Origin of the sequence: Frankia sp. AgB1.9 (assembly GCF_016786355.1) — a bacterium.
In the GTDB taxonomy this organism is placed as follows: domain Bacteria; phylum Actinomycetota; class Actinomycetes; order Frankiales; family Frankiaceae; genus Pseudofrankia.
Map to the genome: position 1 here is coordinate 68,798 of NZ_JADWYX010000007.1, position 57,671 is coordinate 126,468.

The window sequence follows — 57,671 nt, forward strand, 5'->3', positions numbered from 1 at the left end:
CAAGCACGGTGGCGCGGTGCCGACGCCGTGGGCGGTCGTCAAGGACTTCTGGACCGACCGGCACCTGTGGTGGACCCCGGTCTCCACGACCGTGTGGATCGCCTTCCAGGGCTACCTGATCGGGAACGGCCTGGCCATCGGCCTGTCGATCCTCTGCTTCGGCATCCCGGTGGTCGACCGCATCCTGCTACAGATCGGCGTGGCCTCCTACTGCCTGCCGATCATCGCGATCGGCCCAATCCTGACCACGGTCTTCAGCGGCACCGCGCCGGAGATGGCGCTCGCCGGGATCTCCGTCTTCTTCACGACCCTGGTCGGCACGCTCACCGGCCTGAGCGCGGCCGACCAGACGACGCTCGACGCCATCCGCGCGTTCGGCGGCGGGAGGGTCGCCCAGCTACGGTTCGTCCGGCTCCGCGCCGCCCTGCCCAGCACGTTCGCCGGGCTGCAGATCGCGCCGCCGGCCGCGTTGCTCGGCGCGATCATCGGTGAGTACCTGGGCGCGGACAAGGGCATCGGGATCACCATGATCGCCTCGGAGACGGCGTTCGACGTCCCCCGCACCTGGGCCCTGGCGATCATCGCCTCGGCGATCGCCGCCGTCGGCTACGGCATAACCTCGCTGATCGCCCGGCTGCTCACCCCGTGGGCCCCGCGCGGTAACCCCGGAGGTGGATCGTGACCACCACGGCCGCTCCGGCGACCGAGTCCGTGCCGGCCCCGGCGGTCGCGCCGCCGGTGGTGCGACGCTCGCCGGGCTCGCTGCTGCTCGTCACCGCACTCGCCCGGCTGGGCCGCACCCTGGGCCAGGTAGTCGCCTCCGCCGTCGTGATCGTCATTCTCTGGTACGCCTTCCTGAAGGTTTTCCACCTCAATCCGCTGGTGGCAAAGGACCCGAAGGACGTCTACAACTACCTGTTCACGGTCCCCAAGGCACATGAGAACCGGCATGTGATCTTCCATGGGCTGTTGCAGACGCTCGGGGACGCGCTCTCCGGCTACATCGCCGGGACCGTCGCGGCGATCGTCGTCTCGGTTCTGTTCGTGCTGTATCGGCCGGTCGAGCAGGCATTCCTGCCCGTGGCGATGATCCTGCGCTCCGTGCCGCTGGTCGCGATGACGCCGATCATCACGCTCGTCTTCGGCCGCGCCGTGATGGGCGTCACGGTCATCGGCGGGATCGTGGTGTTCTTCCCGTCGCTGGTGAACATCGTCTTCGGCCTGCGCTCGACGCCGAAGGCGGCGGCCGACCTGGTCACCGCCTACGGCGGCAACTCGTTCACCGTGCTGCGCAAGGTGGCGATTCCGAGTGCGCTGCCGGCGCTGTTCGCCTCGGCGCGGATCGCCGTGCCGGGTGCCATCATCGGCGCGCTGCTGGCCGAGTGGCTCGCGACTGGCGAGGCGCTCGGCTACTACATGGAGCACGCTCAGCAGGTGTTCAACTACGGCGGCGTCTGGGCGTCGGTCATCGTGATCACGGCGGTCAGCGTAGTGCTCTACGGCGTCGTCGGCGTCATCGAGACGGTCGTCCTCGCCCGGTACGGCCCGGCGCCAGCCCGCGGGAAGTGACTCCCTGAGCCGCCCCGTCGTTGACCCGCGGTTTCCGACCGTGATGGTGACGCACGTTACTGGCCGGCGATGCTGACCTGGACCTCCCGCCGATTCACTCCGGATCGGCGGGAGCGCCATTTCGGCCGGTCTTCCGGCGAGACGCGCCGGGCGGGCCGAACGGCTCGCATCATTCCTGGTCAGCGGTCTTTGTGCTGGAGAGCACTCGATGCGCGGCAGCAATCGGTGACTGTCCGGTCCGTGGCTGCGACAATGACATCGGCGGCGGCCGTTCAGGGCAAGCCGGTAGGTGAAGTCGAGGCGGACAAACCCGTTCGCCATCCTTCGGGTGACTTTCCGCCGGCCCGCTACGTCACCTGGGGGTCAGACCCCCCAGACCCCCCAACCGGAGGGCCCGTGTGAGTGTGACGACGGCCGGCGTGGGGACGGCGCTGGCGGCGGGGTGGCCGGGCGCGGGGACCACGGCGCCTGGAATGAGTTCCGCGGACCTCGCGGTGGGGCCGGCGTTACTGCCCGCCATGACCGTCGGGAGCCGGGGGCCGGCGCCCGCCGGCGGGGCCGGCCGGCTTGGCCCCAGCGACGGCGAGCTCGCGCGGCTGCGGCGGGTCGCCGTCGGCGAGGAAGACGCCGACCTGCTGGTGCACAGCGGAACGGTCGTCGTCGTGCAGACCGGCGAGCTGCTGCAACGGGACGTCGCGATCGTCGGCCGGTTCATCGCCGCCGTGACGAGGCCTGGCGCGCTCGCCGGGCGCCGCTCGCTGGACGCGACCGGCCGCTACCTGCTGCCCGCCTACGTCGACGCCCACGTCCGTCCGGAACGGACCCTGCTGCTGCCCGGGGAGGCCGCCCGGCTGCTGGTGCCGCGCGGCACCGTGACCGTGCTGACCGACCCCGCCGGCCTGGTCGCCCGCTGCGGCCCTCGTGGCGCCGGGATCGCGACCACGACAGACACCCCGCTGCGGGTGCTGGCCCGGCGCCCCGGCGCGCCTGGCCCGGCGGCGGGGGATCTGCTGCCCGGCGAGCAGACCGTCGGCCACCGGACGCTCGCCGACCTGATCGGTTACGGCCAGCTCGCCTGCGCGGTGCGGTCCGGGATCACCGCCGGGCTGGCGCCCGCCGAGGCCGTCCGGCGCGCGACGCTCGTGCCCGCCCGCCGACACGGGCTCGACCAGGTCCTCGGCGCGATCCTCCCGGCCCATCTGGCCGACCTGCTGATCGTCACCGAGATCGGCGGCGTCGAACCACCCGACCTCGTCGTCGCCGGCGGGCGCATCGCCGCCGGCCAGGGCCGGCCGCTGTTCGAGAACCCCGACCGCGCCCCCCGCTGGGCCCTCGACACCGTGCGCCTGCCGGTGAACCTCCATGTCGACTCGTTCGCGCTGTCCGGCTGGCCTGGACACCCGGCGCCGCTGCCGGTGGCCGTCGAGATCGTCTCCCGGATCTCCACTCCGGTGGTGCCCTCGTCCCGGACGCCCGGCCTGGCCGGGCTGGTCCCAGGGCGCCCGGTGCTGCCCGGAGTCGGCGGCCTCGCCCCGACGGGGCCGCTCCAGCCGCCGGCGACGGCGTCGACCGGTGCCGCGGCCCCACGGCAGGTGCGGGTCGAGCCCGCGGTCCGCAACGGCCTGATCGTGGCCGACCCCGACCACGACCTGCTCAAGGTCGCCGTCGTCGACCGGTCCGGCAGCCACGAGCCGGTCCGGGTCGGGCTGCTGCGCGGGGTCGGGCTGACCAGCGGCGCCGTCGGCGTCACCACCAGCGACCCGCCCGGTGACCTGGTGCTCGTCGGCACCAACGACGCCGACATGCTCACCGCCGCCCGGGCCCTGGAGGGCATGGGCGGCGGGTACGTGGTGATCGACCGGGGCTGGGTGCAGGCCGCCTGCCCGCTGCCCGTCGCAGGCATCGTCAGCGACGCGCCGTGGGAGGCCGTCGACGGCCAGCTCGCCGCCGCCGACGCGGCCGCGGCGGCGATCGGCTGCCGGCTCGCCGGGCCGCTCCAGACCCTCGCCGACCTGGGGGCGGCCCTCTTCACCCGACCCGCTCCCTGACCCACGGGGGCGGTCCGCGACCAGCCGGCCCCCTACCGGATCCGGGCGGCGCCGAGCCGGGTCAGCCCGCTGCCTCGGCGGGCGGGGCGGCCTTGTCGGTGGGCGGCGCCTTCGTCAGGTTCGGGCCTCCGTCGGCTCCGCTCGCCGGCACCTCGGCTCCGGCGGCGACCGCCTCCCCGGTGGCGACGGCGGCGGCGGAGTCCCGCAACGCCCGCTGGGTGTAGTCGGACAACGTCCAGGAACGCCGTGGCGTGGCCGCGTTCTCGATCTCGACGAGGCCGGCGCGGACCATCCGGAACAGCGCCCGGCGGGCCTCCGTCTTCGAGACGGCCAGCATCTGCGCGGCCTCCTCGGTCCGCAGCCGCGGCTGCCGGCGCATCCGGTTGATGATCTGCAGCTCGGGCAGCGACAGCGGCCGGCCGACCAGCTCGTGCATGAGCACGAACCGGGCGAAGCCCAGGTCGGGCCGTCCGCCCGGGAGCACCACGACCACGGCGTGGTCACCGCTGCGGCCGTGGTCGGGCGGCGCGTGCCCGTGGCGCAGCTGCTCCCGCCAGATCTGGCCGATGCCCCGACCGGTGCGCGCGACCAGGCCGGCCCGGCGGAGCGCGTCGGCGAGCAGCGGGTTGCGCGGGCTCGGCGGCGCCGACAGCAGGGTGTCCACGGTGATCCCGGCCGGGAGGCCGGACGGGTTCGAGACGATGATCTGGTCCTCGGACCACTGGACGTGCACCGCACCCGGCGCGGTGTAGTCGCGGTGGATGAGGGCGTTGGCGAGGGCCTCCCGGAACGCGGCCTCCGAGTACACCGGCACCCGCATCCGGACCAGGTCGAAGCGCACCTCGCGGTTCGGGTTCAGCTCCCGGAACCGGGCCAGGAACTCCTCGACCAGCCGCAGCAGCGGCCAGCGCAGGAACACGTTGGTCCCGGTCGCCAGCCCGTCGACCCGGTCGAAGACCTGAATGGCGGCCTCGTGGGTCGGCGCGAGCCTGCGCAGCGACTCCGGCCGGCCGAACAGCAACAGCCCGGCGAGCAGGATCTCGACCCGCGCCGGGTCCGCGCCCTCGGCCGACGGACCGTTCGGCGCGGCCGGGTCGGTCCCGTCCGCGGCACCCTCCGGCGCGGCCAGGCGCACCACGCCGAGCTCGCGGGCCAGCGCCAGGTCGTCGAGAACCGCGAGCCGCTGGTCGGCCTTCTCCCGAGCGGCGCCGATGAGGCGGCGCAGCCGGTCGAACTCGACCGGATCCAGGTCCGCCCACGAAGCGCCGGGCACGACCCGACCGGTGACGTCTACCGCCCCGGTCACCGGGCAGGCGGGCGTTCCCTGGCCGGCCGGGGCGCCATCAGCGTTTCGCACAGGGTGCCACCTGAAAGAAGAGCGGCTCTTGCGAAGCCGCGTGTCCGACGCTCGTCTTGCCTCGACGTTCGTTCTGTCTCGACGTTCGTATTGCCTCGGCGCTCGCCTCGTTGTGACGCCGCCTGCGGTCGATCTTGACCGTTCGGCTGACGCTACTCCCAGTGTCGGGCGCTGACGAGGATCTGTCAGACGAATGTCAACGGCCGGCGCGGGTCGGTGGGCGCCGTGGTGCGCGGGTGAAGCGGCCGTCCGGCTCGGCCCCGGCGGCGGCCCGGCGCGGGTAGCGGGCGGCCCGGGTGAGGAAGGCGGCGAGCACCCGGCGCAGCGCCACCCCGGCGGCGTCGGCCCGGACGTGGACCTCCTCGGCCAGCTCCCCGTCCCCGCTGATCAGCGGCAACCCGTCGACGGCGAACCGGTGCTGCAGGGCCAGGTCCTCGTCGAGGATCGCCTGCTCGAACCGGGCGGCCTCGGCCAGCCGGGCCGTGTCCCCGGCCAGGTCGTTGCGCATCAGCCGGGTGTAGACGCGGCTCGCGCCGTCGTCCTGCGGCTGCAGGCAGAACAGGATGGCGTTGATGATCCCCGCGTCCGGGTACTCCATCCGCAGCCGCAGCATGAACGGCGGGCGGAACACGTAGGTCGACACCCGGCGCTGCACCAGCGGGCGCAGCCCGGCCGCGACCCCCGGGTCCTCCGGGTTGGAGACGTCCTGCTCCATGACGACGCGGAAGCCGTCCCCGTCCGCGTCCACCCGGTAGGGCGGCACCAGCATGTCCTCACCGACGCCGCCGATGGTGGCGGCGTGCACGAACGGGAAGTGCGCGGTGTCGAGGAAGTTGTCGGCGAGCAGCCCGGCGGCGGCCGTCGAGCGCGCGGGCTCCAGCCACATCGAGTCGAACCCGTCCTCACTCGCCTCGGGCAGCGCGAGGATCTCGGCGAACGGCTCGTCGGGGGCGATCCAGACCAGGCCGTGGCGCTCCGTGACACCCCAGGCGGTGGTGGCGCGGGCCCGCTTAGGGGCCGGGACACCCGGGCCGAGGGCGGGAACGAGCGTGCAGCCGCCGTCCGCGGCGTACCGCCAGCCGTGGTACGGGCAGACCAGCGTCTCGCCTTCGACCCGCCCGGCCGACAGCGGCGCGAGGCGGTGTGGGCAGCGGTCCTCGAACGCGGTGAGCACGCCGTTCAGGCGGGCGAGCACCCACGGCTCGCCGAGCAGGCGCACCCCGAGCGGCTCGTCGCCGAGCTCGGTGGACAACGCCACCGGGTGCCAGCCATGCCGCAACGCCGGATCCGTGTTCGTCAGACGGAGCGACACGTACACCACCCTTCCTCGCGGAGCGCCCAGCACATCATCCTCTGCCCACATGGCGTCGCCGTTTCCCGAGGGCCCGGTGCGAGGTAACACTCAGTGAGAGTTGGTCCTGAACACGCTCGTAACCTGCGGGTCCTATCGTCGCAGCGCGAGTCGTTCGGGCCGGTTGACGGCATTCGGGCCGGTTTAGGCCGCGCGGTGTCCGCTCCGCCGGCCGAGTTCGCCGCCTGGCAGGTCGAGCGGTGACCGGCGGGCCAGGAACGTGGGCCGGTGGTCACGATGCGCGCGGCGGCTCCGAGCTGTATTGACGGGGAGTGACAGGCGAGAGGGGAGCCAGGTGACAGGCGCCACTGCCGTGCTGCACCGGCCCGGCACGGTCGGTGAGGCGGTCCGGATGCTCGCCGAGGTCGGCGACGTGGAGCTGCTCGCCGGCGGGACCGACCTTGTGCCGGCGCTGCGCACCGGCCTGCGCCGGCCGCGGGCGCTCGTCGCGCTGCGTCGCGTCCTGGAGCTGCGGGCCCGCGGCGTCGCGCCGGACCTGCTGACGATCGGCGCCGGTGTGACCTACGCCGAGCTCGCCGACTGGGAACCGGCACCTGGCCTGGCCGCGGCGGCCCGAGCCGTCGGCTCCGCGCCGATCCGCAACACCGGCACGGTCGGCGGCGCGCTCGGCTCGGCGAACCCGCGCGGTGACCTGCTGACCTTCCTCACCGCCGCCGACGCCGAGGTACTCACCCGCTCGGTTCGCGGCGGCTCGCGCGCCGTGCCGGTGGTCGGCTTCCTGGCCACCGGGCGGCGGCGCGGCGAGCTGGTGACCGCCGTGCGCTTCCCGGTGACCCGCGGGCCCCAGGTCTTCCTGAAGGTCGGGGGCCGCCAGGCCGCCTACCCGGCTCTGGTGAACTGTGCGCTGGTCGTGGACAGGGCCGCGGGCCGGATCCGCTGCGCCGTCGGCGGCGTCACGACCGGTCGACTGCGGCCGAGCGTCGCGGAGGAGTTCGCGGCCGGCGAGATCGACTGGTCGGCGCCCCCGTCCGCCGAGGCCGGCGTCGCCCACCGGTTTGGTGAGCTGGTCGCCCGCGCGGCTCGGGACGCCCCCGAGCAGCTGCCAGCCGGTCCGCGAGACCCGGCCGACTACCGGTGGCACGCCGCCGGGGTGCTCGCGTCGCGGGCGCTGGCCCGGGCTCTGGCCGCCGCGAGCGGCGACGGCGACGGCGACGGCGACGGCGACGGCGACGGCGGTGGCGGTGGCGGTGGCGGTGGCGGGCGCGACGCGGGCACGGCTGGCGACGGCGCGCGCGGAACGGGGACGGCGTGACGGCGGGAACCGACCCCACTCCCAGACAGGACCAGGGCACCGCGGTGCCCGGCCGCCGGGTGCTGGACCGCGCGAATGCCGCGCCGGCCGGCGACGACCTGTTCGACGGGGAGGCGGACCCGCTGGCCGCCACCTATCACCTACGTGTCGACGGCACGCTGCGGACCGTCGCCGGCGCGGCCCTCGCGGACTCGTTGCTGGCCGTCCTGCGCGAGCGGCTCGGGATCACGAGCGTCAAGGACGGTTGCGAACAGGGCCGGTGCGGCTCGTGCTCGGTGCTGCTCGACGAGAAGGTGGTCACCGCCTGCACGGTCCTCGCCGCGGACGCGGTCGACGCGCGGGTGACGACCCTTGCCGGCCTGCCGGCGGACGGCCTCGGGCCCGCCGTGCAGGCCGCGTTCCTGCGGGACGGCGCGGTCCAGTGCGGCTTCTGTACGCCCGGGTTCGTCGTCGCCGTCACCGACCTGCTCGGCCGGCGGCCCGACGCGACCGAGGAGGAGATCCGCGAGGCCCTCGCCGGCAACATCTGCCGCTGCACCGGCTACGGCCGGATCCTCGCAGCGGTCCGGTCCGTCCAGGCCGAGCTGGCGGTTCGGCCGTGAGCGCGGGCGGATCGGTGAACGGTTCCGAGCCGGCCTCGCCGGCCGGCGGCGGGCCGGCGGAGCGGCGGACCGGAGAGCCGGGCTCGACCGCGCTGCCGGCGCCAGGCCGGGAGCGGATCGGCGCACCCTCGCTGCGGCCGGACGGGCCCGCCAAGGTGACCGGAGTGTTCCCCTACGCCGGCGACCTGGTCAGCCCCGGCATGCTGCACGCCCGCACCCTGCGCAGCCCGTACGCCCGGGCCAGGATCCGCGCGATCGACACCGCCGCGGCGCGCCGGATCCCCGGGGTGGCGGCGATCGTCACCGCCGCGGACGTCCCCGGCGTCGCGACCTACGGGCTGATCGGCCTCGACCAGCCGGTGTTCGCGTCGACCGAGGCCCGCTACGCCGGCGAGCCGGTCGCCGCGGTCGCCGCCGTCGACGCGGCCACCGCCCGCCGCGCGCTGGCCGCGATCCGGGTCGACTACGAGCCGCTGGCGCCGGTCGTCGACCCGGAGGCGGCGATGGCGCCCGGCGCCGAGCCGCTGCATCCGGACAGCCCCGCGTACGGGCCGGACGGCTGGGCCTACTCGGGCCACCCGAACGTCTTTCGTGCGATCGACCTGCGGCACGGCCCGGAGCCTGACCTCGTCGGGCCCGTCGCCGTCGAGGACACCTACGTCTTCGGCATGCAGGACCAGGCGTTCCTCGCGCCGGAGGCGGCGCTGGTGACGCCCGCGGCCGACGGCGGGGTCGAGCTGGCGGTGGCCACCCAGTGGCTGCATTCCGACCGTGAGCAGATCGCCGCCTGCCTCGGGCTGCCCGACGAGCGGGTCCGGCTCACGCTGGCCGGCGTCGGCGGCGCGTTCGGCGGCCGCGAGGACGTCACCCTGCAGGTCCACGGCGCGCTGCTTGCGCTGCGCACCGGAGCGCCGGTCCGGATCGCCTACGACCGGGTCGAGTCGTTCCTCGGCCACCCGCACCGGCATCCGGCGATCATGTGGTTCCGCCACTCGGCCACCCGTGACGGCCAGCTGGTCGCCGTGCAGGCCCGGGTCATCCTGGACGGGGGCGCGTACGCGTCGTCGTCGCACGCGGTGATCGCGAACGCCGTCACCCATGCCGCCGGTCCCTACCGGGTGTCGAACGCCCATCTGTACGGCGCGTCCACCCGCACGAACAACCCGCCGTGCGGGGCGATGCGCGGCTTCGGGGTCCCGCAGGTGACGTTCGGGCACGAGGCCCAGCTGGACCGGCTCGCCGCCGCCCTCGGGATGGACCGGGTCGAGCTGCGGGCCCGCAACGCGCTGGCCGCCGGCGACATCCTGCCGACGGGCCAGCCGATCCCCGGCCCGATGCCGGCCCGGGAGCTGATCGAGCTGGTCGCCGCCCGGCCGCTGCCGCCCGCCCTCGACCCGACCGGCCCGGACGTCGCCAGCGGGCTGGCGCTGCCAGGGGGCCGGCCGGCCGGGGCCGATCCGGCCCGGGTCCGCCGTGGCGTCGGCTACGCACTCGGGGTGAAGAACCTGCTGTTCTCCGAGGGCTTCGACGACTTCGCGGTCGCCAGGGCCCGGCTGGAGATCGGCCCGGACGGCCAGGCCAGGGCCTGGGTCCACACCGCGTGCGCCGAGGTCGGCCAGGGCTTCGTGACGATCGCCGGGCAGATCGCGCGCACCGAGCTCGCCGTCGAGGAGGTCGTGCTCGCCCCGGCGGACACCGCCATCGGCAGCGCCGGCTCCACCAGCGCGTCGCGGCAGACCTGGATGAGCGGCGGGGCGGTGCGCGGCGCCTGCGTCGGCGTCGCCGACCGGCTGCTGGCCCGGGTCGCCCGCTCGCTGGGCCTGCCCCCGTCGGTCGCCGAGGCGCCGCGGCGGGTGCTCAGTCTGCGGGACGGCGAGATCATCGGACCGGAGGTCGGGGTGCGCATCCCGCTCGCGGAGGCGCTGGCCGACGGGCCGGTCGAGGCCGAGTTCACCCACCGCCACCGGGAGACCGAGCCGATGGACGCCTACGGCCAGGGCAACGCGCATGTCGCCTATGCCGCGGCGGCGCACCGCGCGGTCGTCGACGTCGACCTCGACCTCGGGCTGGTACGGGTGGTGTCGATGGCGCTCGCCCAGGACTGCGGGACCGTCCTCAACCCGTTGTCCCTGCTCGGCCAGGTCGAGGGCGGCACCGCGCAGGGCCTGGGCATCGCGGTGATGGAGGAGCTGGTGACGGTCGACGGCGTGGTGGCCAACCCGACGTTCCACGACTACCTGCTGCCCACGATCGCCGACGTGCCCGACCTCGACTTCGTCGCGGTGACCTACCCGCAGCAGGACGCGCCCTACGGGGTGAAGGGCGTCGGTGAGGCGCCGACCGGAACGGCGACGCCGGCCGTCGTCGCGGCGATCCGGGACGCCGTCGGACGAGACCTGCGCCGCGTGCCGGTCCGTCCCGGCGACCTGGTGACGGAGCCGGCGACCGGCGCGGCCGCCCGCACCGAGACGACCGTCTACACGCCGATCGTGCTGGACCGGCCGCCGGTGCCGTCCGATCCACCGGTATTGCCCGCGCACCTGGAGGGTGGGTCCGATGACGGCTGACGCGACCGAGGCTGGCGGCCGGGCTGGCGGGGCTCCGGCCCCGCTCACGCTCCCCGAGCGGGTCGAGGTGCTGCGCTCGCGGCGCGTCGTCACCCCGGACGGGGTGATCGCGGCGGCCGTCCACGTCGCCGGCGGCCGCATCACCGCGGTCACCGGGCCGGACGAGGTCGCCCCCGGCGCGCACGTCACCGACCTCGGCGATCTCGCGCTGCTGCCCGGGGCCGTGGACACGCACGTGCACGTCAGCGAGCCCGGCCGCACCCACTGGGAGGGCTTCGCGACGGCGACCAGGGCGGCGGCGGCCGGTGGCGTCACGACCATCATCGACATGCCGCTCAACTCGATCCCGCCGACCACGTCGGTCGACGCGCTCGCGACGAAGCGGGCCGCGGCCAGCGGGCAGGTCTTCGTCGACGTCGGGTTCTGGGGCGGGATCATCGGCGCCGACGCGAACAACCTGCGTGACCTGGCCGAGCTGCACGACGCCGGCGTGTTCGGCTTCAAGGCGTTCCTCGCGCCCTCAGGGGTCGAGGAGTTCCCGCACGTCTCGCTGGACGCGCTGGCCGCCGCCGCCCGGCTGACCGCCCGGCTCGGCGCACTCACCGTCGTACACGCCGAGTCCCCGACGGTCCTCGACACGGCGCCGGCCGCGGCCGGCCGGTCGTTCGCCAGCTGGCTGCGCTCCCGCCCGCCGGCCGCCGAGACCGAGGCCATCGCGTCGCTGGCCGCGCTGTCCGCCGCGACCGGGGCGCGGCTGCACGTGCTGCACCTGGCCGCGGCCGAGGCGCTCGACGACGTGCTCGCCGCCCGCGACGAGGGCCTGGCGCTGACGGTCGAGACCTGCCCGCACTACCTCAGCTTCATCGCCGAGGAGGTCCCCGACGGCGCCACCGAGTTCAAGTGCGCGCCGCCGATCCGGGAGGCCGCCAACCTGGAGCGGCTCTGGGACGGGCTGGCCGAGGGCCTTCTCGTCGGCGTCGTCTCCGACCATTCGCCGGCGAGCCCCGACGTCAAGTCGGTCGACACCGGCGACTTCGGCACGGCCTGGGGCGGCATCGCCTCGGTCCAGCTCGGGCCGCGCGCGGTGTGGACCGGGGCCCGCCGGCGCGGCCACGGGCTGGCCGAGCTGGCCCGGTGGGTGGCTACCGGGCCGGCCGATCACGCCGGGCTCGGCCACAAGGGCCGGATCGCCGTGGGCGCCGACGCCGACCTGGTCGTCTTCGACCCGGAAGGTTCCGCTGTGGTGGACGCCGCAACGTTGGCCCATCGTCACCCGCTCACCCCCTACGCTGGACGCACGCTGGACGGGGTGGTCCACGCGACCTACCTGCGCGGTCAGCGGATCGACGGCGCCCGTCCCGCACGGGGCCAGCTGCTCACCCGTTGACCAGGCAGAGGCCGTCGCGCGGCGCCCGTCTCGGGTCCCTGGCCGGGCTGTCGCCGGTGATGTGTGGCGGGAAGCACGCTTCCCCGACAGCCTCGTTCCAGGAAGCTTGCATCCTGCGCCGGACCGCGGCCGGTAGAAGTTCCCGCCGCGGGCGGCACAGGTGACGCGGTGCCCGAGACCGGGTACCGCAAGGACGCGTGGCCCGGACGGACAAGCCCGGGCACACAGGGAGGACAGACTCCGGATGGCTGACGCCCCCGACCTGACCAATCTCGTCGACCTTGCCGGCGCGCGGCTCGGTGGCTCGGTGGTGGCCGTCAACGACGAGTTCTTCGCGTTCGCCGAGCGGATGCTGCTGCCGGAGCCGCCGATCAGGCGCCCCGGTGTGTTCACCGAGCGCGGGAGCTGGACCGACGGCTGGGAGACCCGCCGCCGCCGGGTGCTGCCCGGCGCGGACTGGGCGGTCGTCCGCCTCGGCGTGCCCGGCATCGTGCACGCCGTCACCGTCGACACGTCGCACTTCACCGGCAACTCGCCCGAGGCGGTCGAGATCCAGGGCGCCACCGTCGGCGGCTACCCGTCGCCGGAGGAGCTGCTCGACGAGTCGGTCCAGTGGGTGACGCTGGTGGCCCGCACACCGGTGAACCCGGACGCAGTCAACGTGCTGCCCGTCGAGGGCGACGGCCGGATCCGGATCACCCACCTGCGCCTGACGATCTACCCGGACGGTGGCGTCGCCCGGCTGCGCGCGCACGGCGAGGTCGTGCCCGACCCGCGGCTGCTCGACCGGGTCACCTCCGACCTGGCCGCCGCCTACCTCGGCGGCGTCGTCGTCGCGGCGAGCGACATGCACTACGGCGACCGGCACAACCTGAACGCCGGCGGCGAGGCCCGGGTGATGGGCGAGGGCTGGGAGACCCGGCGCCGACGCACCGCCGGCTACGACTGGGCCGTCATCCGGCTGGCCACGGCCGGCCGGGTCGTGCGCGCCGAGGTCGACACCCGGCACTTCCGCGGCAACGCGCCACGTGCCGTCGCGCTGTGGGCGGCGTTCGCGCCCGAGCTGACGCATTCGGACGACGTCTCGACGATCACCGACTGGCGCCCGATGCTGCCCCCGACCAGGACGCAGCCGAACACCCGCCACCTGTTCGACCTGGAGGTTCCGGTCGAGGCGACGCACGTCCGCGTCGACGCGATCCCCGACGGGGGCCTCGCCCGGCTGCGCCTGCTCGGCGCCCCGACCGAGCACGGGCGCGAGTCGCTGGCGGTCCGCTGGCTGGACGCGCTCTCGGCTGGCGCGGCCAAGGAGGAGCTGCTCGCCTGCTGCGGGTCGGAGGACTGGGCGGACGCCGTCGCCGCCCGCCGGCCGTTCGGCACCCTGGAGGAGCTGCTCGCCGTCGCCGAGCAGGAGTGGTGGAAGCTGCCCGAGACGGCGTGGCTGGAGGCGTTCACGGCGCATCCGCGGATCGGCGAGCGACCGATCCTGTCGGGGGCGCCGACCACCTCGTCGCGCGCGACGATCGCCGGACTGGACGCGCCACGGCGCGAGCAGGCCGCGATGGAGTCGGCCAGCGCCGAGGTGCGGGCCGCGATGAGCGAGGGCAACGAGACCTACGAGGAGCGTTTCGGCTACATCTTCCTGATCCGGGCCGCCGGTCGCTCCGCCGAGGAGATCCTCGCGCTGCTGCGCGAACGCCTCGGCAACGAGCCCGCCCGCGAACTGCGGGTCGCGGCGGGCCAGCAGGCCGAGATCACGGCGATGCGGCTGCACCGCCTGATCACCGGTTCCTGAGGCGCAGAACCCGGCCAGGGCAACCTGGACGAGACGCACCGAACCCGGGCCGCCGCCCCCCGTCTCCGGCGGCCCGGGCCGTTCGGTGTCGCCGGACGGCACGCCGGCCGACCCGCGATGGCGTCCTCGCGCCTGGCTCGCGGTCAGGCACGTCGTGTCGATCGGATCCGCCCGGACCGAGCGTAAAGGGGTCCAATCCGCTCCCGACAGTGGGAAAACCCATGCACCGAAGCGGGACAATCGCCGAGCAGGATTCCCGTTTGCCGGTGGCTGGCCTGGGTGCAGGCGCCGTTGCTGGGGGATGAAGCCCTGGCCGCTGTCCGCCAACCACAGAACTCTCTGGAATCGGCGCGTCGCGGACGGGTATCCGGAAGGCCTACTGCTGGCCGGGAGCGGGCTGGCCGGAACCGGTCGCGCCGGGGTCCGGCAGCACCAGCGCGGCGCCGGAGGGGTCCCGCAGCCCGAGGTAGAGCCCGGCCAGCTCGGCGCGTGACGAGACTCCGTGCATCCGGTACAGGTCCCGGGCCAGGTTCTCCGCGTGCCCGCGGGACAGGTACAGCTCGCGCGCGATCGCCTCGAAGTCGTCCCCTCGCAGGATGCGCACCAGCAGTGCCCGCTCCCGGTCGGTCAGCGCTCGCTGCCCCGGGCCGACCTCGCCGGTCCTGCCGGCCGTGACGGGCTCCCAGCCGGCCGTGGGTAGCGCGGAGGGCTGCGGCGGGGGGCTCGCCGACCGCCGGGTGGTGTTCGCCGCGGGTCCCGTCACGACGGCGAGGAGCTCCCGGCAGCGCCGGGCGTAGGTCGTCGCGCCGAGCGTCTCGAACGCGCCGAGCGCGTCGGTCAACGCGTCGGCCGCCCGCCGGGTCCGCCGCTGGCGCCGATGGATCTCCCCGGCCCGCAGCGTGGCCTGGGCCGCGTCGAACGGCATGCTCAGCGCGGCGGCCTCCCGGGCCGATTGCTCGAACAGCGCGACCGCCTCGTCGAGCCGGCGCTGGCCGGCCGCCAGCAGGCCACGCGCCCGGGCCGCGACGGCGAGCGTGACCGCCGAGCCGCGCCGGCCCGCCTCGTCCTCCAGCCGGACGAGCTCGCCCGCGGCCTCGTCGAACCGGCGCAGCCGGACGAGCGCCTCGACGAACAGGTGGCGCCACTCGAAGACTCCCGGAGCGAGCGCGCCGGCCGGGTTCGCCAGCGTCACCACCCGGGCGCAGGCCTCGACCACCCCGGCCGGGTCGTCGAGGGCCGCGGCCAGGTGGGCGGTGGCGGTGGCGTGGTACGCCCACATGGCCGGCACGCCGTCGCCGTCCAGCTCCGCGGCCCGGGCCAGCAGCCGTCCCGCCGCCGCGGCGTCGCCGCGCGCCGCCGGGACCAGCGCGGCGTTCGCGTAGACGAACGGCAGCACCCAGATGTGCCCGGCCGACTCAGCCAGGGCCACGGCGTCCTGCCCGCAGGCGAGGGCCTGCCTCCACCGCCCGGCGCGGAACGTCGCCTCGGCGAAGTGGGTCATCGCGAGCAGCCGCAGGTGCATGGCGGTGTCCGGGGCATAGGTGACCGGGTCGAGGTCGGCGGCGGCACCGGGCAGGTCGCCGGACCACAGCCGCACCACGCCGCGCCCGATCCGCAGGGCCGCGCTGGTGTGCGGCGTCGGGTCCAACGCCTCCGCACCGGCCGCGAGTTCGGCCAGCGCCCGCCCGCCGTCCCCGGTCGAGGCGGTCCGGGACGCCGCGAGCAGGGCCAGCCCCTGCGCGCGAAGCGGCGACGGCGCGCACCGCTCGTCGAACGCGCGAGCCGCCCACAGTCCGGCCTCGTCGTAGAAGCCGGCCGGGATGAACGCCTGCGCGAGCCAGGCCGCGCTCTGTGCGGCCGTCTCGGCGTCGCCGGCCGCGCGGGCCGCCTCCCAGCTGGCCATGAACCCGAGCACCCCCTGCTCGGCCCGGTTCGCGAGCAGGTCCAGGTGGGCCCGCACGTACCGCCGCCGCGGCGAACTGTCGGCGCGTCGGTCGCCGTCGGCCTCGGCGCCGTCGCGATCATCCTGGGCGAGGATCGCGGCCGCCTCTGCCCGCTCGCCCGCCTGGAGGAAGGACATCGCCGCGTCGAGGCGCAGCGCGTGCGCCTGGGCCGGGTCGGGGGTGAGCGGCGCGGCCAGCAACAGATGGTCGGCCGCGCGGACGTAGCGGCCGGTCGTGGCCTCGGTGGCCGCCAGCTTGATCAGCTCGTCCGCGAGCCCTCCGTCCGGAGTCAGCGCGGCAGCGGCCCGGTGCTCCAGTGCGGTCGCCCGGTCGGTGGCCGCCTCGGCCACGGCGAGGTGCAGCGCGGACCGCCGCGGCAGGTCGATCGCGTGGTAGATCACGGCGCGCACCAGCGCGTGCGGCGGGCTCACCCGCAGCGCCGGTGGCTGGCCGACGGTGTCGACCAGGTCGTGGCGGACCGCCTCGGCGAGGGCACCGGCCGGGTCGGCGATCCCGGCGATGGCCGCGAGGTCGGTGAGCCGGGCGGTGCGGCCCAGCACCGCCACGGCCGCGGCCAGCCGCCGCCCCGCCGGCGGGCAGCTGGCCAGGTCGCGCGTGACGAGCGACCCCAGCGACTCCGGCGCGCGCAGCGCACCGACCACGGCCTGGCCGACGGCCGGTACGGACCCGTCACCGGTCGGGACGGCGTCGGAGTCACCGTGCGCGGCGAGCCACTTCGTGATCCACAGTGGGTTGCCGCTGGTCGCCTCGACCAGGGACCGCGACCGCCGCGGCGGTAGCGGCGGCCGGCCGGTGGCCGCGCACAGCTCGGCCAGCTCGGCCTCGCCGAAGCCGGCCAGGTCGAGGACGGCGCCGGCCACCTGCGCGCGCCGGCGCACGCCGTCCAACCACGGCGAGTCGTGCCTGCGGCCCGCGACCACCAGCAGCAGCGGCAGTCGGGCCCCGTGCAGCAGCAGGTACTGGATGGCGCGCAGGGACGGGGCGTCGCACCAGTGGACGTCGTCGATCCGGATCACGAGCGGTCCGTCGGCGCAGCGGCGGGCCGCCGCCCCCAGCAGCAGCTCGCCGGTCTGGCGGATCCGCTCGGCGGCGGCGATGTCCGCGTCCGCTTCGGTGTTGGCGCCCGCTTCTGGCTCCGCGTCCGGGTCGGGTGGTGCGTCAGACCCTGGGGGTGCGTCAGACCTGGGTGTCGCCGTCGCTTCGTGCGTCGGCCTCGGTGCGGTGGTGGCCGCGGCTGGGTCAATGCTCAAGCCGGGTGCCGGCCGCTCCGCCACCGCCGTCAGCACGGTGAGCAGCCGGTTGGCGAGGTCCAGGTCGTGGGAGCGGACACTGTCCGCGGCCTCGACCCGGGCGATCACGGGAGGAACGGTGGCGGCTGGGCCACCGGAGCCGGCGGGTCCGCCTGGGCCGCCGTGCCCGCCGGGGTCAGCGGCGCCGTCGGAGCCGTCGCTGCCGGTCGGGAGCCGGGCGAGGAACTGGTCGAGGAGCGTGGTCTTGCCGATGCCGGCCTGGCCCTCGACCAGGACGCACCGCAGACCGGACACGACGGCGGCCGCGTACTGGGCCGACAGTCGATCGAGCTCGGATCCCCGTCCGACAAACCACACCATGCCGCCGCCTCAGCCCACTCTGTTCAGACCCGTCGCTCACCCCCCAAACTGCGTCCCCCGCCCCGGATTCGGCCGAATACGGCCGCATGCGGGTACGGCGCATAGTAGACGCCCCGTGGCCGTCTGATAACGGCGGCGAACCGGGTGTGTGGCCACGGGCGGGGGACCGGTTGGCATCGCCCGTTGGCCCGTTTCGGGACGTCCGCCTGTTCTGGCCGGGGCTGCCTCGGTCTGGCGCGAGGGCGGCGTTGACGCCAGCCCCGTCGCGCGCGCCTCGACGTATCACGTTCGTTACTCGGTGGTGCCACATTGGTGCCTCCCGGCGGGTGCGGGCGGCCGTGCGCCGGATGCGGCAGATACTGCGGATGGGCCGCCGCCGGGGCGCGCCGATGAGTGAGGGCCAGATGTCGCTGTCCACCCACGTGCTGGACACCGGAGCCGGCCGGCCAGCTGCCGGCATCGCGGTTCGCCTCGAGAAGATCATCCTGGGCTTCGACGGCCAGCCAAAGGGCTGGCGGCTGGTGGCCGAGGCAGAGACGGACGCCGACGGCCGGATCGCCACGCTTCCGGCGGATGCCCCGGGCCGGTGGCGGCTGGTCTTCGACACCGCCGAACGTTCGTCGTTCTTTCCTGAGGTGACGATCACCTTCAACATCGACGATCCGGCGGCTCACCACCACGTTCCGCTACTGCTCGCCCCCTACGGGCTGTCCTCGTACCGCGGCAGCTGAATCCAGCGGCAACTCAACCCAGCGGCACAGCAGGTGGAACGCGCTGACTGCGTCACCCAGTGAGCTTTCAACAGGAGCGCCGCAACCCGACGGGAGACACTCGGAGGGTGCCCACCCTGTCGGAACACCTGCTTGCCCGGCTGACCGCGTCGCTGGCGCCGGTCGACGCGCAGCTCGCGGCCCGTCACCCCGGTGATCCGGGTACCCGTCAGCCGGTGCACACCTGCTACATCCCGGCCGACCGGCTGCATCCCGACGTCGTGCTCGACTGGGGCGAAGGTGCCCGTGAGGCGCTTGCCGCGCACGCGCCGTCGCCCGCGGCCCTCGCCGCCGCGACCGGCCTCGGCGCGACCAGCGGCCCAGGCGGAGCGGCACCGAACCCCGCCGAGGCCGGCGCCGACCCCGCGCTCGCCGAACGGGTGTACGCACACGTCCTCGCGGCGCTGTCTCTCGAACCGATCCAGGACCTCCGGGCCGACCTGGAAGACGGCTACGGCATCCGCCCCGACGACGTCGAGGACGAGCACGCAATCGCCGCCGCGACGGCGCTGCGGGCCGCCCACGAGGCCGGTGCCCTGCCGGCGAGCTACGGACTGCGGCCCAAGTCCCTCGACCCGGCGGTGCGCGACCGTGGCCTGCGCAGCCTCGACCTGTTCCTGACCGCGCTCGCCGGCGACGACGGCGGCCCGCCAGGCCTGGTGCTCACCCTGCCGAGGGTCAGCGCTCCCGAACAGGTCACGGTGTTTCTCGCGGTGCTCGACGAGCTGATTCCCCGGATCGACCTGCGCCCGCCGGCCGTCGAACTGCAGATCGAGACCCCCGCGGCCGTACTGGCCCTGCCCGCGCTCGTCGAGGCCGGCCGCGGCCGGGTGACCGGTCTGCACGTGGGCACCTACGACTACTCGGCCGCGCTCGGCATCGCCGCCGAACACCAGGCCAGCGACCACCCTTCGGTCGAGTACGCCACGACCCTCATGCAGCTCGTCACCGCTGGTACGGGGATCCGGGTGGCCGACGGCTCGTCGAACTTCCTGCCGGTCGGCCCGACGCCGGTCGTGCGGGCCGCCTGGCAGCGGCACGCCGGGCTGGTGACCCGTGCCTGGCGGCGTGGCCTCTACCAGGGCTGGGACCTGCACCCCGCCCAGCTCGTCAGCCGGCACGCCGCCGTCGCCGCGAACCTGGTCGCCGGCCTGCCGGCTGCGCTGGGCCGGCTGTCCGCCTATGCCGAGGCCCGGTTCGCGGGCGCCGTCGCCGACGAGCCGGCGACGGCCCGGGCGCTGGCCGGCCACGTCCTTCGCGCGTTGGACGCGGGTCTGCTGGATGACGCGGGCCTGGCCGCCGCCGACCTCGACCGCGCCGTCGTCACGAAGCTCGGCGGCCGGTCCGCCTGACTTGCCAGAAGCTGGAACTGGCTGAACCTCTGAACCCCGCTGAACTCGCTGATGCCAGATCCCGTCGGGGCGGCGAACCTGCCGGTCTCAGTTCGGCAGGTCTGGCTGGTCCACCAGCTTCAGGCTGCGCTCCCACAGCTCGGCCCTGGCGGCCGGGTCATATGCTTGGGTATTCGCGCGGGCATCGCGGGACCGATCGAAGAAACGTCCCGTGACTGTGGCAAAGGACGGCTCGACCGCGAGGCGGCGAGTGGACTCGACTCCGGTCTCGAGTGTGTCGATCGGCGTGACGTTCTCCGACGTGACCATCTTCGTCGGCATGAAAGTGCCAGGGTGCACGCTGTTCACCGTCACCTCAGCCGACGGCAACCGTTCGACGAGTTCGAAGCCGGACATGATCTGAGCCAGCTTGCTGCGCCGATAGGCCCGCATTCCGTCGTAGCCGCGCTCGATCATGAGGTCGTCGAAGTCGATCGGTTCCTGCCCGAGCGAGGCCACGTTGACGATCCGCGCCGGGGCCGCGGCGCCGGTGCCGGTCGCGCGTAGCAGCGGCAACAGCTCCAGCGTCAGCAGGAACCCGGCCAGGTAGTTCACCGCGAACCGCAGCTCGTACCCGTCGGCGCTGACCCCCCGCTCCCGGCCGGTCGGCTCTCCGGAGCCGATTCCCGCGTTACTCACCAGCACGTCGAGCCTGTCGGTCATCCCGCGCACCTCGGCCGCCAGGCGACGCACCTGCGCCAGCTCCGACAGATCCGCCAGGACCGTCGCCGGCCGCTTGGCTCCCGGGCCCGCCTCGATCTCGTCGGCTGTCCGCTGAAGCCGGGCCGTGTCGCGGCCATGCAGGATCAGCGTCTCCCCGTCCGCCGCCAGCCGCTGCGCCAACGCCCGGCCAAGCCCGTCCGTCGCGCCCGTGATGAGGATGGCCATTGGCACCCTTGCCGCCTTCCGGTTCGGCTCGTACGTCGTTCGCCTTCCGACCAGTCCAGCGCTGGTCGGCCCGCTGGTCGGCTCCAACACCTCTTCTCCGCCGGTACTTCCGCTGTCCGGTTCGCACACGGACACGACGACGGTCGCCCTCGGCGCTGAGGGCGACCGTCGTCGGGAGTTCAGGTGGTGTTCAGGCTCTGTGCTCAAGTGAGGCTGCGAAGGACGGGCGTGGGCCGTACTCCAGCCGCTTCTGGGGCCGATGGGCCGATTGCCGTGTGGCCGGTGGCCGACCGGGCCATCTCGATCAGGACGACGACGCAGATGAGACCGACCAGAATCAGGGTCTTGACGGCTGACATCATCGGCCGCAGGAACGTCTGGGCGAGCTGCCACATCGACCGGATGTGCCGGGTAAGCAAGGTCATCAAGGCGAAGATTCCGATGATCACGATGACGGCCAGGACGAGGCCGCCGCCACCACCGCTACCGGTGTCAGCCTGCGCTAGCAGGCCATTTACCGGCAGTACCGGCGGCGCTACTCTGGACATGGGTTACCTCCGTTCAAGTGCGTTTGTTTGCTCTTGCGCTACGGGGACGGACAGGCGCCCGGTTTGAAAGACGCCCCTGGTACATCGCGGCAACGGTGTGCCAGGGGTGTTCTGTGTTCTGGCCTAGCTGGACTCCACCTCCAGGTGATTCTCTCGACTTCAGCTGTATCAAGCTGTAATCTTGAAGTCCCACCCTATGACTTCAAGAGTCGAGTGGGGGTACAAATCACTCTAAGGCCAACTCCCCAACAAACCAATGCCCAAACCGACGCGGCGCGCACTGTCCCGTATGGTTGTCCGGGGGTTCGACTGTTAGGCTGCGCTAGTTCACAGATTCAAGGTGGCGCTGAAGTTCAGTGAATACAGGTGGAGGAGGTGGAACCCCTGATGTCCCACCCGCCCGTGCCGCTGGCCCGCCGGCTTCGGCAGCTACGCGAGTCTGGTGAACCGCGGCTGTCGCAGTTGATGGTTGCCAAGGCACTCGGCGTCTCGGTGGCGACCGTCTCCTCCGACGAGAACGTCGCCAGAGTCCCAGCCGGCAGGCTCGCGGCCTATGCCCGATTGCATGCCGCGCCACGGCCGGACGCGGAAGGCCTACCGCGGCTCGCCGGCGAGGAAGAGCTGACCGACGAGGAACGGACCGAGCGGGACGACCTCCTCGTCGAGCTCACGGCGCTCCACGAGGACGCGACGGTTCCGCTGCCGGAACTCGCTTCGGTTCCGGGGCTCGCGTCCCTGCCGGGCGCCTCGCAACGCCGTACCTGGCACTTCAACGACGGCGCGCCCGTCCGGATCATCTGCGGGCAGATTCCACCGGACGATCGGCCGCAGATGGGCCTCGCCGACAGCGTCAACTACACGGAGCTCTTCACCTACGCGGACGTGGACGCGCTGGTGGAGTTGTTCGGCCATATCCGGGCGGAGAACCCCGCGCTCGACGTGCGGTTCTTAACCTCGGCCAACATCACCTCGGACGACCTGTCCGCCCACCTCGTGCTTCTCGGGGGCCTGGGTTGGAACCAGTCGACAGAGTGGTACAACAGGCAGACTTCGTTCCCCGTGGTGCAGGTCGAGGACCCGGCCTACCCCGACGGTGAGGTCTTCGAGACGCGGCGCGGTGACAAAGCCACCCGCCATTACCCGAAGACCGCTGACTCGCTTCTCGTGGAGGACGTCGGGCTGCTGGTCAGGACGCCAAATCCGTACAACCAGGCGCGCACACTGACGATCTGCAATGGCGTGTATTCCCGCGGGGTGTTGGGTGCCGTTCGCTGCCTTACCGACGCGAATTTTCGGGATCGGAATGAGCAGCACATCATTGATAAATTTGGAGATGCTCCCGAGTTCGGCGTGCTGATGCGTGTCCCAGTGCACAGAGGGAAGACCGTCACCCCGGATCTCGTTAACGAATATTCGGTCATCTTCGAATGGCCGGAAAGGACCTGATCGGTGGCTGAGGTCGAAGGGCCGGAGGAGATCGGCGACAGACCCGGTGGTGGGAACTCGTCCATAGACCATCGGACCTCCCACCGCGATCTGCTGCGCTGGTGCGGCCCGGGCCGGGCCGATCGGCTGGACGCGATCGTCGTACCGGCCTCCCGCCCGGCTTACAGCCTGGTCGCCGCGATGGAGCTGGCCACCGCCGTCGGCGCCCGGCTGGTGGCGATGTGCAGCGGGAACGCCCAGGTCAGGAAGGTCGCCGAGGTCGCACGGGAGGTCCCGGGCCTCCGGGCGAGCGTCCTGGACCTGAGCACCTACCGGCGCGGCTGGCTGGACGACTTCCAGACCTCGGCGGTGGCCGCGGCCGTGCCTCGGCATCTGGGCGACCTGAGCCTGAAACGGAATCTCGGCCTCCTGCTCGGCGCCGCCGCCGGCTGGAGGTCTCTGTTGTTCCTGGACGACGACATCCGTGACGTGCGGCCGGAACTCGTGCTGCGCGCGACCGCCGGGCTCGCGCGTTTCGACGCCGTCGGCATGGTCGCCAAGAAATTTCCGGACAACTCCGTCGTCTGCCATGCCAACCGGCTGGCGGGCGGCAGCCAGGACGTATTCGTCAGTGGTTCGGCGGTCGTGGTCGATCCGACTAAGGCCCTGGGCTTCTTCCCACGCGTCTACAACGAGGACTGGCTCTTCTTCTTCGACACTCTGGCGAGGGGGAGGCTAGGAGCTACCGGGACCGTCCGTCAGCTTCCATACCAGCCGTTCGCGGACCCAAAACGAGCTGCTGCCGAGGAGTTCGGCGACATCCTCGCTGAGGGGCTGTGGACGCTACGGCACCTCGATCTCACGGATGTGGACGCGAACGTCGGCTATTGGCGGGAGTTCTTGCAGAGCCGCCGTGTTTTCATCTCCGCTGCCGCGGAAAGGCTGGAGACCCAGGGGCCACCGGGACCGGCGACGACGCGGGCGCTGACAGCGCTGGCCGCCGCGGAAAACACCCGGGCCAACATCCAGGCCGAGCAGCTTGCGGACTACCTGCAACGGTGGCGGCATGACCTGGCTGAATGGCGCGTGCTTCGCGCGCGGTTCGCCCAGTGCCCGACGCTGGACGACGGGCTCGCGCAGCTGGACCTCTCCAGCCGGGCGATCTCCATCGGCGACCAGAACGACTGCTCGCTGGCCGAGCCCGCGTCGGCGGCCAAGGTGGACGCGTTGGTGTGAAGTTGCAGCCCCAAGTCGTTTTCCCGCCTTTGGCAGGCGTCGGTGGTCGGCCCACGGGGGCGGCACGGTCCGTGCCCGTGGCGCCCTTGCCTGATGGCGGTCAGAACGTGGCTGGATGGGTTCCGGCTTCTGGCTACCGACCGGGCAGGCGCCTGATCATGCGCATCTCCTGGCGGCTGTCGTACGGCTTGCTGTGCCCGGTCCAGCTGAAACCGAGCCGTTCGTAGACGTTGATGGCCGCCTTGTTCTGCTCGAAGACCCAGAGGGACAGCGACCGGGCGGACTCGACCGCCGCCCAGCTGGCGACCGCCTCAATGAGTTCGCGGGCGACTCCGCGTCGTCGCCAGTCTGGTGAGACCCAGAGGCTGAGGAGGTGGCGTTCGTCGACGTGATCGGCCAAGGGTGCCGATCCCGCGGCGAACCCGATCTGGCTATGGCCGGCCTCGGCGACGAACCAGCGGCAGAGGTTCATCTGTTCTCGCCAGTAGGAAGCGGTGCGTAGACGTTCGCGTCTGACGCTCGGGCCGAAGGCTTCGGGAGCCTCTCGCAGTGCCCGTAGCCGGAGCTGACGGAGCAAGGCCCACTCCCCGTGTTCGAGCGTGCGGATCTCGACGCTGTGGGTCACCACTACCACGGTGGCAGATTCGCTTGTCCGGTTCATCCGTTACAGACCGGCGCGAACCGGGAGCTGCGGTGGGCTGCCGTAGGCTCTGGCGTGTCCGACCGAGCTAGGCCGTGATGGTCGCCGGCGCGTGATCAGGATCGCTAGCTGGCGGGTCGAGGCGGCCCGAGCCCGATCGCTGAGCCAGGCGCCGTTCCCGAGCGCACGGTGCGGGCTACTCGTTCAGGTCGAGGAAGCGCAGGGCCTCCGGCAGCCGAGCCTCGAGGTGCAGGTCGGCGCTCGTCAGTTGGCCACCCTTCCCAGTGAACCTCACCTGTCCGGCCACTCGAAGAGCCTGATCCACGGATTGCCGAGTTCGGGCGTCACCGTTCTCCCTCTGTTGATAGGGACCCGGAACAGCATGCAGTACCGTGGTGTGCCTTCGAAACGGCCGGCGAGGTATTCCTCGTTGCGTTCGCGCAGAACTCGGTGACTGAGCAGTCGCACCGCGCCCAGGACACCGCGAGAATGAACTCCGTTGCAGATGGTCACGGTGGCGGTCAGGTTATAGGGATTCGGTACCCGAGCGAAATAACCAACATCCTCGACATACCGTGAGGTCGTGCCTTTGTTGAGCTGGGCCCGGTACTGAGGCTTGAACTCCCTGGTCTCGGCCCCGTCGAGTGGCTCGACCACGAAAATTTCGCCGTCCGGGAAGTCCGGGTGTTCGACCTGCCTCACAGGCAGGTCGTCGAGCACCCGTAGAAAGGACTCGGTCATGTCGTTCCACTCGAGGCCACCCACGACGACGACGTGGTGGGAGAAGTCGTCGTCGGACATGTCGTCGGGCTGCATGAAGCGGACGTCGGCGGTGGGGTTCTCGGCGCGGATGTGACCGAAGAGCTCAACCATGGCGTCGAGGTCCGCGTAGCTCAGGAGCCGAGTGAAGTTCGAGTCGGTCGGATCGGCCAGGCGGGAGACGTCAGCAACCGGGATCTTGCCGCAGACCAGGCGGATGGGGATGTCGTCGGGGAAGTGCCAGGTCCTCCGCCGGGTGTGTGCTTGCGCCGGCGCGCCATGGTCGCGCAACCGGCTCAGCTCCGCGAGCAGCGCGTCGCGTTCGGCGAGCTCTCCGGTGGAGAGCTCAGCTTCGGTCAAAACGCGGACCTGGCCATTGGAGATGGAGCGCGACGTCGCGAAGAGGGTGGCATACGTGCGCAGCTTGTCGTCTCCGGGTGCGGCCTGGCCGGTCTCATAACTCGACACCGTGGTCTCCGCGACGACGAGGAGCCGGGCGAGCGTCGCCTGAGTCAGCTGGCGCGGCCATTGACTGGTCCGCAGCTCTCGCAGGCGTCGCGCGAGAGGCGTCCGCCTTTGTCCTGGAGACACGCCGACCACCTCCCGGGCGATCCCAGTGAGCCTATCGTAACCCAACGTACGCCAAAGGGGCCGTATTGGGGACTATAGGTTGGGTGGCCGACCGGCTGACCGAGATGCACGACTGCACGCCGCGCTCCCATAAAGCGCGGGGTCTGGTGTGAAACTCCGGCCCATTGTGCGCCGGAGTGTTCGAGATCTCTTGCTCGCTGGCCGCCCGGAACGGACCGTGCGGCGTTTGGAAGCGATCAATGAATCGGGGCAGCTTGGCCCTCGGGCGCCGACGGCGTCACAGGCCTGGGTCAGGCCGTCTCCAGGCGCCTGGACAGGGCCGCAGCCTCCGTGACGACGCGGTCGCGCAGGTCGCGCTTGCCGGTGTCGTCGAGCCAGGTGGCCTCGACGCCGTCCAGCGCGATGCCGACCATGTCGTCGAACCGGTAGCCGAACGCGTCGGCGACCGAGAAGTACTCGTAGCCGAGGTCCAGGTCGGTCATCGCCGGGTCGTCCGTGTTGAGCGTCGCCAGCAGGCCGGCCGCGCGCATCTTCGGGTAGGGATGGTCGGCTAGCGTCGGGAACGCGTTGGCGATGCGAATGTTGGAGTTCGGGCAGACGGTGAGCGGGATCCGTTCGGTGACGAACCTGCGGACCAGCGCCGGGTCGTCGATCAGGGAGAGGCCATGGTCGATGCGCTCGGCGCCGAGTACGTCGACGACCTCGGCGATTGCGGACGGCGGTGAGTTCTCGCCCTGATGCCCGGTCAGCCGGAAGCCGAAGCCGGCGGCGGTTCGGTACGCCTCGGCGAACGACTTCGGGTCGACGCCCAGTTCGGTGGAGTCCATTCCGACGCCGAGCACGCGCTCGATGCCCGGAGCGCCCGATCGGCGTAGCTCGCCCAGTTCGGTCACCAGCTGAAGGCCTGGCCCAGGGCCGAACGCCCGGTCCATGTCCGCGATGAGCATCGCCTTCGAGCCGGTCTCCGCCTCAGCCGCGGCGATCCCGGCGGAGAGCCCGGCGACGATGTCGGCCAGCCGCTGACCGGCCTCCAGGTGCCGCGCCGGGGTGAAGAACATCTCCGCGTAGACCCGGCCGTGCCCGGCGGCGTCCACCACGCTTTCGTAGCCGAGCCGGGCCCAGTCGTCCCGTCCGCCCAGTGTCGACTGGACCAGCCAGAAGATGGCCAAGAACTCGTTCAACGAGCCGTAGGAGTACAGCTCGTCCAGGTTCTCCGTCGGCAGCGTCAGCCCGTGTCGTCGGGCCAGTTCGAGGACCGTTCCCGGCCGCATCGTGCCCTCGACGTGGCAGTGCAGCTCCACCTTCGGTAGCAGGTCGAGTGCGGTGGCCAGCGTCAGCGGCTCGGTCGTGCTGGTGCCCATGCCCGCCATCCTCGCCTCTCCCGTGCTGTCACGCATGGGCCAGGACCGGGCCGGTCACGCATGGGCCAGGACCGGGCCGGTCACGCATGGGCCAGGACCGGGCCGGTCACGCATGCGTCGGGACCGGGCCGGTCACGCATGGGTCGGGATCGGGCCGGTGTCCTCGACGGCCGCCTGGATCCCGCTGGCGATGGCGCGGTGCCGGGCCAGCATCTCGTCGAGCGCGGGATGCGTCGGAAGCCCGTTCTCGACGACGAGCCTTCCGGCGACGACGGTGTGCCGCGCGGCCACCGGCCCGCAGCGCAGCCACGCCTCGATCGGGTCGGACAGTGCGCCGGCGAAGGCCACCCCGGTCAGCGGCCAGACGACCAGGTCGCCGACCGAACCGACGGAAAGCTCCCCGATCTCGCCGACCCGGCCCAGGCAGCCCGCGCCACCGCGTGTCGCGATCTCCAAGGCGTCACGGGCCGACATCGACGCGGAACCGTGCCGCAGTCGACCCAACAACATGGCGTTGCGCGCTTCCATCCACAGTGAGGCCGAGTCGGCCGACGACGACCCATCGCAGCCCAGGCCGACCGGAACCCCGGCGGCCCGAAACTCCCGGATCGGCGCCAGCCCACCGCCCAGGATCATGTTGCTGCTCGGGCAGTGCGCCACTCCGGTACCCCAGGCGCCCAACCGGGCGACCTCGGCCTCGTTCGGGCAGATGCAGTGCGCCACCCAAGCCCGGCTCCCGCCCCAGCCGACCTCGGCGAAGTGGTCGATAGGCCGCCGGCCATAGACCGCGAGGCAGTACTCGTCCTCCTCGGGATCCTCGGCCAGATGGGTGTGCAACCGGACGTCCAGCTGTTCGGCCAGCTCAGCGGTCGCCTTCATCAGCTCCGGGCTGACCGAGAACGGCGAGCAGGGCGCGAGCGCGATCCGCACCATCGCGCCCGGCGACGGGTCGTGATGCGTGGCGACGAGCCGGGCCGACTCGGCCAGGATCTCGTCCGGGTCCTGCACGACCGAGTCGGGCGGCAGGCCACCGTCCTTCTGCGACAGCGACATCGACCCGCGCGTCGGGTGGAACCGCATGCCCAGCTCGCGCGCCGCGGCGATCTCCGCCCCGATCAGGTCGCCGCCGCCCTTCGGGTGGACGTACAGGTGATCGGTCGAGGTCGTGCAGCCGCCGAGAGCCAGCTCGGTAAGCCCGATATAGGCCGAGACGTTGACCGCTTCCTGGTCCAGTCGCGACCACAGTGGGTACAGCGTGGACAACCACTGAAAGAGTGTGCCGTGCAGCGACGGCGCAAAGGCTCGAGTCAGGTTCTGGTAGATGTGATGGTGCGTGTTGACCAGCCCGGGGGTCACGAGACAGCCTTCGGCCTGAACCGTGCGCCGGGCCCGCGGCGGCGGGTCGCCGGCGGCACCGACGGCGTTCACCAGCCCGTCGGTGATCGCCACCCAACCGCCGGGCAGCTCCCGGCGCTCCGCGTCGACGGTGGCAACCAGCTCGGCCCCGACGACCAGCAGGTCGGCGGGCCGGTCGGCGGTGAGAGAGGGAGCATCCGGTTGCGCGGTCATGAGCGCCGATTCTGCTGGCCTGGGATTACGGCCGCATGACGGCCTCGATGCCGCCTGACCCCCTGCCTGCGTCGATGGCGTTGACGATCATTCCGGTCGACGATCCGGCCGACCCGAGGGTCGCCGACTACGTCGCCCTGACCGATGTCGTGCTGCGACGGCGTAAGGAGCCGGCCGAGGGGCTCTTCATCGCCGAAGGCGAGCGGGTGATCCTGCGGGCGCTGCGGGCCGGATACCGGGCGCGTTCCGTGCTGGTCTCACCGAACCGGCTCGACGCCGTCCCCGCCGAGCTAGGCCCTGATGTTCCGGTCTACCTCGCCGGTCCCGAACTGATGGCCAAGATCACGGGCTTTGAGGTGCATCGCGGTGCGTTGGCGGCCATGGCCCGTCATCCCGCCCGCGACCCGGCCGAACTGCTCTCCTGGGCGCTGCGCGTCCTCGTGCTGGAGGATCTCGTCTCCCATACGAACCTGGGGGCCGTGTTCCGCTCGGCCGCCGGCCTCGGCATGGACGCCATCCTGCTCAGCCCGCGCTGCGCCGACCCGCTCTACCGCCGTTCGGTCCGCGTCTCGATGGGTGAGGTGTTCGCCGTCCCCTACGCCCGGCTCGACCCGTGGCCCTCGGCCCTCGGCTCGCTCGCCGACCGTGGCTTCGAGACTCTCGCGCTCACCCCGGCCGCCGACGCCGCCGACCTCGCCACCCTCCGCCCTGCTCCGGACACGCGGCTCGCCGTCCTGCTCGGCACGGAGGGCGAGGGCCTCTCCGTGGCGGCCCAGTCGGCGGCCACCCGCCGCGTCCGGATCCCGATGGCCGCCGGCGTCGACTCCCTCAACGTCGCCGCCACCGCCGCCATCGCCTGCTACGCCCTCGGCCGCCGCTGACGGTCTGGGCGGGTCGCGGGCCGCGTGCCTCGGTCGGTGCCGCGGGCGACGGCCCAGGGACGATCCATCCGAGGTAGACGACGGAATCCCACCGCCGGCCCAAACCGTGCGGCGCGCCAACGGGACCGATAGCCTCGCCCCCCTGTTCGACTTTTGTCCGTATATGGCCTGGGCGACGGCGTGATCCGGGCGAAGGGGGCGGACCGATGCGCGAACGGCGCTGGAGCGGTGCACGGCCACTCGTGGCGCTGGCCGCGGTCCTGTGCGGGCTGGCGGTCGGCGGGTGTTCCGCCACCTCCGTCGACAACAGCGACGCCAGCCGCCGGGGCTTCGTCACGACGCCGACTACCACCGCCCGCTCCACCCAGGCTGCGGTGTCCCCGTCGCCCGGCGCCGCCGAGCCGGCCACCCCTGGCTCGACGGGAGTGACGCCGGCCCCGCCCGGCAGTGCATCCGGGGCAGCGACACCGGCGCCGTCGCGTCGCGGTCCCACGGCCACGTCCAGGGCGGTGACCCCGGCCCAACCGGTGACGGCGTTGGGCCGAGCGACCGTGACCATGACCTATGTGCGCGGCGGTTTCGTCGACGTGCTGGTCGTCGGAGAGACCGGTCGCCCGGCACCCACCGGCAGGGTCACGGTCACCGACGGCCGCGCGCTCTCGGACGTGTACGCGCTGACGTTGCAGCCCGGGCAGAACGGGTCGACGGCCCGAACCCGGGTTACGCAACGGGACCACGAGATCTGGGCCGACTACGCGGGTGACGCCCAGTACGCGCCCGCCCGATCCGCCACCCTCTTCCAGCCGATCTACTCGGTGACGATCACAGTCGGGCCGGTTCCCGCGAGGCAGCGCCTGGGGGTCGCGTTCACCGTGACGGCCAGCGTCCGCCCGACCCAGCCGGGCGGACCACCGCTGATCGGCAGCGTGCGGTTCCAGTACGACGGTAAGGACGTCAAGGTCCCCGTCCGCGACGGCTCGGCCAGTGGGTCGCTGACGCCGACCAGTCTCGGCTGGTCCTCGGCTACGGTCACTTACGGAGACGACGACCTCTACAGGGGGCCGTTGGCGACCACGGACGCGATCTTTATCTACGAGCAGGCGTCCGCGGCCGACCTTCCCACCGCCGCGCCCGCACCGGGCACCAATCCCTGACGGAGCCCGGCCGGTTCCGCGGGACTCTGGGCGGCGGGCCTCCGGCCGTCGCTCAGGCCCTAAGGCGCTGTGCCCGGGAGGTCGGGGACGCCGCCGGCGGCGGTGCGGCGGCGGTGGGCCAGCGCGGCGAAGACCTCCATCGCCACCCGGTGAGCGCTGTTGACCGTCGTGTCGGCGTGGTCGAAGGGCGGCGAGACCTCGACGATGTCGGCGGCGACCAGCGGGGTGTCGAGCGCGATCTGGCGGACGGCGCGCAGCAGGTCGGCCGGGTTCATCCCGCCCGGTTCGGGCGTGCCGGTGCCGGGCGCGAACCCGGGGTCCAGCACGTCGATGTCGACGGAGAGGTACAGCGCCTTGCAGCCGTCGACCGCCTCGGCGATGGCGTCCGCGATGACGGCGCGCGAGCCCCGTTCCCAGACCTCGTGCATCAGGTGCCAGCGCAGCCCGTTCTCGCGCATCCAGGCGAAGACGTCCGGCGGCGGCCAGTAGCCGCGCAGGCCCACCTGGACGAAGTTGCGCCCTCGGACGGCGCCGGACTCGATCAGCCGGCGCATCGGGGTGCCGTGGGAGGCGAGGTTGCCGTCGATGATGTCGGCCGTGTCGGCGTGGGCGTCGAAGTGCAGCAGGCCGACCTCGCCCCAGCCGACCGCCTCGGCCACGGCCGTCGCCGCCGGCCAGGTGATCGAGTGGTCGCCGCCGACGATGAGCGGGAAGATCCCGTTTCTCGCCACCTGGTTGACCTTGGCGCGGATGTTGGCGTGAGACGCCTCGGTCAGCCCGTGCGGGCAGTGCGCGTCGCCGGCGTCGACGACGTCCAGCCACTCGAAGATCTCGATGCCGAGGTCGAGGTGGTAGGTGCCCGGGTCGTAGGCCAGGGCACGCAGCGCCCGCGGGCCGAACCGGGCGCCGGGCCGGTGCGTGGTGGCGACGTCGAACGGGGCCCCGACGACGGCCACGTCCGGGCGTCGGGCCAGCAGCTCTGCCTCGGTCTCCAGCCACGGCCGGCCGCAGAACGTCGCGAGGCCCGCGTAGCCGGGGCCGTCCGGCAGCTCGGCCGCCGCCTCCCGCGCGGCGTACGGCGGCACCGGCGCACCGGCCGGCGGCGCCGGGTGGGCGTCCACACCCGGCCGATGGTGCGATCCCGTCATCGGACCTCCGCTCTCGCCCGGATCCTGGGGCGACGGCTACGCTGCCGAGTATGTCCGTCCACGGCCGCGTCACGCGGACCCGCGCACCTGGGATCGTCCGTGGTGTCCGTTCCCGCTGAGCCGGCCGGACCAGGCCGCCCCGCCGATCATCCGAGCGTCGCGCCGACGAGCGCGGGGCCGACGGGTGCCGTGCCGACCAGTGCAGCATCTGTCGGGCCCGAGCTGCCGTCGTGGCCGATCCGCAGCTGGTCGCGCCGGGCCCGGCTCGCCGGGTACCTGGGCGTCGCCGCCGTCGCGGTGGCCGGTTCGACGATGATCTACCTGGTCGACCCGGCCCAGCCGGGGCACTATCCGCCCTGCCCCTTCAAGTGGGCGACCCGCGGGCTGGACTGCCCGGGCTGCGGATCGATGCGGGGCCTGCACCAACTGCTGCACGGCCACATCGGCGCGGCGGCGAACTACAACATCCTGCTGGTCGTCGCGGCGCCCTGCCTGGTGGTCGGGTGGTTCGTCGCGGTCCTGCGCCTGCTCGGCGTCGGCGTCCGGACGCCGAGGATGCCGAGCCTGCTGAACCGGGCGATCCCGATCGCCGTGATCGCCTTCTGGATCATCCGCAACACGCCGGGCCCCGTCGGCCACTGGCTGCACTCATAGGCCTCCCGGCGGCCCCTCCCTGGCGGCCCGGGCCCGTCAGCGCAGGTGCTCGCCGAAGAAGTCCAGGATGCGCCGCCAGGCGTCCTCGGCCGCCGGACCGTCGTGGTGCATGCCGATGACCTTCCCGACCGGGCCCGAGAGGACCGGGTAGCGGTCCATGAAGGAATGCCCGGCCTTCGGGTACTCCTTGACGTCATGCGGCGCGCCGGCGGTGGTCAACGCGGTCTCGATCTTCGCGGCGGCGCCGCGCAGCCCAAGGTCGCGGGCGCCGTAGCTGGCGACGACCGGGCAGGCGCCGGCGAGAAGCTCGTCGAGATCGCCCTTCGGCAGCATGCCGTAGTTCGGCGCCGACGCGTCGAAGCCCCGGGTCGCCGCCATCAACGCGAACCCGCCGCCCATGCAGAACCCGACCACGCCGATCCTCCCGGTGCAGTCGTCGCGGGCGGCCAGGTAGGCGCGGACGGCCTCGAGGTCGGCGTGCGCCGCTCCCGTCCCGGCGACCGCGGCCCTGATCGTCGCCCGCACGCAGCGCAGCCCACCCGCCGAGTAGAGATTCGGTACGACCGTGACGTAGCCGGCCGCCGCCAGCCGGTCGGCATGCCCGCGGGCGTTGTCCGTCAGCCCGAAGGCGTCGTGCGCGATGACGATTCCCGGCCAGGGGCCGCTGCCGGCAGATGGCGTCGCGAGATATCCGCCCAGTTCGGGCGTGGTGGTCCCACCGGGAATGGTGACGGCCGGCATCGGTGCCTCCTGATCACGTTCACGTCTTGAGCCCTGTAGCCCCGGCTGAGAGGGCCGCCGGGCTGGGCCCGGGCCGGCGACTGAAAAGGCGTCCGGTCGATTGCCAGGCCCGCTTGCTGGAGGAAGCAGGGATTCGGTGACTTGTTGGGCTTCGCTACAGTTCGGGAGTCCGGCCAGGCAGCGGCGGCACCTGTGGGGGTGAGGATGGCGCATGGCGTGAGCACGCGTGCGGGCGAGGTCAGGCTGGTGGGCCTGACACATCATCTCCCAGGGGCGGCGGGCGCCGCGGTGGTCGGCGTGGATCTTTCCGTCGCCGCTGGTCAGTCGCTCGCGCTGGTCGGCCCGGTGGGCGCAGGCAAGACGACCGTGCTGCGGCTGGTCGCGGGGCTGGAGACGCCGACTGACGGGCACGCGCTGGTGGATGGCGTCGACGTCGCCGGGCTGTCGGTGGCTCGCCGGCCGGTCGCCGCCGTGTTCGGCCGCTACGGCCTCTTCCCGTTCCTCGACGTCGCGGCCAACGTCGCCTTCGGGCTGCGCGGCGGCGCGCCCGAGCTGCGCGGTCGTGCGCCGGCGACGCCGGCGGGCCAGGCGGGGACGGCGCGGCGGGTCCGCGAGGCGCTGGAGCTGGTCCGGATGGGCGACTACGCCCGCCGCCGCCCGCCGCAGCTGTCCGCGGCCCATCAGCAGCGGGTGGCGATCGCGCGGGCGCTGGTGCGGCGCCCGAAGGTGCTGGTGCTCGACGAGCCGCTCGGGTCGCTGGACGACGAGGGCCTGCGCGTCCGCCTGGCCGAGGACCTGCGCGTGCTGCACCGCCAGGTCGGGGTCACGTTGCTGTACGCGACGCGGTCGGCCGGCGAGGCGTCGGCAGTCGCGGACCGGGTGGCCGTGCTGGCCGAAGGCCGCCTGTTGCTGGAGGCGCGGCCGGCCGACGACGCGGTGGCGCGGTCGGGCTGCGTGGAGAACCAGACGGACGCGGCTTCGACGGGCGACGCGCTGCTTACCGAGGATGACGGAACGGACGCGGGCGCGCCCGCGGCCTGACCTCCGGCATACGGTTTTCCCGGACGAGGCGGTCGCGAACCAGTTTCTGCCGCCCGGTATCGAAGTTGCGGCCCTCGGGCCGACCCGGAACAGGTGCGGGCGCCGGGCGCTGATTACCGCCGTTCCTGCTGGGAATCGCTCGGGCAAGCGACCCGAGTACCGGCAGACGGGCAGCCCGCGCCGGCGCACCGGGATACCGGGGCCTCGACCCAGACCCACCGGGAGGCAGTGATGACCGAGCCCGCGGAGTATCCGCAGAACGGCAGTGACCTGTCCGGCGTTCTCGACGATGTGCCGTTGACCGTCGAGGAGAGCCTGGACAGCGACGATCTCGGTGACACCGACGCGGGCCTGGACCCTCTCGACGACAGCTGGGACGCCCCGGACCGGCCGAGCGAGGAGGTCCGGGCGCGGCCGACCGCGACCGAGCTGCTCGCGGGCACGTCGCTCGACGACCAGCTCGCCCAGGAGGTCCCGGACGTGGACCCCTACCTGGACGCGGAGCGCACCGAGTCGGGACTCGTACTGGACGACGACGTCGCGGGGATCGGCACCCCGTTCACGGACGGCGACCCGGACCCGCGGCCAGCCGGCCTGGTCGCCGACGGCGGTCTGCTCGGCGACCAGCTGACCGGCAGGTCCGTCGCCCGGCCGCTCGCCGCGACCGGCGATCTCGGCTGGCCGCTCGCCGCCGAGGACGACGCGCTCCACCTGGACTGAGACCCAGGCCGGTCGCGCGAGGCGGGAAGAAACACCCCGCTGGTCCGGGAGGTACGGATAACGTATAGCGTCCAGCTTCGTGGCTACTGTTGCGGACCGGATCCTTGGCCATCTGGCCGAGGCACCGGGTGGTTTGGACGATGGCAGGCTCGCGGAGGCGATCGGCGCCAGCCGCAGCTCTGTCAACAATGTGTGTCGCAAGCTCGCCGAACAAGGGCGACTTGTGCGTGCCGTCGGAACCGACGGCAAGATCGTGAACCTCATCCCGAGCGGCCCTTCAGCCGACGGGGCCGCTGGCGATGGTCTGTCGGCCGTCCCGGGCATCCCCGAGGCGCGCCAGGGCCAGGACGACGTGCCCGGCATTCCGGCGGCCCGGCTACCGGGCGACGACGGGATTCCGGTCGAGCGGGCGACCGAGGCCTCCGAGCCGGTCGTGGCTGAGCCGGTGGCGGCCGAGCCGCTCGCCGAGGAGCCGGCCGCTGTCGAGGAGCCGGCGCCCGTCGAGGAGCCGGTCGTCCCGGAGCCAGTCGTCGCGCCGGAGCCGGTCGCGACGGCCGAGCCGGTCGTGGCCGAGCCGCCCGTCGAGGTCGCCGAGGTCGCCGAGGTCGAGATCATCGCGGAGCCGGTGGAGCCCGTCGCGCAGGTGGACGAGGCCGAGATCGAGGACGCCGAGATCGAGGACGCCGACGTCGAGGATGTGGCGCCGAGCAGCGCGCCCGCGCCGGCCCCGACGAGCTCCGCGAGCGGCGTGCGCCGGTCCTGGTGGCGGCGTCTGCTGCCGTTGCGTTAGGAGACACCGCGGCGCGCGTTCGACCCCCGTGGGGTCGTCGCGTGGCGCGGTTGTGATCTCGCGGAAAGTTGTCGCGGCTGGTCTAGCTGGCCCGCCAGTCGCGCAGGGTGTGAGCCGCGTCCCGGCCAGTGGGTGCCGGGGCGGCGTCGACCGGACGTAGCGTGGCAGCGTCACGGAACTAGTCAGGGGAGAGCATGTCTATCCGAGCCCGAGCGCTCGTCGCCGCTGTGGCGCTGTCGACGCTGGCGCTCAGCGCCTGTGGCAGCCGAGTGCACGACGGGGGAAGCACGTCAGGCGGCGGCGCGACCACTGGTGCGGCGACCGACGCCACGAACACGGCCTCCGACACGGGCGTCACCCCGACCTCGATCAAGGTCGGCGTGATGACGGGCCAGGACGGCTTCCTCGGTGGGGACGTGTTCTCGTCCTCGCTCTACGGCGCCCAGGCGTACTTCGACAGCCTGAACGACGCGGGCGGGATCAACGGCCGCAAGGTCACCGTCGACCCGTGCAACGACAAGAGCAGCCCCGACGGCAACGTCACCTGCGTGCACAAGATGATCGACGACGACAAGATCTTCGCGATGGCCGGCACCACGTCGTTCCAGTACTCCGGTGCCCAGTACGTGAACTCCAAGGGCGTCCCGGACGTCGGCGGCCAGCCGGTCTCCGGTAACGCGTACAACCAGTACCCGAACCTGTACTCGATCTACGGTGGGTTCGGCTACCCGCGCGATGGCAAGTCCCCGGGCTACAACGGCCAGCTTGTCGCCGACACGCAGGACTATCGCTGGTTCAAGGACAAGCTCGGCGCGAAGACCGCCGCCATCGTGTTCTTCAACATCGGCCAGTCCCAGCAGTACGCGCAGCAGATCAGCGAGGGGCTGAAGACCGAGGGCTTCAAGGTCATCCCCGAGCAGCTCAACCTCTCCCTGCCGAACTATGACGCCGCTGTGCTCGACATGAAGAAGAACGGCGTCGACCTGGTCTACGACGCGCTGACGGCGGACGCGAACGTGAAGATCTGCCAGTCGATCCAGTCGCAGGGCATGCCGCTTAAGGCGAAGATCACCACCACGCAGAGCTGGACGGACGACGCCGGCGCGCAGTACGCCTCGACGCCGACCTGCCTGGACAACTTCTACGCGGTCAGCCAGGACCAGAACTACAACAACGTGAGCGACCCGGGGGTCAAGGCGTACCGCGACGCGATCGCCAAGTACTTCCCGGACCGGGTCAAGAAGATGAACATGTGGATGTTCGAGGGCTACCTCTCGGCGATGTGGCTGAGTGACGCGATGAAGTCCTGCGGGTCCGACCTGACCCGCAAGTGCGTCACGAACTACATGAACACCACCACGTACGACGCGAACGGCCTGATGATCCCGCGGGACTTCAAGCCGGTCGTCCCGGCACCGAAGACCGAGGTCGGCTGCCTGAACGTCGTGCGCTGGACGACGAAGGCCCCGACCGGTGTGGCCGGCTGGACCTCGCAGACGAACGACATGGCTAAGAACTGCTTCAACGTCCCGACCTACAGCATCCCGGCCACCTAGTCGCGGCCAGCTAGCCCTGAGGGGCGGTCTCCGGGAAAACTCCCGGTGGCCGCCCCTCAGCCGTAGGGAGGCAGAAACACCAAAGCCGGACCACCCGTGGGAGTGGTCCGGCTTTGGCGACTAACTGGGCTGTCCTTAGGCGTTCGCGAGCTCGGCGGGATCGCCGACGAAGGAGCGTTCGCCGCGGTGCAGGACGTAGGCGATGTCAGCCATAGCGAGCGCCGCGTCGGTGTACTGGTCGGCGAGGATCACCGTCGTGCCGGCCGCGGCGATCGTGGCGAGCCACTCGAACAGCTCGGCGGCCACCTTCGGCGACAGGCCCAGTGAGAGCTCGTCGACCATCAGGACGGTGGGCCGGGCCAGCAGCGCCCGCGCGAGCGCGAGCATCCGCCGCTCGCCGCCGGACATCGAGCCGGCTCGCTGCGGCAACCGGTCGCGCAGCTTCGGGAACGCGTCCAGCGCGGGGGTGATGCCGTGCGGGTTCCCGGTCGCCTCGGCGACGACCAGCAGGTTGTCGCGCACCGAGAGGCTCGCGAACACGGCCCGCTCGTCCGGCACCAGCAGCAGCCCACGCCGGGCCCGGTCGAGCGCGGACAGCTTGGTGATGACGTCCCCGCGCCAGGCCAGCGGGCCGCTACGCAGCGGCACCAGCCCGGCGAGCACCCGCAGCGTGGTGCTCTTGCCAGCTCCGTTCACGCCGAGCAGGGCGGTCACCTTGCCGGCCGGAACGACGAGGTCCAGGCCGTGCAGCACCTCGACGGCGCCGTAGCCGGCCCGCGCGCCGGTCAGCCGCAGCTCGATGCCACCGGGCGCCGGCGCGTGCGGCACCCGGCCGCCGACGGCGGCCGCCAGCGCGGCGGCCGAGCTGCCGGCCGCGATCGCGTCGGCGTTGTCCAGCGGCGCCCGCGGGGGAGGAGTGCTCATGTCATCGCTCCCTGCGCGAGGTACACGGACTGAACGGTCGGGTTGGAGCGGACCGTCGCCGGGTCGCCATGCGCGACCACCTTGCCACCCACCATCGCGTAGACCTGGTCGCACACGGTGAACACCAGGTCGACGTCGTGGTCGACCAGGACGATCGCCACGCCGGCGTCGGCGATCCGGCGCAGCAGCTGGGAGAACCGGTCGGTCTCCGCGCCGTCGAGGCCGCTCGCCGGCTCGTCGAGCAGCAGTACGTCCGGGTGGGTGCACAGCGCCCGGGCGCACTCGGCCAGCCGCAGCGCCCCGGTCGACAGCGAACCGGCGACGGCGGCGCCGAGGTCGGTCAGGCCGAGCGAGGCGAGCATGTCGTCGACGACCTGCTCGTACTTGGGATTGCGCCGGATGCCGAGGCCGAACAGGCCACCGGCATAGTCCCGCCGCCGGTTCTCCACGCCGACGAGCAGGTTCTCCCGCACGGTCATGCTGGTGAACAACGACGGCACCTGGAAGGTCTGCACCAGCCCCAGCCGGGAGCGCTTGTCCGGCCGCAGCTTGGTGATGTCCCGGTCGCCGAGCATGACGCGGCCCTCGTCGGGCTGCTCGACGCCGGTGAGCAGGCTGAACAGCGTCGACTTGCCGGCGCCGTTCGGCCCGATCAGTCCGGTGATCATCCCGGGCGGCGCGGACATGTCCACGTGGTCGACGGCGGTGAGCCCGCCGTAGCGGCGGACCAGACCGATCGCCCGCAGTTCGGCGCGGCTCACCGGTGGCCCCCTTCGACGTGGTTGCGCGAGCCGAAATCGCCCGCGCCGACCGTCGCGCGCCGGTCGACGTCACCGGCGGCGCCGGGGCCGGCACCGTTCGGGCGGACGGGGGCCGGCGCGGAGCGCGCGGTCCCGCCCCCGCCGACCAGCCCGAGAAGCGTGCGGCCGAACGGCGTGAGCGCCAGACCGCGGTTGGCCGCGACCCGGTCGGCGGCGGCGACGCCGGCCGTCGAGCCGGTCGGCCACGCCGACGCGCCCGCGGGCTTCGTTCCCGCGCTCGACGGGGCGACGGCTCCAGGGCTCGCCGCCGCCAGACCCGCGGGCGCCGGCGCCGGGATTCCCCGGATGGGCGAGGCGGGTGCGACGAACTGGTCGGCGAGCTGCTCCGCGACGAACCGGATCAGCCCGCGGACCGCCGAGGCGAGCCCACCGGGCAGCCAGCCGAGCGCCAGCGCCAGGATGCCGACGGCCAGCGTCGAGGAGCCGGACGGCGCCATCACGTCGATCGCGACGATGAAGGCCGCGCCGACGATCGCGCCGACCGCGCTGTCCGCGCCGAACACGATCACGGCCGTGAACCACAGCAGGCTCTGGATCGGCTGGAAGGTCTCCGCCGAGAAGGACGACGCGCTGTACGCGAGCAGCGCGCCGCCCAGGCCCGCGACCACCGACGACATGGTGAAGGCCAGCAGCTTCAGGTTGCGGACGTCAACGCCGACCGCCGCGGCGCCACCGGTGTTGTCCCGGACCGCGAGCAGGGCGCGCCCGAGCCGGCCGCGGTGCAGGTTGCGCACGGCCAGCATGCCCAGGCCCAGGCCCACCAGCTCGATGACGTAGAAGGACTTGTCGCCGAGCTGCCAACCGCCGATGTACAGCGGGTTCACGGTCAGGTTGCCGGCCAGCGACGGCTGCTCGAAGACGAACCGGCTGACGACGGCACCGACGGCGAACGTGACGAGCGCGAGCGTGAGCCCGCGCCGCCGGATGGCCGGGTACCCGGTGACCAGCCCGATGGGGGCGACCAGGATGGCGCCGACCAGGATCGCGAGCAGCCCCGGCAGGTGCGGAATGCCGACCATCCCGGTGGAGGCGAGCTTCATCGAGAAGAGCGCGCCGAGTCCCGCGTAACCGGCGACGCCGAGCGAGACCTGACCGCTGTACCCGGTGACGATGACGATCGACAGGAAGATGAGCGCCAGCGCCGGGACCATGAACGCGTGCCGCAGGTCCGACGGCGCGAACAGCATCGGCGCCAGCAGCATGACGAAGCCGGCGACCCGCCAGACCAGGTCCTTGCTGCGCTCCGCGACCGTGCCGGTGTCCTCCTCGCCGCCGCGGCTGGAGAAGCTGCCGGCGGAACCGGCGTCACCAAGCTCGCGCAGGTTCGGAATGGCGAGCAGCAGCACCAGCAGGACGACCACGAACAGGTTCGACCCGAGCGTCCGGTAGGCGTCGGCCAGACTGCCGTCCACGGTGAACTGGGTCAGCTCGCTCTGCAGGATGCCGATCGCGAGACCCGCGAACACGGCCGCCGGCAGGCTCACCAGCCGGGCGGCGACGACGACGGCGAACGTCTCGAGCACCACGAGCGAGAGCGAGTAGGGCGAGAGCGAGACCCGAGGGGCGAGCAGGATGCCGGTGAACCCGGCGAGCGTCGTGCCGAACGCCCAGCCCGCCGCGGCCACCCGGTCGGCCGGAACCGACGAGAGCTCGGCCAGCTGGCGGTCGTCCACGACGGCGCGCATCTGCCGGCCGAACTTGGTGCGGCTCTGCAACAGGCCGAGCGAGACACACGCGACCAGGATCACGATCAGCGTGCTGATCGTGTCGACACCGACGTGGTGCCCGCCGATTCCCACGGACTTGTTCGGGAACACCGCCGGAGTGTCGGTCTGCGCGCCCAGGCCCCAGATCCCGGCGCACATGCCGAGCGTGAGCACCATGACGCCGAGGCTGGCCACCAGCGACTCGGCCGCCGAGGCGCGCCGACGTGCCAGTGGCCGGAAGACGAGCCGTTCGAGCAGCACACCGATGCCGGGTGACAGCACGGCGAGCGCGAGCACCGCCGACAGCCAGACCGGCAGGCCCCAGACGACCGCCATCTCGCGGTAGACGTAGGCGATAAGGGTCGCGATACCGCCCTGCGCGAGGTTGAGGACGCCGTTGGTGCGGTAGGTGACCAGCAGGCCGATGCCGGAGAGCGCCGCGATCGCTCCGATGGCGAGGCCGGCGATCGCAAGGTCGATGCTGGCCACCGGGTCAGGCGACCAGGATTGGCGCGCAGACCGAGCAGGGCGACAGCCCACGCGCGGAGACCTGCGACGGCTCGACCCGCTGCGCCGACTTGCCGGCGAGAAGCTCGCAGCCCGGCCGGTGGAACGTGCGACCGCCCGACACCGCGTAGACCGAGCCGTCGTCGGCCGCGGCCGGTGCGGGCGTCGGCGCCGGGAGGGCGACCGGGGCCGCGACGGCCGTGGCCGGTGCACCTGGCGTCGCGTTCGCCGCGGCCACCACCAGCGCGTGCAGGTCGTCGACCTGCTCGGCCAGCCGTGCCTGCGCGGCCGAGGCGCCGCCGCCGCGGGTCGCCTCGATCCGGTCGGCGATCAGCAGGGCGCAGCCGATGAGGACCAGGGCAAGCCCGGTCAGCCCACCGGACGCCAGGTAAGGAAGCTGCAGTCCAGGGTCGCTCTCCGCCGAGACACCCAGGTAGCAGCTGAGCAGCAGCACCCCGCCGGCGGCGATCACCACCCAGCCGCGAAGAGCCCGGACGACGTCCACCACCAACCGCGAGGTGGACCGCGACCCGGTCGCGCCAGCGCTCTGTTCGTCCACTGTGTTCCCCCAGGAACGTGTTCATCCGGAAGCCGGGCGGGCGCGCCCCGCTGACTTCCGCCAAGGTGACCCCCGCCACGACGCGCCAGACGCGCGTACGTGGATGAGATCGCCAGCCGTTAGACGCCAGATTAGTGTGCGGAGCTGGTGATGTGTGCCCTTGGGGTCGCCGAGAAGTATCGGCGTGACGACGGTCGTCAGCTGGGGCGACGTCAGAGTGACTGAGTGAAGCCACTCGGGACGCTCCAGGGCGCGGAAACGCTCCCAGTTGTGACTGTCCTCACAGTAGTGAGGCGGGACCCTCGGTGACCGTCGTGCGTGACCAGGCCCAGGCGTCGGCGATGATCTGGTCGATCGTCGAGCGGTGCGGTTCCCAACCGAGCTCCTTGCGGAGCTTGCTGCTGTCCACGACGAGCGTGCGCGGTTCGATCACCGGCGGCCCGGTCACCTTGCGGACCGGGCGGCGGGTGACCCGCTCGACCGCGGCGAGCACCTCGTTGACGGTCACACCGGCCCCGCCGACGTTGTAGACCCGGAAATCGCCCGGACGGGCCGCGTCCACGGCCAGCGCGTACGCCGCCGCCACGTCCGCGACGTGCACGTACTCGCGCAGCGCCTCGCCGTCGCCGTTGATCCGGAAGGACTCCGCCGCGCCGTCGGCGACCCGCAGCGCGGCCGGGATGATCCGGGACACGTCCCGGTCGATGTGCCCCGCCGCGCCGCCAGCCACGTTGAACGACCGCAGGACGATGGCGCCGATCCGGCCGGTCGCGGCCTGGTGCGTGATGGCCAGCTCGGCGGCGAGCTTCGAGGCGCCGTAAGGGTGGCCCGGCTCGGGCCGCTGGCTCTCGGGGATGGGCCCGCCGCCCGGGTCGCCGTAGACGGTGCCGGTCGAGCCGAACACCACGGCGGGCGCCGGCCCGCCGGCGGCCACCGCACGGTCGAGCGCGATCAGCAGGTTGACGGTGCCCGTCACGTTGGTCTCGAAGTACCGCAGCGGCTCGGCGCCCGACTGGCGGACCCGGGTCAGCGCGGCCAGGTGGCAGACGGCGTCGAAGCCCCGGTCCAGCCGGGCGGCCAGCAGGGAACGCGGGTCGAGCAGGTCCGCGGCGACGACCTCGACGCCCGGCGCGAGCCGGCGAGCCGGCGGCCGCTCGCCCGCCGTCGCCGACGCGTGGTCCAGGTGTGAGCCGCCCTCGCGGCCGTGTACGAGCGCGGTGACCTGGTCGCCCCGGGCCGCCAGCAGGTCGGTGAGAACAGCCCCGATGAACCCGCCGGCTCCCGTGACCAGGACCCGCATGCCGCCCCCGTAGGGAGGCAACCTAGGACGCCGCTCGCAGCCGCAGCCCAGGCAGTAGTAGTTCCCGGTGCCGCCAGGCGAGCTCCAGGCAGGCGGCGGCCGCCGGCGCGAGCGGCTCGCTGTCGATCAGCCGGCGCAGGGTGGCATAGGTGAACGGGATGCCCTCGGCGACCGCGCGGTTCGGCCCGGCCGAGACGACGGAGCCCTCCGCGTTGCTGTGCACCATCTCGGCGAACATGCCGTCGAAGGTGTCGGCCTCGATGACGACGACCGTCAGGATCTCGCTGAACAGCGTCAACGCGTCGATGCCCACGCCGAAGCAGGAGACCCGGATGCGGCCGTCCCGGCGGGCCTCGTCGAACGCCCGGAACGGCTCGTCGGCCGCGTAGTCGATCGGGGTCGAGGAGTTCCCGTCATGTTCGGTGTTGCCGAGCAGTTCCTCGGAGAGCTCGCGCATGATGTTGCGCCACAGGTCGAAGTCGGCCCGATGGTGGACCGGGGTGATTCCGGACGGCTGGAACACCCCGGCGGGAATGACGTGGTAGACCCCGCCGGCGGTGGCGACCGAGCCGGCGCTGCGCCGGTGCAGCAGGAAGCTCGCCGCGCCGCGGTCGACCCGGATGGTCAGGGTGTTGATCGACGGCAGCACCGGCCGGGCGGCCAGGTCGAACGGGTCACCGATCCGGCGGCGGAACGGCAGCGCCGGCCAGGACAGCCCGCTGGACATCATCGCGGCGGCCGTCTCGTGCGCGACCGTCTCGCAGACGTCGACGGCGTCGAAGTAGGTGGTGTGGCCGAAGGACAGCAGTGGCCGGCCGCCGTCGGCCGGCTGGCCGGTCAGCGCCGGGCTCACGTCGTCACGCGCGATGTCGACCAGGCGGAAGCTCAGCCGGTTCTCGAACAGCGTCGGGCGGTCCAGGTCGCGCATCGCGCGGGTGTAGCGCTGGTAGCGCACGTACGGGCCACCGTCGGCGATCAGCGGGCGCGCGCCGTCGGTCTCGGGCTCACCGCCGGTGATGGCCGGCTCGGAGACCTCGTCGGCCCAGCGCAGGCCGACCTCGCTGATGTCCAGCGGCTGCGGCCAGATCCAGCCGGGCCTGGTCAGCAGACCGGGGCAGAGGCGGTAGGCCTCCGGGTAGAGCCCGGCCGCCGCCTTGGCGAGCCGGATCCGGTTGCGGTTGAGGGTGTCCCGGGTGACCCGCCAGCCCCGCTGACTGGCCGTGGCCTGCTCGGACAGGGAGTCCCGGCCGGGCTCACGGCGCCGTTCGGCGAGCGTGCCGGGGGCCAGGCCCACGTCCTCGGGCGCGAGCTCCAGGTGGCGGGCGATGTGGCGCAGCGTGGAGATGTCGTGGATCGCCCGACGGCCGCTCTCCACCTTGGACACATAGGACTGGTCGAACCCGAGCTGGTCCGCGAGCTGCTGCTGCGTGAGCCCGTGCGCCTGCCGGTAGGCACGGAGGAGCTGCCCGACACCGACAGGAACAGGGCTCGGCGGTGGCGGTGTCCACAGCCAGGTCTGACCGGTCACCCGGGATCCTCTCGGGTCGTAGCGGCAGGACGTTGGTTACGGGACGTGAGCCTAGCTAGTGGTGCATCTGCGGACTCACTGGCATAAATCGTGCAGATCTTTGTGGACTGTCCGGTCTACCGGCCCGGAATCACGCCCGCGAGAGTCAGTGCGACGACGATCACAATCGCCACTCCGATCCAGCGCAGCAGCCTCATCCGGCCCCAGACGTCCCGCGCGAGGCTCCGGCCGGCCCTCCGTCCCATGACGAGTAGGGCAAGTAGGGCCCCGCCGACCACGACGAGAAAAACCCCCGCATAGTTGCCATGCACACAGTCACGATCGCACGCCACCACGGGTGTCCCTGCTCGGGTTCGCGGCGGCCACCTCGCGCTCGCGGCACTTCGGTGCTGGGCGAATGATGTGACCTGTTCATCAGCCCACGCCCCGGTCGGACCGTGCACGTCCTAGCCTGCCCGATCCCGCCCGGCTTTCTACGCCCACGGCCCGTGTCGGGCGTGATCTACCTGTGTGCTCGGTTGGCCGCATCTACGGGACCACTCGACCTCGGCCCCGCTCGACCCTCGGCCGCGCGACACCGGGCCGCCCGCAGGACACCCAGTCATGACCTTTTCGGCCGGTTCGTGCGATTTATCGCCCCGGCGTGACTAGGTCATGGTCCCGGCCCTGGGCCCAGTGCGCCCCCTCATACCGATCTGTCGCAGTCACGCCCGAATTCGAACCTTTGTGGCGCATCGCGGGCCGCGGGTACCTAACCTGGTTCGGATGTCCACGGCGCTTCTCACTGATCATTACGAGCTGACCATGCTGCGCGCCGCGCTGAAGTCCGGCGCCGCGCACCGGCGAGCCACCTTCGAGGTGTTCGCCCGCTCGCTTCCCGCCGGCCGCCGCTACGGCGTCGTCGCCGGCACCGGCCGGCTGCTCGCCGCGCTCGCGGACTTCCGGTTCGGTCCCGAGGAGCTCAGCCTGCTCACCGGCAGCGGCGTCGTCGACGCGGCCACCGCCGACTGGCTGGCCGCTTACCGCTTCTCCGGCGACATTCGCGGCTTCGCGGAGGGGGAGCCCTTTCTGCCCGGCACGCCGGTGCTCGTGGTCGAGGGCCCGTTCGCCGAATGCGTGCTGCTGGAGACGCTCACGTTGTCGGTGCTGAACCACGACAGTGCCGTCGCTGCCGCCGGTGCCCGGATGGTGCAGGCCGCCGGGAGCAGGCCACTGATCGAGATGGGCTCCCGGCGCACCCATGAGGAGGCCGCGGTCGCCGCCGCCCGGGCCGCGTACCTGGTCGGCTTCGCGGCCACCTCGAACCTGGAGGCCGCCCGGCGCTGGGGGGTGCCGAGCAACGGCACCGCCGCGCACGCGTTCACGCTCGCGCACCCCACCGAACGGGAAGCCTTCGAGGCCCAGGTCGACACCCTGGGCGTCGACACGACGCTGCTGGTCGACACTTACGACACCGAGGCGGGCATCGCCGCGGCCGTCGCGGCGGCGGGACCGGGTCTCGGCGCGATCCGGATCGACAGCGGTGACCCGGCCGCCGGCGTTCGGGCCGCCCGGGCCCAGCTCGACGCGCTGGGCGCCACCGAGACCCGGATCATCGTCACCGGCGACCTCGACGAGCACAGCATCGCCAGGCTCGCCGGCGTCCCGGCCGCGGGCTACGGCGTCGGCACCAGCCTCGTCACCGGTTCGGGCGCGCCGACCGCGGGCTTCGTCTACAAGCTTGTCGAGATCGACGGCCGGCCGGTCGCGAAGACGTCCGTCGGCAAGAGCACCCGCGGCGGCCGCAAGGACGTGCTGCGCCGGCACGACGCCGGCGGGGTCGCCGTCGTCGACCTCGTGCTGCCGGCCGGTGAACGTCCCGGCGGTGGCGACGCCGCGGCGCGCGGCCAGAGCCAGACCGCCGACGGGCTTGCTCCGTCCTCCCTGGACGGGCCGGCCGAACAGGCGCCCCCGGTGGCTGGGAGCCTCGCGGGCCCCGGCCGCGACCGGCCGCTGCTGGTCGAGCTGGTGCGCGACGGGGCGATCATCGACCCGACGGTGACTGGCCCGGTCGGGCTACGCCGGGCCCGTGACCACCACCGGGCCGCCATCGCCGACCTGCCTCGGCGGGCCCGCGACGTCGCCTTCGGCCACCCCTGCCTGCCGGTCATCACCTCGGTGCCGCATCCCTGACGCCGTGCGAGAAGCTGAACGCCGTGAGTCCAGAGCCGCCGGCGACCAGCGTCACCGTCGACGTGGTCCTGCTCACGCTGCGGGCGGGGCGGCTGTGCGTCCTGGTCATCCAGCGCGACGAGGACCCGTTCGCGCACTACTGGGCGCTGCCCGGCGGCTTCGTCGGCGCCGACGAGGACCTGGACGACTCGGCCCGCCGCCAGCTCGCCGAGGAGACCGGTGTGACGACGGCCGGCCACCTGGAGCAGCTGTACAGCTACGGCGCCCCCGGCCGCGACCCGCGCACCCGGGTCGTCAGCGTCGCCTACCTGGCCCTGCTGCCGAACCTGCCGCAGCCGGAGCCGGGCCGCCGGGGGCAGCAGGCCCGCTGGTGGCCGGTCGAGGACCTGGGCTCACCCGACGGGCCGACCCTCGCCTTCGACCATCCGCGCATCGTCGCGGACGGGGTCGAGCGCGCCCGCGGCAAGCTGGAGTACACCCCGATGGCCGCGGCCTTCTGCGAGGAGCCGTTCACCCTCGCCGACCTGCGCCGGGTCTATGAGGCGGCCTGGGGAGTGAGCCTCGACCCGCCGAACTTCCGCCGCAAGGTGCTGAGCACGCCGGACTTTGTCCTCCCGGTCGGCGCCGTCAGCTCGCCGCGCGGTGGCGGCCGGCCGGCCCAGCTCTACCGGCGGGGGTCGGCGACCGCGCTGTACCCCCCACTGCTGCGCCGTTCCGTCTGACGAACCGCCGCGGAGTCGGTGTCCGAGAGGCGCGTGTCCGCGACGGACCGTGTCGAAGGTTCACCAGCCGACGGGTAGAGAGGGGCGGGGTGCGTAACAATAGGTGCCGTGACTGCCACCGCCGTCTCACCCGCAGACGTCGAGGAGATCGAAGAGGCGCTCAGTGACGATCGACCCTGGGTCACGATCGTCTGGAACGACCCGATCAACCTGATGTCGTATGTGACCTACGTCTTCCAGAAGCTGTTCGGCTACGACAAACCGACCGCGAAGAAGCTGATGCTCGACGTCCACGAGAAGGGCCGGGCGTCGGTCAGCAACGGGACCCGCGACGAGATGGAACGCGACGCGGCCCGCCTGCACACCTACGGCCTGTGGGCCACCGTCCGCCAGGACTGAGGGCCCGCATGAGCACACCGCTGGACGAGGACGGGGACGTGGCGCAGGGGTACGGCCGGCTGCCGGACAGCTTCCGGCGCACGCGCCACGGCATCGAGCTCCGCCTCCCCCAGTGGGAGGGCTCGGTGCTGATCGAGCTGGTCAAGCAGATGGACCGGATGCTGGAGCCGCCGCCGGTCGACGACCCGCTGGAAGCGCTGGTCGGCCTGCGCGACACCGCGCCGCCCCCGCCCGAGGACCCGGCCCTGGCCCGGCTGCTGCCCGACCCGTACCCCGAGGACCCGATGGCGTCGGGCGACTTCCGCCGCCGCCGCACCGACGACGCGCTGGCCCACAAGCGCGCGGCGGCCCGCCGGGTGCTCGCGACCGTGCCGGGCCCCGGTGAGGTGCTGCTCCTCGACAACGAGGTGGCGCAGGACTGGCTGACGACGCTGAACGACCTGCGGCTGGTGTTCGGGACCCGGCTCGGGATCACCGACGACAACTACCTCGACGAGCTCGGTGAGCTGCCCCCCGACGACAGGCGGCTGCCGGTCATCGAGATGTACGAGCTGCTGACCATCCTGGTCGACAACCTGATCCGCACCCTGGACTGAACCAACGCGGGGCAGATCCGTCGTACCGTGGTCGACGTGCTGCGCATCGACCGCGCCCTCTACGAGGCCATCATCGATCATGCCCGGCGGGACCACCCGGACGAGGCGTGCGGTGTGATCGCCGGACCGTTCGGCTCGGACCGCCCGGAGCGGTTCATCCCGATGGAGAACGCCGAGCGCTCCCCGACCTTCTACCGGTTCGACTCGATGGAGCAGCTCAAGGTGTGGCGGGAGATGGACGACCGGGACGAGGAGCCCGTCGTCATCTACCACTCGCACACGGCCACCGAGGCCTACCCGTCCCGGACCGACGTCTCGTTCGCGTCCGAGCCCGGCGCGCACTACGTGCTGGCGTCCACCCGGGAGCCGGAGAGCACCGAGTTCCGCTCGTTCCGGATCGTCGACGGCGTCATCACCGAGGAACCGGTCGAGATCGGCTGAGCCGCCGGGCCTGGCCGGAGTGCTGCCAGGGTCCCGAGGTTCACCGGGTCCCTGGTCTGCCAGGGTCACAGTCGTCGGACCCCGCGAAGCGTCACACATGTGCAACGATGGCGTCATGACCGCGCCCCGCCACTCGCGCACCGCCGTGGCCGTGGGCGTTCCGGAGCTGTTCCTGGTCGCGCGGCTGCATGTCGACCTGCTGCGGGTGGCCAGCGCCCGCTGTCCTGGCGTGCGCTGACGCTCGCCGCCGGGCCGCGCCGCCCAGCCGCTGGCTGAGAAGCCCACCGGCTGGCCTGGCCGCTGCGCTGAAGACCGGTCGGCTGGCCCCGCCTGACGGTCGGATCCCGACGGCCAGATCCGGACGGGCGCCCAGCGGCGGCCAAGCCTGGAACACTGGAGGGCGCTCGCGGCGTTTGCTCTGACCGCACGACGCCGTCTGGTCAGGCCATCCCGGTCCGGCCGCCGAGCCCCGAGCGACGTCACATTCGTTAGCTTTATCGTTCCGCGCCTGGCCGCCCGGCCGGGATGCCGTAGCCCGGCCGGGCCGCGGCCCCTGAGAAGAGGAGCACCATGGCAGTCCAGGTCCGCGTGCCGACCATCCTGCGCAGCTACACCGGCAACTCGAAGGTCGTCGACGGCTCGGGGGACACCCTGGCCGCGCTGTTCACGGACCTCGACACGCGCCACCCCGGGCTGCGCGGCCGGCTCATCTCCGGTGACGGCGCCGGCGAGCTGCACCGCTTCGTCAACGTCTACATCAACGACGAGGACGTCCGTTTCCTGGGCGGCCTGGACGCCAAGCTCGCCGACGGCGACAATGTCACAATTTTGCCCGCCGTCGCCGGCGGCTCCGCCATTATGCCGGCGACTCTGGACCGGGTGACCATCCTGCCCGCCGTCGCCGGCGGCTGATCGCCGACCCGGCGCCCACACGGATCGGTAGCGGAGCATGCGTTTTGAATCCCTGGTGGACTCGGTAGGACGAACCCCGCTGGTCGGCCTGCCGAGGCTCTCGCCATCCGCCGACGTGCGGCTCTGGGCGAAGCTGGAGCAGGACAACCCGACCGGTTCGATCAAGGACCGGGCCGCGCTGTGGATGGTCCAGGACGCCGAGAAGCGCGGCGTGCTGAGCCCTGGCGCGACCGTGCTGGAGCCGACCTCCGGCAACACCGGGATCTCGCTGGCGATGGTCTGCAGCCAGCGTGGCTACCGCCTGATCTGTGTGATGCCGGAGAACACCTCGGTCGAGCGCCGGCAGCTGCTGGCGATGTGGGGCGCGGAGATCATCTACTCGCCCGCGGCCGGCGGCTCGAACGAGGCGGTCGCCGTCGCGAAGCGGCTGTCCGCCGAGCACCCGGACTGGGTGATGCTCTACCAGTACGGCAACCCGGCCAACGCGCAGGCGCACTACGAGACGACCGGCCCGGAGATCCTCGAGGACCTGCCGACCATCACCCACTTCGTCGCCGGCCTCGGCACCACCGGCACGCTGATGGGGACCGGCCGCTACCTCAAGGAGCAGGTGCCCGGGATCACGGTCATCGCCGCCGAGCCGCGCTACGGCGAGTTGGTCTACGGGCTGCGCAACATCGACGAGGGTTTCGTGCCCGAGCTGTACGACCCGTCGGTGCTGACATCCCGCTACTCGGTCGGGCCACGGGAGGCGCTGCGGCGCACCCGCGAGCTGGTCGAGCAGGAGGGCATTTTCGCCGGCATCTCCACGGGGGCGATCCTGCACGCAGCGCTCGCCCAGGCCGAGAAGGCCGTGAAGGACGGCAAGCGCGCCGACATCGCCTTCATCGTCTGCGACGGCGGCTGGAAGTACCTCTCCACCGGCGCCTACGCCGGCACCCTGGAGGAAGCCGAAGCCGCCCTCGAAGGCCAGCTCTGGGCCTAGGGCCGTCCTGCGCCCGGGTCCGCCGAGGTCGGCCGCGTCCCGAGACCGGCCGCGTCCTGAGACCGGCAAGATCGCTGTTTTGGCCTTCGCGTGGTCGTAATCGCGGCGGTTTTGTGACCAAGCGAGGCCGAAACGGCGATCAAGCTGGCGGGCCGACCTCGGCGGACCCGGCGCTAGGTACTCGAAGTGCCGGCCCCGGTGACGAGGCGGGGTGGCCAGGGGAGTTCGGCGGGACGCAGCGAACGCCAGCGGTCGGCCTGGGCGGCGGCCGCCGCGAGCAGGCCGGCGACGGCGGCGTCGTTCTGGAGCTCGCCGGCGAGTGCCCGGCCGACGGCTTCGCCGAGGTCGACCCACTCGGACCGGAAGTCCGCCTCCTCGAACTCGCCGCCCTGGCCAAGCTCGTAACGCTCGCCGTCCGGCACGACGGTCAGGTCGCGGGCCAGATAGACGCGCACCCGGTGGTTCATGGCCGCCGGGGTCAGTCGCAGGTCCAGCAGCGTGTGCCAGGTTCTCGCGCGCAGCCCGGCCTCCTCATACAGTTCCCGCCGGGCTGCCTCGAACGGCGACTCATCCGGCTTGTCGAGCAGCCCGGCAGGCAGTTCGACGACGAACCCGCCCACCGGGTGCCGGTACTGCGAGAGCAGGAAGACCCGCCCGGCGTCGTCGAGCGCCACGATCACCACGGCACCCATCCGATCGATGACGTCCCGCTCGGCGACCTGGCCTCCTGGCATCCGGACCTGCTCGACCCGGATCGACATGATGTGGTTCTCGTGCACCAGCCGCGAATGCACCGTCTCGTAGCCGTCGCCCATGCTGGTCGCCCCTCGTCATCCCGCCCACGTGGCCAGGGCAGCCCGGCCGACGGCTCATCACGCTCACGCGTGAACCCCCAGGCCAGAAGCATGACGGACCCGCACCGGGGCTTGGGCCCAGGGCGGTTCGGCAACCAGGCCGGCCGGGGCGGGACCGGGTCTCGTCGGGCAGTCGAGGCCTGTTGAGAGCATGAAGCCGCACGGCACCCATTCCGAGGAGGATCTGGACGCGATGAGCGCGGGCTACGAGACGGTCGCGTCGCGGCCGGTCTATGCGGACAAGGTGATGTCCCTGCGTGTCGACGACGTCCGGATGCCCGGAGGCCAGGTCGCCGAGCGAGCCGTGCTCGACCGTCCGGCCGCGGTGACGATCGTGGCGCTTGACGACGCCGGACGGGTCTTCCTGCTCTCGCAGTACCGGCACCCGGTCGGCGGGTTCCTGATCGAGTTGCCTGCCGGACTGGCCGACAAGCCGGGGGAGACGCCGTTCGAGGCGGCCCAGCGCGAGTTGTACGAGGAGGCCGGCCTGCGGGCCGCTACCTGGCACATCCTCGCGGACATGCGCGTGTCGCCCGGCGCGGTCAATCAGCTGGCCCGCGTCTACCTGGCCCGCGATCTCTCCGTAGTGCCCGAAGCCGAGCGTTACGAGCTCGGACAGGCTGGCGAGTTCGAGGAGGCCGATTTCCGCACCGAGTGGCTGGACCTGAACGAGGCCGTCGCGCGAGTGCACGCCGGCGAGATCCAGAACTCCGCCACGGTCGCCGGCCTGCTCGCCGCCGTAAGCGCCCGTACCCTCGGCTGGAAGCCTTTGCGTCCGGCCGACCTCCCCTGGCCGGCCCCGCTCGCCGCCGAAAGCCGGTAGCCGCAGTGGTATCGATATACCGCAGGTCTTCCCCGAGAAGGCGGAGTCGGAGCGCGCGACGGCGCCGCGCTTCCTGACCCGGGCCGGCACGAATGCCGGTCAAGGCGGCCGGATTTCGGTCGCAGGCTTCCTCCACCGCCGTCTCAAAACGGTGACTCGGTGCGGCCGAGGGTGCTGGTTCAGGATTTGCGCATGCGTGTCCGTGCCACTCCCGTGTTGCCAGGTGGGGTCAGGCGATTCGGCACAGACGGACCTTGGGTCACATCCGGGAACGCGTGAGCGGGCTGACTCGGCGCCTGTTGCCGCGCGGAGGTCGTGGAGCCACTGCGACCGGTTCAGGTAGCGGCCAAGGACGCGCGCCTGTTACCAGGCCCGTCCGGACAGGCTAAATGCAACAAGGCCAGCGGTTCCAGAAATGGGCGCGCCGCCGTACGTCCTTTCGATCGTGTCGGAGTCCCGAGACCCTTCGCCCGCATGCCAGGGTCCGAACGGCGCATCAGTTCGGCCGCCCGGCCGTGGCTGGCGACGAGCCGGCTGGGGTTCGACCGGGTGGTCGAACACGTCGACGACGTGATGCCGTCATTTCAGACGCACCGGGGTTCCGGATTCATTGAAAGGGTGTGGGGGGAATGCGACGGGTACGACTGGCCGCCATCATCAGTGGACTGGTGATGGCAGGCGGGACGGTAGCCGCGATGGCGACTCCCGCCGCCGCGAGCTCAGCGCCGGGGGCGGCTGGCCTCGGCGCTGCCACGAGTTCGGCCAGCCAGGCGGACTGGGACTGGAACTGGCCGTGGCCGGACAAGGAGAAGCGGAAGGTCGGGCGCAACCATCTTGTCACGATACCGGGGGAGGACCGCTTCACACCGTTCGGGCTCACAATTCGCGCCGGCGACTCGGTCACCTGGAGAAATGAGGACACCGACAACCACACGGTGGTGACCGACGACGCGTTCACCACCACCGATAACCTCGGTGTCAATCACCTGATTCTCGGCACGGACGACAACAATGGCAAGCCCGGTCTGTTCACTCTGACCTTCCGGAAGCCTGGCAACTTCGTCTACTACTGCCGCTTCCATTCGCACCTCGATCAGTTCAACCAGCCGGTGGCGCCCGGGCCGGACGGCGGCATCCAGGACGCGAGCGGCAACTTCGGCACGCCGATGATGGGCGTGATCACGGTTCTCCCGGCCGGCCGGTCCGCCAACTGAGCCGGCGGGCCGGTACGCCGCTCGAAGGGCGCTCAGGACGGCTCCACGGCCTCCCGCGGAAGCACCGCGGGAGGCCGGCATCACGCCGAACTGACCAGACCGTCGCTGCGCTTGACGGGCGCGGCGGCGGTGGTGGCCCCTGCAGTGGCTCACGCCGCAAGGAAAGCGCCTGACAGCCAGGCCAGTGCACCTTCGCCGCGAATATTCCAGTCCGTATCGCGGCGCGGAGCCCCGCACCGGGGGTCCCGGGCTCGCCCCGCGGGCAGACATCGCGGCCACCGGCGGCACCACGGTGCGCGCTCTTAGCCGAGCAGCACTCGATCGGCCAAACGGCGGTCAAGGCGCTGCTGCGCAAGCGCGGTATCCACCGTATCCGGCGATCAGCTGGACCCTCGTGACCGTGTCGGAAGCCCGGCCACCTTCCTGGTGACCGGGCTTCTTGGCACGCCATCAAGATCAATGTAAGTGGCCGTCCAGGCCACCGACCTGGCGCCTGGACGGCCCGCCGTCCCAAGGCCAGAACGACGGGCGGAAACGCGGCCCCATCATGCGTGCGGCGCCGGGTACACCCACCCACGGCCAGCGCATCGGCCCCGCCCTGACCCGCCCGCCCTGTCCGCAGACGCAGGGGACCTCATCAGATGATCTTGAGTAGCGAAGGGCTGCCCGGCCCGGTCCACGACCCGACCACCTCCCGCGTACACGGCCTCCCCACCTGGTCGGACGCTCCGAACTCCCCTCGACGCCGGCGCCGGCTTCGCCGCCGCCTGGTGCCTGGTGCCTGGGACAGCCGCTACCGCTACGTCCACCGTGCCCGCGCCCCCGCCGTGTCGGCACCACCGCCCGGGGCCATCCTCCCCTTGCCAACCGAGGGTATCCAGGCCAAATGCGGGCATCCAGAAAAAACCGGGACGGGAGGACATTGCTGTTGGTCATGGCGACATTCGTGCATTTTCACGAAAAGCGCTTACAACAGCGCGTTTCTTTGGGGGAATCACATGCAGTTCGACGTCGGTCCAGTCAGTCTGACGCCCGATGTGCCTGGACCATTCGTGGTCTGGGCTGGCGACGATGGCTACGACACCCAGGCGGGATACTTCTCCCTGCTCGCCTCCAGTGGGATCATGGGAACCTTCTTCCTGTCGGTCGACTGGGTGGACCAGGCTGGGACATCCCCGGTATACGGGGACGCCTACATCACGACGTCTCAGGTCGAAGCCATCGTCGCCGCCGGCCACGAGATCGCCACCCATGGCAAGAACCATGAAGATCTTACGAGCTACTACCTGACCTATGGTCCAGCGGCGCTCGACCTCCTGCTTGGCGCCGCCATCGGCGAGATTCAAACGAAATTCGGCTTCTCGGTCAAGACGGGCTCCTATCCGGGTGGGTCGGCGAACGGCCGGGTAAAAGAAATAGTCAGCCATCGGCACGAGTACTTCCGGTGCAGCCGGGGCGTCGTCAGCCAGAACGCGCCGGATCCGTTCAACGTCCCGGGCATAGACATCCTTGCTCCGTCCGAGTCGGATATCAAGGGGTACATCGACGAGGCTGTGGCCAACCGCAGCATCGTCGTCCTCTTCCACCACGGCTCCATTGACTCGGGGCAGCTGACCAAGGTGTCCAACCTGATTTCCTACGCGAGTAGCGTCGGTTGTGACCAGGGGACGTTCTACCGGGCGATGAGCCAGCGGACCAAGTGGCTTTCGACGCGTGCGATGATCGATGCCCAGGGCAACGCATTCAATCCGACCGTCCACACCAACGAGGTGATCGTCGACCGCGACGACAGCATTGGCGGCTACTACCTGTTGGGCCTGGACGAGTCGACGAACGCGCCGTACGTGGACGCGACGAGTGGAACGCCATTTGAATTCAGAAAGGACCTCCTGGCGCTTGCCGCACTCTCTGTGGGGCGTCGCCAGGTGTTCGCCGACTTCACGACGACCAACAGCTCGACGACCGTCTCGTCGGGGAGCGCGGGGTTCCGGGCCGACGACGTGGGTCTCTCCATCAGCGGTACCGGCATCCCGGGCGCAACGACGATCGCGGCTGTCGTGTCGCCCACGCAGGCCACCATGTCGGCTGCCGCGACGGCCAGCGGGGCGAATGTGACGGTCACGCTTGGCCGACCCGCGTCCGGCAGCGTCACGTCCGCGGGAGAAATGCGTCTGTACAACGGGCTCGCCCTGTACGGGACCACGTCGCAGGTGGTGTACTTCGCGCGCCTTGAATCGACGGTGGAAGGGTCCATCAGCGCGAACCAGTGGCTCAACAACGGTACGGGCGGCGCCGGTGGCGAGATGACCGTCGACTCGGGCAGCGGCGGGTCCTACGTGAACATCAAGGGATTCGCGACCAGGATCCGAAGCGAGGACGGCACCGAACGTCTGCGATTGGGGGCCGCCAAGGACGGCCTCGATTTCGGCGCGGCCGAGGACGTGACACTCCAGCGGAACGGGAGCGGAAAACTCGCCGCCAATGTGACCTTCCAGACGGATGGCGACCTGATCGTAGGTAACGCTGGAAACGGGCTCCTGGTCAAGGAAGGGACCAACGCCTGCCTCGGCGCCGCCACGTTGTCCAGCGGCTCGGCCACGGTCTCCACGAGCGCCGTCACCGCGAACAGCAGGATCTACCTGACGCCACAGAACCTGTCCGGGGTCGGCACGCCCCAGGCGATGGCTGTCTCCGCGAGAACAGCGGGAACGAGCTTCACGATCACATCGGCTTCCTCGTCCGACGCGTCGACCATCGCCTGGATGATCGTGGAGCCCGCCTGACACTCCGCGGTCCCGCCAGAAGACCGCCCGGTCCCACCATGTCGTGAGGGGCACGGCCGGACCGGAGCGGTCCTGCCGGAGACTTTCGGGTGCCGCCGCCTCCGCGTCACATCACGCGCGCATCCCGGCGATCGGACACAGCCCGCTCCGCCACCATTCACCCCGGTATCTGGCCGGACGAGCCTCAGGGCTCCCGTGATCACGCCGCATCGTCGACCGTTCCGTGGCGGATGCCGTAGCCCGGGTTCTGGTCGTCCTGTCCCGCCTGGGCGACAACGTAATGGCGCAACGCGAGCACGCCTGGTCAAGATGCTTGAACTGGATCAACACTCTGTGTACTACGAATAGTACATAGAGTGGCCACAGAGGATGTGGCTCGTCCTTCAGGCAGAAAGAGCAGACATGTCTCAGCGACAATGGCGAACAGGGATGTGCTCGGCGGCGCTGGCCGTCGCAGGGGTGATCGTCCTGGCCACGGCCCCGACGGCTGCCGCGACCGGGCCCGGCTTCGTACTGGACTGGGGTGCCAACGGCCAGGGCCAGCTCGGCGACGGCACGACGACGGGCCGCCTGACACCGGTCCAGGTCTTGGACATTGACGAACTCACCGCCGTCGCGGCCGGCGAGGGCACCGGGTATGCGATGGCCTTCGGCGCCGTCCAGGCCTGGGGTGACAACTCACACAACGAGCTCGGTGACGGCACCACCACCGACCGCCTGACTCCGGTGCAGGTCAACGACCTGGTCGACGTGGTCGCTGTCGGGGCCGGCGCCCACAACGGGTATGCGGTGCGCAGCGACGGGACTGCCTGGGCCTGGGGGGAGAACAGCGACGGTTCCGTCGGCGACGGCACCACCGCCAACCGCTCGATTCCGGTCCAGGTCTCCGGCCTGACCGACGTGACCGCCGTCGCCGGCGGCATGCACACCGGGTACGCGGTGCGCAGCGACGGAACCGCCTGGGCCTGGGGAGAGAACAACGCCGGGCAGCTTGGTGACGGCACCACCACCGATCGCCCGATTCCGGTCCAGGTCTCCG

General features: G+C 72.1%; 50 protein-coding genes (2 of these 50 running past the window's edge). 31 read left to right on the forward strand and 19 right to left on the reverse strand.

The genetic code is table 11. The features are described from left to right. From I6A60_RS04095 to I6A60_RS04105, 3 genes are all read left to right on the forward strand, one after another. On the forward strand, positions 1-682 hold the 3' portion of the coding sequence (locus I6A60_RS04095; RefSeq protein WP_203022958.1) for an ABC transporter permease. Its footprint begins 167 nt before the window's first position; 682 of the gene's 849 nt are visible here — the last part of the coding sequence; its start codon lies off the left edge, out of view; the stop codon is at positions 680-682. Next, the gene (locus I6A60_RS04100; protein WP_203042268.1) at positions 679-1,569 is read left to right on the forward strand and encodes an ABC transporter permease; all 891 of its coding nucleotides are present in this window, start codon (positions 679-681) and stop codon (positions 1,567-1,569) included. The genes I6A60_RS04095 and I6A60_RS04100 overlap by 4 nt, the downstream gene beginning before the upstream one ends. A gap of 398 nt (positions 1,570-1,967) precedes the next feature. Beyond that, a complete protein-coding gene (locus I6A60_RS04105) occupies positions 1,968-3,617 on the forward strand; it encodes an adenine deaminase C-terminal domain-containing protein (protein ID WP_203022960.1) in 1,650 nt (549 codons plus the stop codon). Positions 3,618-3,678: 61 nt separating this feature from the next. On the opposite strand, the gene I6A60_RS43330 is transcribed toward I6A60_RS04105, so the two are convergent. Both I6A60_RS43330 and I6A60_RS04115 read right to left on the reverse strand, forming a co-directional pair. Further along, a complete protein-coding gene (locus I6A60_RS43330; protein WP_203042270.1) occupies positions 3,679-4,974 on the reverse strand; it encodes an ATP-binding protein in 1,296 nt (431 codons plus the stop codon). A 196-nt stretch (positions 4,975-5,170) separates the two neighbouring features. After that, entirely contained in the window at positions 5,171-6,286 is a 1,116-nt protein-coding gene (locus I6A60_RS04115; RefSeq protein ID WP_203022962.1) for an aromatic ring-hydroxylating dioxygenase subunit alpha, read from the reverse strand. A gap of 334 nt (positions 6,287-6,620) precedes the next feature. Between I6A60_RS04115 and I6A60_RS04120 the strand changes: the two genes are divergently transcribed. The 5 genes from I6A60_RS04120 to I6A60_RS04140 all read left to right on the forward strand — a co-directional run bounded on the left by I6A60_RS04120 (position 6,621) and on the right by I6A60_RS04140 (position 13,949). Next, positions 6,621-7,598 carry an FAD binding domain-containing protein gene (locus I6A60_RS04120; protein ID WP_307873518.1) on the forward strand — a complete coding sequence of 326 codons (978 nt, stop codon included), beginning with the start codon at positions 6,621-6,623 and terminating at the stop codon, positions 7,596-7,598. Then, positions 7,595-8,200 carry a (2Fe-2S)-binding protein gene (locus I6A60_RS04125; protein WP_203022963.1) on the forward strand — a complete coding sequence of 202 codons (606 nt, stop codon included), beginning with the start codon at positions 7,595-7,597 and terminating at the stop codon, positions 8,198-8,200. Before I6A60_RS04120 ends, I6A60_RS04125 begins: the two co-directional genes overlap by 4 nt. A 92-nt stretch (positions 8,201-8,292) precedes the next feature. Then, a complete protein-coding gene (gene pucD, locus I6A60_RS04130; RefSeq protein WP_203022985.1) occupies positions 8,293-10,767 on the forward strand; it encodes a xanthine dehydrogenase subunit D in 2,475 nt (824 codons plus the stop codon). After that, entirely contained in the window at positions 10,757-12,154 is a 1,398-nt protein-coding gene (gene allB, locus I6A60_RS04135; RefSeq protein WP_203042271.1) for an allantoinase AllB, read from the forward strand. Before pucD ends, allB begins: the two co-directional genes overlap by 11 nt. Positions 12,155-12,398: 244 nt before the next feature. Next, a complete protein-coding gene (locus I6A60_RS04140) occupies positions 12,399-13,949 on the forward strand; it encodes an allantoicase (protein ID WP_203022965.1) in 1,551 nt (516 codons plus the stop codon). A 376-nt stretch (positions 13,950-14,325) separates the two neighbouring features. Here the strand turns inward: I6A60_RS04140 and I6A60_RS04145 are convergent, their stop codons facing one another. Continuing rightward, the gene (locus tag I6A60_RS04145; RefSeq protein WP_203022966.1) at positions 14,326-17,523 is read right to left on the reverse strand and encodes an AAA family ATPase; all 3,198 of its coding nucleotides are present in this window, start codon (positions 17,521-17,523) and stop codon (positions 14,326-14,328) included. A 404-nt stretch (positions 17,524-17,927) separates the two neighbouring features. On the opposite strand from I6A60_RS04145, the gene uraH reads away from it, so the two are divergent. After that, positions 17,928-18,254 (forward strand): hydroxyisourate hydrolase, encoded by a 327-nt coding sequence (gene uraH / locus I6A60_RS04150; RefSeq protein ID WP_203022986.1) that lies wholly within the window; start codon positions 17,928-17,930, stop codon positions 18,252-18,254. A 107-nt stretch (positions 18,255-18,361) separates the two neighbouring features. After that, positions 18,362-19,645: an aldolase gene (locus tag I6A60_RS04155; protein ID WP_203042272.1), complete on the forward strand. Its 1,284-nt coding sequence runs from the start codon at positions 18,362-18,364 to the stop codon at positions 19,643-19,645. 87 nt (positions 19,646-19,732) lie between these two features. On the opposite strand, the gene I6A60_RS04160 is transcribed toward I6A60_RS04155, so the two are convergent. Further along, positions 19,733-20,572 carry an SDR family NAD(P)-dependent oxidoreductase gene (locus I6A60_RS04160; protein WP_203022987.1) on the reverse strand — a complete coding sequence of 280 codons (840 nt, stop codon included), beginning with the start codon at positions 20,570-20,572 and terminating at the stop codon, positions 19,733-19,735. A gap of 203 nt (positions 20,573-20,775) precedes the next feature. Further along, entirely contained in the window at positions 20,776-21,120 is a 345-nt protein-coding gene (locus tag I6A60_RS04165; protein WP_203022968.1) for a hypothetical protein, read from the reverse strand. A gap of 375 nt (positions 21,121-21,495) precedes the next feature. Here I6A60_RS04165 and I6A60_RS04170 point away from each other — a divergent pair, with 375 nt between their 5' ends. Beyond that, the gene (locus I6A60_RS04170; protein ID WP_307873519.1) at positions 21,496-22,566 is read left to right on the forward strand and encodes a helix-turn-helix transcriptional regulator; all 1,071 of its coding nucleotides are present in this window, start codon (positions 21,496-21,498) and stop codon (positions 22,564-22,566) included. A gap of 3 nt (positions 22,567-22,569) precedes the next feature. Next, positions 22,570-23,781 (forward strand): hypothetical protein, encoded by a 1,212-nt coding sequence (locus I6A60_RS04175; RefSeq protein WP_203022969.1) that lies wholly within the window; start codon positions 22,570-22,572, stop codon positions 23,779-23,781. 133 nt (positions 23,782-23,914) lie between these two features. On the opposite strand, the gene I6A60_RS42665 is transcribed toward I6A60_RS04175, so the two are convergent. The 4 genes from I6A60_RS42665 to I6A60_RS04195 all read right to left on the reverse strand — a co-directional run bounded on the left by I6A60_RS42665 (position 23,915) and on the right by I6A60_RS04195 (position 28,701). Beyond that, on the reverse strand, positions 23,915-24,406 hold the full coding sequence (locus tag I6A60_RS42665; protein ID WP_203022970.1) for an N-acetyltransferase: 492 nt from the start codon (positions 24,404-24,406) through the stop codon (positions 23,915-23,917). A 306-nt stretch (positions 24,407-24,712) separates the two neighbouring features. After that, entirely contained in the window at positions 24,713-25,780 is a 1,068-nt protein-coding gene (locus tag I6A60_RS04185) for a helix-turn-helix transcriptional regulator (RefSeq protein ID WP_307873520.1), read from the reverse strand. Positions 25,781-26,061: 281 nt separating this feature from the next. Next, positions 26,062-27,132: an adenosine deaminase gene (gene add / locus I6A60_RS04190; RefSeq protein WP_203022972.1), complete on the reverse strand. Its 1,071-nt coding sequence runs from the start codon at positions 27,130-27,132 to the stop codon at positions 26,062-26,064. A gap of 132 nt (positions 27,133-27,264) precedes the next feature. Next, positions 27,265-28,701, reverse strand: a complete 1,437-nt coding sequence (locus I6A60_RS04195; protein WP_203022973.1) for an 8-oxoguanine deaminase — start codon at positions 28,699-28,701, stop codon at positions 27,265-27,267. A gap of 47 nt (positions 28,702-28,748) precedes the next feature. Between I6A60_RS04195 and I6A60_RS04200 the strand changes: the two genes are divergently transcribed. Together I6A60_RS04200 and I6A60_RS04205 are read left to right on the forward strand one after the other, a co-directional pair. Then, complete coding sequence (locus tag I6A60_RS04200; protein WP_238434722.1) at positions 28,749-29,582, forward strand: RNA methyltransferase; 834 nt, start codon at positions 28,749-28,751, stop codon at positions 29,580-29,582. A 206-nt stretch (positions 29,583-29,788) separates the two neighbouring features. Then, complete coding sequence (locus I6A60_RS04205; RefSeq protein ID WP_203022975.1) at positions 29,789-30,736, forward strand: hypothetical protein; 948 nt, start codon at positions 29,789-29,791, stop codon at positions 30,734-30,736. 59 nt (positions 30,737-30,795) lie between these two features. On the opposite strand, the gene speB is transcribed toward I6A60_RS04205, so the two are convergent. Beyond that, the gene (speB, locus tag I6A60_RS04210; protein ID WP_203022976.1) at positions 30,796-31,884 is read right to left on the reverse strand and encodes an agmatinase; all 1,089 of its coding nucleotides are present in this window, start codon (positions 31,882-31,884) and stop codon (positions 30,796-30,798) included. A 102-nt stretch (positions 31,885-31,986) separates the two neighbouring features. Here speB and I6A60_RS43335 point away from each other — a divergent pair, with 102 nt between their 5' ends. After that, positions 31,987-32,538, forward strand: coding sequence for a DUF2752 domain-containing protein (locus tag I6A60_RS43335; protein WP_307873521.1), 552 nt, complete (start codon positions 31,987-31,989; stop codon positions 32,536-32,538). A gap of 36 nt (positions 32,539-32,574) precedes the next feature. Here I6A60_RS43335 and I6A60_RS04220 read toward each other — a convergent pair whose 3' ends face one another. Further along, entirely contained in the window at positions 32,575-33,279 is a 705-nt protein-coding gene (locus tag I6A60_RS04220; protein WP_203022977.1) for a dienelactone hydrolase family protein, read from the reverse strand. 216 nt (positions 33,280-33,495) lie between these two features. On the opposite strand from I6A60_RS04220, the gene I6A60_RS04225 reads away from it, so the two are divergent. The 4 genes from I6A60_RS04225 (at position 33,496) to I6A60_RS04240 (ending at position 37,386) form a co-directional block, all read left to right on the forward strand. Then, positions 33,496-34,320, forward strand: a complete 825-nt coding sequence (locus tag I6A60_RS04225; protein WP_307873522.1) for an ATP-binding cassette domain-containing protein — start codon at positions 33,496-33,498, stop codon at positions 34,318-34,320. A gap of 231 nt (positions 34,321-34,551) precedes the next feature. After that, positions 34,552-35,040, forward strand: a complete 489-nt coding sequence (locus I6A60_RS04230; RefSeq protein WP_203022979.1) for a hypothetical protein — start codon at positions 34,552-34,554, stop codon at positions 35,038-35,040. Between the two features lie 79 nt (positions 35,041-35,119). Continuing rightward, positions 35,120-35,830, forward strand: coding sequence for a helix-turn-helix domain-containing protein (locus I6A60_RS04235; protein ID WP_203022980.1), 711 nt, complete (start codon positions 35,120-35,122; stop codon positions 35,828-35,830). Positions 35,831-36,024: 194 nt separating this feature from the next. Then, positions 36,025-37,386, forward strand: a complete 1,362-nt coding sequence (locus I6A60_RS04240; protein WP_203022981.1) for an ABC transporter substrate-binding protein — start codon at positions 36,025-36,027, stop codon at positions 37,384-37,386. 135 nt (positions 37,387-37,521) lie between these two features. Here the strand turns inward: I6A60_RS04240 and I6A60_RS04245 are convergent, their stop codons facing one another. The 7 genes from I6A60_RS04245 to I6A60_RS04275 all read right to left on the reverse strand — a co-directional run bounded on the left by I6A60_RS04245 (position 37,522) and on the right by I6A60_RS04275 (position 45,042). Then, positions 37,522-38,310: an ABC transporter ATP-binding protein gene (locus I6A60_RS04245; protein ID WP_203055563.1), complete on the reverse strand. Its 789-nt coding sequence runs from the start codon at positions 38,308-38,310 to the stop codon at positions 37,522-37,524. After that, positions 38,307-39,071, reverse strand: a complete 765-nt coding sequence (locus tag I6A60_RS04250; RefSeq protein WP_203020311.1) for an ABC transporter ATP-binding protein — start codon at positions 39,069-39,071, stop codon at positions 38,307-38,309. Before I6A60_RS04250 ends, I6A60_RS04245 begins: the two co-directional genes overlap by 4 nt. After that, positions 39,068-41,326 carry an ABC transporter permease gene (locus tag I6A60_RS04255; RefSeq protein WP_203020314.1) on the reverse strand — a complete coding sequence of 753 codons (2,259 nt, stop codon included), beginning with the start codon at positions 41,324-41,326 and terminating at the stop codon, positions 39,068-39,070. The genes I6A60_RS04250 and I6A60_RS04255 overlap by 4 nt, the downstream gene beginning before the upstream one ends. Before the next feature lie 4 nt (positions 41,327-41,330). Beyond that, positions 41,331-41,903 (reverse strand): hypothetical protein, encoded by a 573-nt coding sequence (locus I6A60_RS04260; protein ID WP_203020316.1) that lies wholly within the window; start codon positions 41,901-41,903, stop codon positions 41,331-41,333. 280 nt (positions 41,904-42,183) lie between these two features. Then, positions 42,184-43,203, reverse strand: coding sequence for an NAD-dependent epimerase/dehydratase family protein (locus I6A60_RS04265; protein ID WP_203020318.1), 1,020 nt, complete (start codon positions 43,201-43,203; stop codon positions 42,184-42,186). Between the two features lie 22 nt (positions 43,204-43,225). After that, the gene (locus I6A60_RS04270) at positions 43,226-44,731 is read right to left on the reverse strand and encodes a helix-turn-helix domain-containing protein (protein ID WP_203020320.1); all 1,506 of its coding nucleotides are present in this window, start codon (positions 44,729-44,731) and stop codon (positions 43,226-43,228) included. Between the two features lie 116 nt (positions 44,732-44,847). Then, complete coding sequence (locus tag I6A60_RS04275) at positions 44,848-45,042, reverse strand: hypothetical protein (protein WP_203020322.1); 195 nt, start codon at positions 45,040-45,042, stop codon at positions 44,848-44,850. Positions 45,043-45,496: 454 nt separating this feature from the next. Between I6A60_RS04275 and I6A60_RS04280 the strand changes: the two genes are divergently transcribed. From I6A60_RS04280 to I6A60_RS04310, 8 genes are all read left to right on the forward strand, one after another. Beyond that, positions 45,497-46,903, forward strand: coding sequence for a nicotinate phosphoribosyltransferase (locus I6A60_RS04280; protein WP_203020324.1), 1,407 nt, complete (start codon positions 45,497-45,499; stop codon positions 46,901-46,903). Between the two features lie 23 nt (positions 46,904-46,926). Continuing rightward, the gene (locus I6A60_RS04285) at positions 46,927-47,625 is read left to right on the forward strand and encodes an NUDIX domain-containing protein (protein ID WP_203020325.1); all 699 of its coding nucleotides are present in this window, start codon (positions 46,927-46,929) and stop codon (positions 47,623-47,625) included. 108 nt (positions 47,626-47,733) lie between these two features. After that, positions 47,734-48,024 carry an ATP-dependent Clp protease adapter ClpS gene (gene clpS / locus I6A60_RS43340; protein ID WP_203020327.1) on the forward strand — a complete coding sequence of 97 codons (291 nt, stop codon included), beginning with the start codon at positions 47,734-47,736 and terminating at the stop codon, positions 48,022-48,024. An 8-nt stretch (positions 48,025-48,032) separates the two neighbouring features. Then, positions 48,033-48,620, forward strand: coding sequence for a DUF2017 domain-containing protein (locus I6A60_RS04295; RefSeq protein ID WP_203020329.1), 588 nt, complete (start codon positions 48,033-48,035; stop codon positions 48,618-48,620). A 36-nt stretch (positions 48,621-48,656) separates the two neighbouring features. After that, positions 48,657-49,061, forward strand: a complete 405-nt coding sequence (locus I6A60_RS04300) for a Mov34/MPN/PAD-1 family protein (protein WP_374113358.1) — start codon at positions 48,657-48,659, stop codon at positions 49,059-49,061. Positions 49,062-49,176: 115 nt separating this feature from the next. After that, positions 49,177-49,299 (forward strand): putative leader peptide, encoded by a 123-nt coding sequence (locus tag I6A60_RS42670; RefSeq protein ID WP_255545198.1) that lies wholly within the window; start codon positions 49,177-49,179, stop codon positions 49,297-49,299. Positions 49,300-49,631: 332 nt separating this feature from the next. Continuing rightward, positions 49,632-49,973, forward strand: coding sequence for a MoaD/ThiS family protein (locus tag I6A60_RS04305; RefSeq protein WP_203020331.1), 342 nt, complete (start codon positions 49,632-49,634; stop codon positions 49,971-49,973). A 37-nt stretch (positions 49,974-50,010) separates the two neighbouring features. Beyond that, complete coding sequence (locus I6A60_RS04310; protein WP_013426953.1) at positions 50,011-50,958, forward strand: PLP-dependent cysteine synthase family protein; 948 nt, start codon at positions 50,011-50,013, stop codon at positions 50,956-50,958. A gap of 173 nt (positions 50,959-51,131) precedes the next feature. Here I6A60_RS04310 and I6A60_RS04315 read toward each other — a convergent pair whose 3' ends face one another. Further along, positions 51,132-51,773, reverse strand: a complete 642-nt coding sequence (locus tag I6A60_RS04315) for an NUDIX domain-containing protein (protein WP_203020333.1) — start codon at positions 51,771-51,773, stop codon at positions 51,132-51,134. Positions 51,774-51,963: 190 nt separating this feature from the next. On the opposite strand from I6A60_RS04315, the gene I6A60_RS04320 reads away from it, so the two are divergent. From I6A60_RS04320 to I6A60_RS04335, 4 genes are all read left to right on the forward strand, one after another. After that, a complete protein-coding gene (locus I6A60_RS04320) occupies positions 51,964-52,635 on the forward strand; it encodes an NUDIX domain-containing protein (RefSeq protein WP_238434723.1) in 672 nt (223 codons plus the stop codon). A 629-nt stretch (positions 52,636-53,264) separates the two neighbouring features. Next, the gene (locus I6A60_RS04325; protein ID WP_203020335.1) at positions 53,265-53,849 is read left to right on the forward strand and encodes a plastocyanin/azurin family copper-binding protein; all 585 of its coding nucleotides are present in this window, start codon (positions 53,265-53,267) and stop codon (positions 53,847-53,849) included. A gap of 998 nt (positions 53,850-54,847) precedes the next feature. After that, positions 54,848-56,632 (forward strand): polysaccharide deacetylase family protein, encoded by a 1,785-nt coding sequence (locus tag I6A60_RS04330; protein WP_203020336.1) that lies wholly within the window; start codon positions 54,848-54,850, stop codon positions 56,630-56,632. Between the two features lie 402 nt (positions 56,633-57,034). Further along, positions 57,035-57,671 carry the 5' portion of an RCC1 repeat- and reductase domain-containing protein gene (locus I6A60_RS04335; protein WP_238434724.1) on the forward strand. The gene runs 509 nt beyond the window's last position, so 637 of the gene's 1,146 nt are visible here — the first part of the coding sequence; its start codon is at positions 57,035-57,037; its stop codon lies beyond the right edge, outside the window.

What these genes read in the sequence shown, in the direction of transcription:
- I6A60_RS04265 (WP_203020318.1), bottom strand. Translation starts at nt 43,203, where the DNA reads ATGCGGGTCCTGGTCACGGGAGCCGGCGGGTTCATCGGGGCTGTTCTC.
- add (WP_203022972.1), bottom strand. Translation starts at nt 27,132, where the DNA reads ATGGGCACCAGCACGACCGAGCCGCTGACGCTGGCCACCGCACTCGAC.
- I6A60_RS04305 (WP_203020331.1), top strand. Translation starts at nt 49,632, where the DNA reads ATGGCAGTCCAGGTCCGCGTGCCGACCATCCTGCGCAGCTACACCGGC.
- I6A60_RS04320 (WP_238434723.1), top strand. Translation starts at nt 51,964, where the DNA reads ATGAAGCCGCACGGCACCCATTCCGAGGAGGATCTGGACGCGATGAGC.
- I6A60_RS04280 (WP_203020324.1), top strand. Translation starts at nt 45,497, where the DNA reads ATGTCCACGGCGCTTCTCACTGATCATTACGAGCTGACCATGCTGCGC.
- I6A60_RS42670 (WP_255545198.1), top strand. Translation starts at nt 49,177, where the DNA reads ATGACCGCGCCCCGCCACTCGCGCACCGCCGTGGCCGTGGGCGTTCCG.
- I6A60_RS04240 (WP_203022981.1), top strand. Translation starts at nt 36,025, where the DNA reads ATGTCTATCCGAGCCCGAGCGCTCGTCGCCGCTGTGGCGCTGTCGACG.
- I6A60_RS04160 (WP_203022987.1), bottom strand. Translation starts at nt 20,572, where the DNA reads ATGGCCATCCTCATCACGGGCGCGACGGACGGGCTTGGCCGGGCGTTG.
- I6A60_RS04220 (WP_203022977.1), bottom strand. Translation starts at nt 33,279, where the DNA reads ATGCCGGCCGTCACCATTCCCGGTGGGACCACCACGCCCGAACTGGGC.
- I6A60_RS04195 (WP_203022973.1), bottom strand. Translation starts at nt 28,701, where the DNA reads ATGACCGCGCAACCGGATGCTCCCTCTCTCACCGCCGACCGGCCCGCC.
- I6A60_RS04205 (WP_203022975.1), top strand. Translation starts at nt 29,789, where the DNA reads ATGCGCGAACGGCGCTGGAGCGGTGCACGGCCACTCGTGGCGCTGGCC.
- I6A60_RS04200 (WP_238434722.1), top strand. Translation starts at nt 28,749, where the DNA reads ATGCCGCCTGACCCCCTGCCTGCGTCGATGGCGTTGACGATCATTCCG.
- I6A60_RS04295 (WP_203020329.1), top strand. Translation starts at nt 48,033, where the DNA reads ATGAGCACACCGCTGGACGAGGACGGGGACGTGGCGCAGGGGTACGGC.
- I6A60_RS04165 (WP_203022968.1), bottom strand. Translation starts at nt 21,120, where the DNA reads ATGTCCAGAGTAGCGCCGCCGGTACTGCCGGTAAATGGCCTGCTAGCG.
- I6A60_RS04310 (WP_013426953.1), top strand. Translation starts at nt 50,011, where the DNA reads ATGCGTTTTGAATCCCTGGTGGACTCGGTAGGACGAACCCCGCTGGTC.
- I6A60_RS04315 (WP_203020333.1), bottom strand. Translation starts at nt 51,773, where the DNA reads ATGGGCGACGGCTACGAGACGGTGCATTCGCGGCTGGTGCACGAGAAC.
- uraH (WP_203022986.1), top strand. Translation starts at nt 17,928, where the DNA reads ATGTCGCTGTCCACCCACGTGCTGGACACCGGAGCCGGCCGGCCAGCT.
- allB (WP_203042271.1), top strand. Translation starts at nt 10,757, where the DNA reads ATGACGGCTGACGCGACCGAGGCTGGCGGCCGGGCTGGCGGGGCTCCG.
- I6A60_RS04230 (WP_203022979.1), top strand. Translation starts at nt 34,552, where the DNA reads ATGACCGAGCCCGCGGAGTATCCGCAGAACGGCAGTGACCTGTCCGGC.
- I6A60_RS04140 (WP_203022965.1), top strand. Translation starts at nt 12,399, where the DNA reads ATGGCTGACGCCCCCGACCTGACCAATCTCGTCGACCTTGCCGGCGCG.
- I6A60_RS04325 (WP_203020335.1), top strand. Translation starts at nt 53,265, where the DNA reads ATGCGACGGGTACGACTGGCCGCCATCATCAGTGGACTGGTGATGGCA.
- I6A60_RS04145 (WP_203022966.1), bottom strand. Translation starts at nt 17,523, where the DNA reads ATGGTGTGGTTTGTCGGACGGGGATCCGAGCTCGATCGACTGTCGGCC.
- I6A60_RS04330 (WP_203020336.1), top strand. Translation starts at nt 54,848, where the DNA reads ATGCAGTTCGACGTCGGTCCAGTCAGTCTGACGCCCGATGTGCCTGGA.
- speB (WP_203022976.1), bottom strand. Translation starts at nt 31,884, where the DNA reads ATGACGGGATCGCACCATCGGCCGGGTGTGGACGCCCACCCGGCGCCG.
- I6A60_RS04245 (WP_203055563.1), bottom strand. Translation starts at nt 38,310, where the DNA reads ATGAGCACTCCTCCCCCGCGGGCGCCGCTGGACAACGCCGACGCGATC.